Here is a 55981-nt window from a genome sequence, read left to right as displayed (position 1 = left end):
CAGGTGTGGACTGTTTTGGGGCGCGGTTGACGGAGGATTTGAAGTGGATGTTGCCCAAGCCGCCTTTGCCGCCCTTGGCTAGGCAGACGCGCTGGCCGTGGTGGGTGAGGTCGGCGACGATTTCGTCGGTGTCGAGGTCGCGGATAAGGGTGCCGACGGGCATTTTGAGGACGATGTCGTCCGCCCCTGCGCCGTAGCGGTCGGAACCGTGGCCTTTTTCGCCGTTTTTGGCTTGGTAGCGTTTGACGAAGCGGTATTCGACGAGGGTGTTGGTGTTTTCATCGGCTTCTGCCCAAACGCTGCCGCCTTTGCCGCCGTCGCCGCCGTCGGGGCCGCCGCGCGGTACGAATTTTTCGCGGCGGAAACTGGTTGCGCCATTACCGCCTTTGCCTGCGGCGACTTCGATTTTTGCTTCGTCGATGAATTTCATGATGTTCTCTTATGGGTATTCGGTTGTTTCAGACGGCCTTTGTTAATAGAGGAGCTTGGTGTCTGAACGGATAAAATGTTGCTTATTATAAAGGATATTTCGGTTTTAGGCCGTCTGAAATGTGGTTTCAGACGGCCTTGGATTTATTGGGCGAGAGCCTGGTCGATTTCTTGATAGAGTTGGGAGAAATTGGGTTCGCCAACGTAGGTTTTGAGGATGTTGCCGTTTTTGTCGATCAGAACGGAAGTCGGGTAAACCTGTGTGCCAAAGGCTTTTGCGGCAGTTTTGTCGGCATCGTACATGACGGTGAAAGGAAGGCCGTATTCTTTGACGTATTGATGGACGCTTTCAATGGGGTCGATGGGTTGGGCAATGCCGAGGACTTGGAAGTTTTTGCCTTGATAATCTTGGGCGGTTTTGATGATTTTAGGCATCTCACTCACGCAGCCGGGGCAGGAGGGAAACCAGAAGTTGATGAGGGTAACTTTGTCTTTTAAATCGGCGTTGGTAATGGTTTTGCCTTGCAGGTCGGGCAGGGCGAAATCAGGGGCGGCTTTGTTGCTGGGGATAAGGACGAAGGTAAGAAGCGCGCCAATTGTGGCAACGATGAGGAGTGTGAGTATTTTTTTCATGATTCGAGGTTTTGAATGACGTGTGCTAAGGTTTTGGGAACGCTGATGCTACGGCCGCTTTCGCTGCTGACGGGCATAAGGGTCACTTCGGCTTCGATGGCAGCTTTGCCGTTGGGCAGGGTCGCGGTTTGGCTGAGGATGATGTGGCGTGTGCCGATGTCTTTCAGACGGCCTGTGAAGGTTAAAACATCGCCTTCAAGCGACGGGCGGCGATAGCGGATGTCAACGCGTGCAACAACGAGCATGATGCCTTTGAGTTCGGACAGAAGGTCATGCTCTTGAAAAAACGTCCAGCGCGCTTCTTCGAGAAATTCGAGATAGCGTGCATTGTTGACGTGGCCGTAGCCGTCAAGGTGGTAGTTGCGGACGGTCAGTTTCATCAGTTGAGATTGATGGGTTGGAACTCTTCGCGTGCGATTGGTTCGTGTTCGAGGTCGGTAATCACGGTGGAGAGTTGGATATCGAACCATTCGTTGAAAATGTCGGCATCCAAATCCGGCCATTCGCTTTCGTCTTCGCACCAGTCGGCCAATTCGGCAGCAAAAATATCTTCAAAACGCGCTTCGATTTCGTCCCATACTTCGTCGGCAGTTTCGCATGGGCGAACGAGGTAGGAATTGGCATCGGCTTGAATGTCTTCCAGTGTCAGGCCGTCTAGGTGATTGCCGGGCAGGGATTTCAGCCAGTTCCAAAATGGATCGAGGGGGATAAGCAGGAAGACGCTGCGGTTGACTTCGTACATGGTGTTTTCCTTGGTTTCTGTATAGTTGAATGATATAGCAAAGGTGGTGGACTGGCTATCTTTTGGGGGATAAAGGCCGTCTGAATTTCAGACGGCCTTTATTTTTGGGAACAATCAGAGGTTTTCTGATGGTGTTTGATACAGGGTTTGGGGATTGGCTGTATCGGGAATTTCTGCCGGAGCGGTTTGAGGGGCTGTTACCGGTTCGGAAGTGGCATTGCTGTCCACTAAGTCATCAATGTCGATGTTGTCGTCTTCGCTTTGAGGGAGCGTGCCGCCGGTTTGTTGGGTGCGGACTTTCATGTAAAGGTCGCGTGTGTAGCTGTATTTGTCGATGGCTGCACCTTCGAGGCTGTCGGTCAGGTCGAGCAGTTCTTCACGGGTGTTGATGGCTTGCAGGCCGATTGTGCCCCAGCGTCCTGCTCTGGTGTGGAAGACGGCATTTTTAACCGGATAGACGGTGGTGACGGCGTTGCCGACGGTATCGCGTACGGTAGACGGGCCGAGTAGGGGGACAACGAAGTAGTTGCTGTTTTTCCAGCCCCATGAGGCGAAGGTATCGCCGAGGGTGTTTTTATTGCTGGGCACACCGCCTGCACCGGCTACGTCGATTAAACCGCCAAGGCCGAAGGTGGTGTTGATGCCGACGCGGACGAGGTCTTCGCTGGCGCGTTTGACGTCAAGGCGCAGTACATTGCTGCCGAAGCTGACGACATCGCGCAGGTTGTTGAAGAAGTTGATCACGCCGGTACGCACCGGTTTGGGCGTTATTTTGCGATAACCGCGTGCGACAGGGGAAAGGACGTATTTGTCTGCTTTGTCGTTGAACTTGGAAACGGTACGGTTGTAGCCTTCGTAAGGGTCGGCTGGATTGCGTTCGGCAAGTGCGGGAGCGGAGGCTATGCTGATGAGGAGGCAGAGTGAAGCGGTGGTTTTTTTCATGATTGCAACCAGTCTTTGATTTCGTAAAGTTCGGCCAGTGCGCGGACGGAATCGGGAATGTTTTGAATGGTCGGTTTTTTGTCTGTCCGGCGCAGAGCGTTGAGCAGCAGGGAAACGCAGGCTGAATCTGCTTTGCCTACTTGGCTGAAGTCTATACTGTCTGTTTCTTTCAGACGGCATTGTTGTTCGTAGCGCGCAAAGGCGGAGGCAGTCAGGGTTTTGACGGTAACGTCGCCGCTGATGTAGAGCGTGCCGTTGCGGATTTCTGTTTGCATGGTGTCTTTATGATGTAAGGCACCATGCCGTCTGAACATCAGGCGGCATGGTGCGGGGGTGGATTATTTACCGCCGTTTTTGGCTTTCAAGTCGGCAATCAGGCCGTCGATGCCTTTGGCTTTGATGGTTTCGCCGAATTGGTTGCGGTATACGGTAACCAAGCTTGCGCCTTCTACTGCGACATTATATGCGCGGTATTTGCTGCCGCTTTGGTAGGTGGTGAAGTCCATGTTGACCGGTTTTTGGCCGGAAACGTTGATTTCGGCGCGGACGACGATTTCTTTACCGCCTTTGTTTACGACCGGGTTGTCTTTGATGTTGACCTTGGCGTTTTTGAATTTCAGCATGGTGCCGGAGTAGGTGCGGATCAGCAGGGTTTGGAACTCTTTAGTCAACGCTTGTTTTTGTGCGTCAGTTGCAGTACGCCATGGGTTGCCGACGGCCAAAGCTGTCATGCGTTGGAAGTCGAAGTAAGGGATGGCGTAGGCTTCAGCTTTTTGGCGTGCAGTGTTGGCATCGCCGCTGTTGAGGATTTTCAGCACTTGAACGGAGTTTTCACGGACTTGGTTGACTGCGTCGGCAGGAGAGGCAAATGCCATGCTGATGCTCAATACGCCGATGCTCAATGCGCTGATGAAGGAAGTTTTTTTCATGGGAGTGTCCTGAATATTGGGTTGATATGTGTTTATTGTTTGTTTTGACCGGCAGATTCACTGTCTGCGTTTTTTTCGGCAAAGCTGGTCATGAATTTGCCGATAAGGTTTTCCAAAACCATGGCGGAGCTGGTGACGGTAATGGTGTCGCCTGCCGCCAAAGAATCAGTATCGCCGCCTTGTTGCAGGCCGATGTATTGTTCGCCCAACAAGCCTGAAGTCAGGATTTGTGCGGAAACGTCGCTGCTGAACTGATATTGACTGTCCAGATTGAGGGCAACTTTTGCCTGATAGGATTTAGGGTCGAGCTGAATGGATGCAACGCGGCCCACCAGTACGCCTGCGGATTTGACCGGGGCGTTGGTTTTCAAGCCGCCGATGTCGCTGAAATCGGCATAGACGGTGTAGGTTTGTGATGATTTGCCGAACGATTGTCCGCCGGCGGCACGGAAGGCGAGAAAGCCGATAGCGGCTGCGCCCAGTAAGACAAACAGTCCTACCCAAAATTCCAAAGCATTTTTTTTCATGTGCTATTGTCCTTGTTTCATTCTTTTTAAGTGTCGTTTCAGACGGCCTTTAGTCGGTAAACATCCATGCGGTCAACATGAAGTCGACGGCGAGGATAGTCAGGGCGGAAGACACTACGGTGCGTGTACTGGCGCGCAAAATACCTTCGGAAGTCGGTACGCAGTGGAAGCCCTGATGTACGGCGATCAGCGTAACGGCTACGCCGAAAGCGGCGGATTTGATTAAGCCGTTGAGTACGTCGTAATGGAAGGTAATGTTGTTTTGCATTTGCGACCAGAAAATACCGCCGTCCAAACCCAGCCATTCGACGCCGACTAAATACGCGCCGTAAATGCCGGCAACGTTGAAAATCGACGCCAACAAAGGCATGGAAAACACGCCCGCCCAAAAGCGCGGCGCAACCACACGTGCCACAGGGTCGACCGCCATCACGTTCATTGCTTCAAGCTGCTCGGTGGTTTTCATCAAGCCGATTTCGCTGGTCATGGCACCGCCCGCGCTGCTGGCAAACAGAATTGCAGACAATACGGGACCCAATTCACGCAACAGGGAAGCGGCAACCATATAACCCAAAATATCGGCGGATTTGAATTTTGCCAGCTGCGTATAGCCTTGCAAGCCCAATACCATGCCGACAAACAGGCCGGACACGGCAACAATCAGGACAGACAATACGCCTGCAAAGTAAACCTGGCGGATGCTCAGGCGCGGGCGGGTAAACGCCGTACCTGATTTGGCCAGGATCTGCAGGAAAAACAGCGTAATGCTGCCCAGTGATTGGATGAAGCCGAGGGTTTTTGCCCCGACGGAACGGATAAAATTCATAGGTTTCAGTTGATTGGTTAAATGGTTTTCAGACGGCCTTGTTTAAGTTTCAGGCCGTCTGAACATCAGCCCAGCAAGTCTTGTTTTAAAGTCGTTTGCGCCGGATAGCGGTAGGCGACAGGGCCGTCTGCCAAACCGCCGACAAACTGGCGTACCCAAGGCGAGTCGAGTTCGCGCATTTCTTTGGGCGAGCCGGAGAACATGATTTCGCCGTGTGCCAAGAAAATCACTTGATCGACGATTTCCAGCGATTTTTCGATGTCGTGCGTTACCATCACGCTGGTGGAGCGCAGGGCTTTGTTGGCGCGGCTGATGAGGTGGGCGATAACGCCCAGCGAAATCGGGTCGAGGCCGGTGAAAGGCTCGTCGTACAACATGATTTCAGGGTCGAGCGCAATCGTACGCGCGAGGGCGACGCGGCGCGACATACCGCCGGAAAGCTCGGAAGGCATTAGGTTTTCAATGCCGCGCAAACCGACTGCATTCAGTTTCAGCAATACTAAATCGCGGATGACCGCTTCGGGCAAATCCGTCAGCTCGCGCATGGGGAAGGCGATGTTGTCGAAGACGGATAAGTCGGTGAACAATGCGCCGTGTTGGAACAAAACGCCCATGCGGCGGCGGTGTTCGTACAGCTCCTGCGCCGAAAATGCGGCCAAATCACGCCCTTCAATCAGCACTTTGCCCGATTGCGGGCGGATTTGACCCGTAATCAGGCGCATCAGCGTGGTTTTACCGCTGCCCGAACCACCCATTACGGCGGCGAAATTGCCTTGTGGAATGCTGAAGTTGATGTTGTTCAGAATCGGACGGTCGCCATATGCGAAGGCAACGTCTTTCATTTCGATGAAGGGTGTGGAACTCATGCAGGATGGGAGTGTCGAAAAATGTATTTTAATTACGGGTATTGTAAAGGGTATTGGATATTCGGGCAATTTTCAGACGGCCTGCGCTTAGGAATAACGGGTAAAAACGTGTGAAAGAACGCAGAAGCGTTGGTGCTACGGTCGTTTGTTGTATGTTGTGTCAAACATACAGACAGTTGTGTAGGTAAATAAAGAGGCGGGTAAATATGCCCGCCTTGTTTTTAATATTTCTGCAAACCTTCTACCTTGATTTCTTTGGCATTGGCATGGATGAAGGCTTGGGTAGCTTTCATCGTGGCTTGGATGCGCGGATCGTTCCAGCGCACGATTTGGTTGTTTTCATCGCGCTTGTCCGACCAAATAATCACGCCGTCGGTGTATTTTTTGCTGATTTCAAGCATTTTGCGCCAGCGGACGGGGTCGATGAACTGCTTGAAATAAGGGCTGTTGGTGGCCGAATAATATTGCGGCCAGATGTAGCCGATGATTTTTTTGTTGGGAAAGCGTTGATGGATGTCGTCAACGGCGGTTTTTACGTCTTTTTCCCATTGCACCAAATCGGGGGAAGTGATGTAGAACACAGGATTGGCATAGTCGCTGATGGCGGCGGTGGGTGCACGGCGTTTGCTGACTTGCCGCCATTTGGCCAAGATGGCTTCGTTGTCAACGTTGGGGCGGTAGTGGCGGATGCCGTGCAGGTGTTCGGAAGGCATGCCGTAGTTGCTGATGAAGGCGCGCGGGTTTTCTTCTCTGAAGATTTGGTACATCCGCGCGAAGTCGGTTCTCAATTCGTCGGGGGTCAGCAGCTGGCCGTCTTTTTCGGCAAACCAGCTTTCGATGTCGGTGGAAATGGTGCGGTAGCCTTCGCGGCGCGATTGTTTGGCCAATTCGCGGATACGCGCTTCGTTGAGTACGCCGTGTTTGCGTTTGCCTGTCGGATCGGGTTTGACCAGCTCGCTTTCGTAAACCAAAAACACTTTGGAGAGTTTGTCGGCGGTAAGGTCGGGTTTGCCGACGTAGTCCATGCGGTCGTAGATGATGAAATCTTTGGCATGGGCGGAGAGGGCTGTCAATAAGAGGACGAGGGGCAAAAGGCGGTTGGGTTTCATGTTTTTAGGCAGATAAGGGAAAAGGGCCATTGTACGGGAAGCGGTGTTAAAGTAAGTCAAAGGCCGTCTGAAAGGATAAAAGTTCTTTCAGACGGCCTTTGTTGAACGGAGAATTTCCGGTTTTGAGGCTGGTGTGATTTACTGCGCCGCAGTTTTTTCCAGTAATAAGAAAGTCTCGGCTTTGTTGCGCGGTCTTGCGCCTTGCCACAAGGTTTGCCAGCCCGAAGGTGCGCCGATGTTGGCGGCTTGGCGGATGAGGCGGTAGCGGCAGGACGGGTTGTCGGTCGTGGTTTTGATATGACTGTATTGAGTCCACGCGATGCGTGTGCGTTGGTCTTGGCCGTCGATGTTGATACATTCGAGGCCGTCTGAAAGCTGCTGTTTCAATTCGGAAGAAAGCGCGGCTTCCATTTGGTGTACCACCGGCGCATGGCTTTTGGCGGCGTTGAGCCACGGTAAAAACAGGGTCATCAGCAAGGCCCAGGCCAAGGTAACGCCGGCCGCCCAGTTGGTGACGGCTTGGCGGCCACGGATGTTTTTACGCGTAATCGCCCAGAGCCACAAAGGGGTAAACAGCAGGGCGACGGCCATTGGAATCGGGTCGATGTCGGGGATGTAATAAGGGCTGAAATAGGCGGCGCGTTCGGCCAGTTTGGCAGGCCAGCCGTAGTTCATGGCGAAGAAGCCCAGCCACAGGAATACGGCAATCAAACCGAATGCCATGATGCCGAACCAGTTGATAAATGCCGCCGCGCCGCGGCGCAGGCCGTCCAGTTGTGCCGCGCCGAGCAGGGCGAGTGGCGGCAGCAGCCAAACGAGGTTGTCTTGCAGGCGTTGCGGGTTGATGGCGAGCAGGGCTGTCATGATAACCAGCCACGACAGGCTCAGAATGCCCCAGTTTTTATCGTGGATACGCGTGCGGCTGAGCGTCCATGCCGCCAGCGGCCAAGCAGGCAGGGCAAACCACAGCAGGTTTTTCAGATAATAAGGCAGATTGAAGGCCGTCTGAATATGATGGAAACCGCCGAATACGCCTAAGGAATAATGGTTGAACCAAATATCAAACCATTCGGGATGGGTTCTGGATAAAACCAGCGGATACAGAATCAGCAGGGGCAGGGAAACGACGATGGCGCCAATCAGAGTCAGCAAATAGCGTTTGCTTTGCCAAGTGGAATGGAACGACAGGGAAAGTGCCAAAAACATCATGGCCGCGGTCAGCAGATAGCCTGAGGAAAGGGAGAGTAAAACCCAGCCGCCGCACAACAGCAAAATGGCAATAATGACGCGGCGGCGTGCCAGTGAGAAGCCGCACAAAATCAATCCAAATGCGGCAAAAGCGGCCGACATGGGATTGAGGAAGTGGGCGATGGGCAGCAAACCGATGCTGCCGATAAGGATTAAGACAACGCTGCGGCCGTGGTGTCTGCCGAGAAAGTTGAAACCGGCAAAACCGCAGGCGGTCAGTCCGACGGCGGTGAATACCACGCCGGCAAAACGTGCGGCATCATAGGCATCGGCCGCCCAAGGCGAAAACAGGGTTTGGAATGCGGTTGCCACCCACAAAAAAGCAGGGGAGATGGTGAAGTCGGGTTGGCCGAAGATTTGTGCAACCAACAGGCTGCCGCCGTTTTTCATGGACTCGGAGGCGGTAAAGAGGGAGGGTTCGGCAGGGTTCCACAAGTCATGCGAGAACACGCCCGGCCACAGCCAGGCAAAGGCCATCAGCAGCAGAAGCCACGGTTTTTCATGGGTTTTTTGGGGGCGGCGCGGATCGGGCGGTGTGTAAGTCAGCATGGAAGGTCAAAAAACGGTTGGTTTGAATGGCAATGGTACAGGGTTTGACGGGTTTGCGCGATATGCCGGAACGGAGAGCTTTGTAAAAATCATGTTTACCGCTGGTTTTTCGGGTATTTGAAAGGATGTTTATCCGATATGGCGAAGCCGTCTGAAAGAAAGGTTTCAGACGGCCTGAATGCAAAAAAGACTGCACGAAGCAGTCTTTTTGACAAAGCGGCAATTAGCGTTTGAACAGGTTGCCGAATTTGTTGTTGAATTTGTCCACGCGACCGGTAGTGTCGACGATTTTTTGAGTACCGGTGTAGAAAGGGTGGCACAGAGAGCAAACCTCAACGTTGAAGCTGTCTTTTTCCATTGCGGATTTGGTTACGAATTTGTTGCCGCAAGAGCAGGTAACGTTGATTTCGTGGTAGTTCGGGTGAATACCTTGTTTCATTTGATTTCCTTTCGATTAAGCGGGCACAGGGGTTTTGCCTGTACTTCAGTTAAGCGTGGGATTTTCGCTATTTTTGGCTGTTTCGTCAAGCGGATATTTTGCGTAGCGGGCAGTTTCGCAACAGGCGAGAACAGTTTAGAATAGAGTTTCAAACCAAATATTGTGTAATCGGGCTGTAATTCAACTGAAAAGAGGATGTAAAACCTCTTCTAGATGTGAAACTTTAAGAAAAATAATAGTCTGATTAATATTTACGCTTTTACGAACAGGAGACGGAATCCATGCAAAAAAGGATATTGACGCGTATTTTGCGTGTCTGGGGAGGAATGTTGCCTCCGTCTTATTGCAAACCCTTCGGCCGGATTGCGCAAAAATTCCGCGCCGCTTTGGCTGCGTGCATTTCCCCAAACATCGGCAAAAACGTCAATATCGAAAAAGGCGGATATGTTTTTCCGGATACGGTAATCGGCGACAATTCGGGTATCGGCGTCAATTGCGAAATCTGCCACGGCCTGACCCTCGGCAAGAATGTGATGATGGGACCGGAATGCCTGTTTTATTCGACCAACCACAAATTCAACCCTGAAACCCGCCGCTTTGAAGGCTATACGGACATCCGTCCGATTGTGATTGAAGACGATGTTTGGATCGGCCGGCGTGCGATTATCATGGGCGGCGTTACCATCGGCAAGGGCGCGGTAATCGGCGCAGGTTCGGTGGTTACCAAAGATGTGCCGCCTTATTGCGTGGCCGCGGGCAATCCTGCGGTTGTGAAGAAAAAACTGTTGGATGAGCAAGAGCTTGCAGTTGAATAATGTGAACGAAACCATAAACAAAAGGCCGTCTGAATTTCAGACGGCCTTTTTTCAATAGTGATTAAGCGGCAATTTTTTCGCATTCTTTAATGCAGGCCAAGCAAGATTCGTAGCAGGCTTTGCACTCGGCGTGGTGGCCGGCGTGTTCTTTGCAGGCGGCGGAACATTGTTTGCAGGCTTCGATGCACACTTTCGCCAAAGACGGGGTCAGGCGTGAATTTTGGGCGGCGAGGTTTTGCAAGGTGCCGCACAGAGCCAGCATTTGATTGACGCCGGTTGCGCAGTCTTTCATGGAGGTATCGCCTTCGCTCAACAGGGAGATGCAGTGCGCCAGGCAGATTTGGCCGGCTTCAACGCAATGTGCGGCCGCTTTGCGCGCAGCTTCGTAGGCGCGCGGTGCAGAATGTGCGTGACCGGCATGGTGTGCATGGCCTGCGTGGTCGTGTGCACGGGCGAATGAGGCGGCTGCGGTGAGGGAGACGGCGGCTGCGCTGCCGATAAATTGACGACGGTTCATCATAGTTTCCTTTTTGCTTTGTAGAAATATCGGACGAATTATTTCATCCGTTATTAAAAGGTTATCATGTTATTCGTTTTTAAACAACAGGCCGTCTGAAGGTATCGAGAACACGTTCAGACGGCCTGTCGTTGGATATGATATTTGTTTAAATTAATCACAAATCGGATGGCTGAAATACGGCAAAGTGACTTTTTGCCGAGAAAATAGTCGGTTTATTCCGCCAACAATTCTTCCGGTTTGACTTTCTCGCCATACACGGGCAAGAGGGTTTTTTCATAGGCGGCTTTCAGACGGCCGTCTTTTTTCATGGCAGCGATTTCGCCGTTGACCCAGTTCAGGAGGTCGGTGTTGCCTTTTTGAACAGCCGGGGCGATGAATTCGGCAGGGCCGAGGTTGCCGATGGCGACTTCAAAATTCGGGTTTTCTTTTGCCCATGCCCACAGCAGGGCGTTGTCGTGGGCGAGTGCTACGCCGCGGCCGTCTTTCAGTGCGTCGAAAGTTTCGGTATTTTGGTCGAATTTCAGCAGTTTGACTTCAGGATGGCTTTTGGTGAAGAAGGCGTCGGCGGTGGTGCCTTTGTTGACCAGCAGGGTTTGGTCTTTCAATTGCGCAACGTCGGTAATCGGTTTGTCTTTGGGGGAAACCACGCCCAAGGCCACTTTCATGTAAGGATCGGCAAAATCGACGGCTTCGGCGCGTTCGGGTGTTTTGGTGAAGTTGGCGAGGATGAGGTCGACTTTGCCGGAACGGACGTACTCGACGCGGTTTGCGGCCTCGGTCAGGACGAATTCGACTTTGTCGGGGCTGCCGAGCAGGTCTTTGGCCAGGTCTTTGGCGATTTCAACGTCAAAGCCTTGGTTTTTGCCGTTGGCGTCAACATAGCCGAACGGAGGTTTGTCGCCGAATACGCCGATACGGATGACGCCTTTTTCTTTGATGGCGGCAACGGTTGCCGCGCCGCTGCTTTGTGAAGATTGGGCATCGCCGGAGCCGCCTCCGCAAGCAGTCAGGCCGACGGCGATGGCGGCGGAGGCGAGGAGGGCTTTAAATTTGGCATTCAATTGCATGAGTGTTTCCTTTTCAAATGTTTGGTTGAAAGTGGAGGCCGTCTGAAAAAGGGTTCGGACGGCCTGAAAATAAAATCAGTAGTCCATGCCTGCCAAGAATTGGCGGGCGCGTTCGCTTTTGGGGGCGGAGAAGAAGGTCTCGGGGTCGGTCGATTCGACGATGCCGCCTTTGTCCATGAAGACGATGCGGTCGGCAACTTTGCGGGCAAACCCCATTTCATGGGTTACGATGAGCATGCTCATGCCTTCATGGGCGAGTTCTAAAACCACTTCCAAGACTTCGCGCACCATTTCGGGGTTGAGTGCGGCGGTGATTTCGTCCAGCAGGATGACTTCCGGATTCAGGCACAGGGCGCGGACAATGGCGATGCGTTGTTTCTGTCCGCCGGAGAGTTCGCGCGGATAGGCGTTTTTGCGGTCGAGCAGGCCGACGCGTTCCAACAGTTTGTCGGCTTGTGCCTCTGCTTCGGAACGGTTGCGGTTTTGTACTTTCACCGGGCCTAAGAGGATGTTTTCGATGACGGTCATGTGGGCAAACAGTTCATAGCTTTGAAAAACCATGCCGACTTTTTGCCGGGCGGTTTGCCAGGAAACGTCTTTGCCGAATTCGCCGACCCCATCCATCACGATGCTGCCGCCTTGGTGCGGCTCCAAACCGTTGACGCAGCGCAGGAGGGTGGATTTGCCGCAGCCGGATGGGCCCAGCAGTACGATGACTTCGCCTTTTTCCAAGTCCAAGTCTAAGGATTGAATGGCGGTTACGTTGCCGTATTGTTTGTGCAGGTTGCGGATGCTCAGTAAAGCCATGTCAGTGTTCCCATTTTTGTTCAAGTTTTGCCGCCAGCAGCGACAGCGGCCAGCAACAGAAGAAATACAGCATAAAAATCAGGCCGTAAACCCAAAATGAAGCATTGGGTTGCGTCAGCAGCGAGTTTTCGATGATTTGCTGGCCGACTTTGACGACTTCGATGACGCCGATAAGGGAGGCGAGCGAGCTGGTTTTGATCATGCGCGTAAACAGATTGACGGCGCCGGGCAATACGCGGCGGATGCTTTGCGGCAGCTCGATGTAGCGGAATACCTGCCCGCGGCTCAAACCGAGTGCCAGGCCTGATTCGACCTGGTGTTTTTCAATCGATTCCAATGCGCCGCGGACCAAATCGCCCATTTCAGCGATGCCCCACATGGTAAATACCCAGACGCAGACCCAAAATCCGTCGATGTGGATGCCTGTCCAGACGGATAGGCCGAAATACAGGCCGAACAGCCACACCAAAATCGGCACGATTCGGATGGTTTCGAGATAAAACCGTCCGATAAAGCGGATGAGCCGGTTGCGCGAACGCAAAACCAAGCCGAACAGCGTACCCAATACGCAGGAAGCGGCAACGGAGGCCAGGGAAATCTGCGCCGTCAGCAACAAGCCTTCGCCCAAGCGTGCCGCGTTTTGTCCTTCAAACAGCCAGTCAAACACCATATTTTGCACTCCGTACGCGGTTTTCGGCCCAGCGCGCCAGAAGCGAAACAGGCAGAAGGATGATCAGGTAGCTGGCAAACAGCAGGAACAAGGCTTCGTTGGTTTTGTAGTCCATGCCGATGATGTCTTTGGTAACGAACAGCAATTCCGCAATGCCGACCGCGCTGACGATAGATGTTTCTTTCATCAAAAACAATACGTTTGCGCCGATGGCGGGAACGGCGACCGCCCATGCCTGAGGCAATTCGACATAGCGGAACACTTGAAAGCGGCTCAAACCGATGGCCTTGCCCGCTTCGATCTGCCCTTTGGGGACGGCCAGAATACCGGCGCGGATGGCTTCCGCCATGTAGCTTGCGCCCAAGAAAACCAGTGCGATTACGCCGCAGGTGAAACCGTCCCATTTAATGCCCATTTTCGGCAGGCCGTAATACAGGAAAAACAATTGGATCAGCAGGGGCGTATTGCGCGACAGCTCGATATAGGCGCGTGCCAATGCGTAGAAGGGGCGGATTTAACCACGGCAACGGGCAGGCCGAACAGCAACGACAAAACGACGCCATATACCGACAATTCCAGCGTCAGCTTTGCCGCATCGACGAATTTGGGGATGGCATCGATCAGATAAGACCAGTTCATCAGAGTCAGACAATCAGCATAATAAAGGCAGTATTTTAACGGGTTTGTAAGGGAGTGTTAAATAATGGATAGGAATATCGATTGTGGATAAAACACAAAAAATGGAATAAGGCAAAGGCCGTCTGAAACGTTTCAGACGGCCTTGAAATGCCAAGGTTCCGCGTCAGGCGGCAGCCGCTTTCCGTTCATGAATCAGTAAATTCAACAGAGCGGCCGTGCCTGCCAAGACTGCGTCGGCGTACCACATCCAGCCGTAATCGTTGAAGCGCGTGATGACGATGCCGCCGATGTACGAACCCAAAAAGCCGCCGATTTGGTGGCTTAACATGGTCAACCCGAAGAGGGTGGCCAAGTAGCGCGTGCCGAAAAGTTTGCCGGTAATGGCGGCGGTGGGGGCGACGGTTGCCAACCAAGTGAAACCGAGTCCGGCGGCGAAAAGATAGAAGTTCAAATCGGTTTTAGGTGCGGCCAGATAAATCAATATCATGGCGACACGCGAAGCATATAAACCGAAGAGGACGTATTTGCCCAAAAATCTGCCGGTACACCAGCCTGAAAAAATACAGCCGGCAATGTTTGCCAAACCAATAATGGCAATGGAGGTTGAAGCGACCTAGCGGGGAGGCCGCAAAGTGAAATTTCGGTCGGCAGGTGGGTAACCAAAAAGGCGATGTGGAAACCGCAGGTAAAGAAACCTAAATGCAGCAAGATATAGCTGCGGTTGGCGAAAGCCTTGCAGACGGCCTGCTTCAGGGTTTGGCCGTCATCGTCGGTATGGACGGTATGAGCAGCATGTTTGCCGCCGGCCAACCACCAAGAAATCGGCAAAATCAAGATGGCAATGACTGCCCAAACATAAAATGTCCCCATCCAGCCGACATGGGGCAGGGCAATTAAACCTTGAACCAGCGGCGCGAACAAAAATTGCCCTGCGGACCCGCCTGCATTGACCAGGCCGGAAGCCAAGCCGCGCCGATGAGGCGGCGTTTTGGCGGCGACCTGTCCCATAATGATGGAAAATCCGCCCGAACCCGTACCGAATGCCAACAATAAACCGATACCCAGCATCAGCCCCCAATAAGTCGGCATTTGCGGCACCATCAGACAGGCGGCAATCAACAGAACCGTACCGCCGGCTAAAACCTTAAACGCGCCGAAACGGTCGGCCAACGCGCCGGACAAGGGTTGCGATATGCCCCACATCAATTGGAAAACGGCAATAATCAGGCTGAACTGGGTCATGCTCAATTCGGTCGAGTTGACAACGGGCAGGACAAAAAGCCCTAAAGTCATCCTCATGCCGATGGTAATCAGCAGGATGGAGGCAGCAGCGGCAATCAGCAGCCACAAATTGGGTAATTTGGCAGAAGAATCGGTCATGATGTTTGTGTGTGTAAGGGGCAGGGAATAAAAGCTATTTCTGCCGCTATATTATTTATTTGATTTCTCGGCGGGCCGATATATAAACGCGCGATTCTAGCATTGGGCGGAAAACGGTATAAATAACCGTTGGTTCTTTGGATATGGTAAAAAGTGATATGGCTTGAGGATGAATTGAGGATGAAGCGGTCAAATATTCTTCGTTTGGTACTGACGGAGCAAGCAAATGCCGTTGAATTTTCGTTTGAGAAGAAAGGCCGTCTGAAAAGTTTCAGACGGCCTTTGTTTGACTGACTTACATCAGATGATTTCCAAAATGAAATACTGACGCAGTTTTTCGTACACATTATTTTGTACGTTGATACAACCATTGGTTATGATGCGGTCGGCCACATTAGGAGAAGCGATGCGTTCCATGCGCCTTTCCTGCGGCTTGAGCGTCCATACCCGGTGTAACGCAAACAGAAAGTCATTTTCTTCTTTGAAGCCGATAACCTCGCCACCGTAACCCGGTTTGCTGGTCATCATCGGCGTCATATTGAATTTGCCTTTCGGCGTGGTCTTGCCAATCAGTACCGGATGGCACTGACCGTCATCGGCAAAGCAAAGCTCTGCCTTAGCTGTATTGACCACGACTTTTTTGCGTTGGATATAGTCGCTGACAGCATCGGCAGCGGCCAAAGAATTCAGACCTACTGCCAAGGCTATACCCAATAGGATCCGTTTCAAATTTGTCCTTATTGACGGATGCGTTTAGGAGCTTCTTTAATGATCTCGCGGATGATCACTTGAGGCTCTTGTTTAGGTGCTGGAGGAGGACATACGGCATCTTTAGGGAATACTGGATTCCAGAAGAAGCTGCGTGCAAATTTGTCTTTGTCGAAGATCACTTTGTATTGGCAAGTAGTGATGCCTTCAACGCCGGAAGTGTTTTCAGGGTCAACGCCTACGCCCGGGGTGTAGAAGTGGAACAGGTAGTCCCATTCACGCACGCCAACCATGCCTTCGTCGTAGTGAGGACGGCCGAGGATTTTGTAGATGTCGTCTTTGGTCAGACCAGGACGCATTTGATCCAACTCGTCAAAAGTCGGGAATGTACCGCGGTCATTGTTGAAGGTCAGGGAGTAAGGTTTAGGGAAGCGAGGCTCGTCGGTAGTGCCTTCAGGAGTGATTTTACTCTTAGTAGCACAGGCGGCCAGCAGGCCGGTAGCCAGCAGGGCAAAGCCCACTTTTGCGATTTTTTTCATTTGATAATCCTTTTATTGATTTTACCAGCCGAACTTTTCAGACGGCCTGTTAGTGCCGGCAGCGAGTTTGCCGGTTTACCCAAATAATGTTGTGCTTCTTAAAGATGTACCCGACGGTTTGACAAACAGAACATCGGCACATTCCGGTAGGGCATTGCGCCTCATCTCCGTTGTATCCGCCTGAATCGGCAAAACCGTTCAGACGGCCTGACTGACATTTATTGTCACTTTGTAACAATTTCACTTCGAGTCAGGCTTGGGGTTTAGAGATGTCCGGTTTTCGATAAATCAGGTTGTATTGCGTAATACCTTGTTATCTTTGTGCTTTAGTTCTTTTTGGCATTTGCCGGAGATTAGGTACTTAATCTTTCGGGTGTTATCCCTGCAAATTGTATGCCAGTTTTCCTTTATACGCATAATTTGTGTATGCCAGAATGTTGGCTTTATACAACATTCATATTAACGAACCAGAAACGGATTGTACCTTTTCTCATGCCCGATACTGGTCATACGGCCGTGTCCGGCTATAACTTGCGTGGTTTCGGGCAGGGTTAATAGTTTAGCGCGGATATTGTTTATGAGGTCATCATGATTGCCGCGCGGAAAATCTGTGCGACCAACGGTCTCATAAAACAAAACATCGCCTGCGACTAAAAGTCCGTTTTCGGCGTTGTAAAAAACGACTTGGCCGGGGGTGTGGCCGGGAATGTGGAGGACTTGGAAACTGTGGTTGCCGACCTTGAGCGTTTCCCCTTCTTCCAGCCAGCGTGTCGGCGTGAATGACGGAGAGACGGGGAAACCGTATTGCGCCGTTGTTTGCGGAAGGGCTTGGAGCAGGAATTCGTCGTCTTTGTGCGGGCCGAGAACGGGTACGTCGCAGGTTTTCAAAAGTTCAACCACGCCGCCTGCGTGGTCAAGATGGCCGTGGGTCAGCCAAATGGCGGTCAGCTTGAGGCCTTTGTTTTGGACTTGTTGCAATAAATAGGGTACGTCGCCGCCGACATCGGTCAAAACGGCTTCTTTGGTTTCGTCATCCCAAATCAGCGTGCAGTTTTGACGGAAGGGGGTAACGGCGTTGATTTCAAATTGGAGTGCCATGGGTGTTCCTGGGAAATGCTTATTTAATGTTGTTTACGTTTCAGACGGCCTTTGTTATTATGCATATATAATAACAAAAGCAAATATGGAAAAGTGTCTTATGAATAATGTAATGCGAACCATGATACCGATTTTTGCGGCTTCTTTCATCTCAGCGGCGTTTGGTGCAGATTTGTTGTTGGCGCAGGAATATAAAAATCAAGATATTGCCGGTTGGGCCATGAGTGAAAAGTTGGATGGCGTACGCGCGTATTGGGACGGCAGGCAGCTGGTCAGTCGTCAGGGCTATGCGTTTACACCACCCAAAGGTTTTACAGCAGGTTTTCCGCCGTTTCCGATGGATGGCGAGTTATACAGCGGACGAGGGCGGTTTGAGCAAATTTCCGCGACGGTGCGTTCTGCCTCGGGAAATTGGGACGGTATCCGTTTGCATGTTTTTGATGTGCCACAGGCGCAGGGTAATCTGTATCAGCGGCTGGAAACGGCTTCGAAATGGCTGAAATCACACCCGTCGGCACGGTTTACGGTTATTCCGCAAATCAAGGTGCGCGACAAACAGCATGCTTTGGATTTTTTGAAACAAGTTGAAGCGCTGGGTGGGGAAGGGGTGATGCTGCGTCAACCTGAAGCCCGTTATGCAAGCGGTAGAAATGGGCAGCTGTTGAAGCTGAAAAGTGAATATGATGATGAATGTACGGTAACGCGTCATTATGAGGGCAAAGGGCGCAATGTCGGGCGTTTGGGTGCGGTCGGGTGTAAAAACCGATATGGCGAGTTTCGTATCGGTAGCGGTTTTAAGGATAAGGACCGCGATCATCCGCCGAAAATCGGTGCGCTGATTACTTACCGTTATCGTGGTTTTACGCAAAAAGGAACGCCGAAATTTGCAACATTTGTCAGGGTGCGTTCGGATCGATAAAACAAATTCAAGGCCGTCTGAAAATAGGTTTCAGACGGCCTTTAATATAGATGTTGCATAGCTTTTTATAAGGTTTCCAATACATCAGGCAATTCGGCCAAGCTGTTGAGCATGGCGACATGGGGCAGGGCGGAAAGTTGTTGGGCGGTGTGCGCGCCTGTGGTAACGGCGATGGCGCGGATTTTGGCATTGGCGGCCATTTCTAGGTCGTGGGTGGTGTCGCCGACGACGACGGCCTCTTCCGGTTCAACACCCAGTCGGTCGCAGAGGGCGAGTACCATATCGGGCGCAGGTTTGGACGGATATTCGCTAGCGCAGGCGGTTTCCAGCCAGAAGGCTTGGGTGCCGGTTTGCTCGATGGACCTATCCAGTCCGCTGCGGCCTTTGCCGGTCGCTACGGCAAGCCAATAGCCTTGTTGCTTCAAGCGTTGCAGGCAGGGCAGGGCTTCGGGGAACAGGGTCATGTTGCGGTTGTTGGGATTGAGGTAGTGCGCGGCATAGGTCTCAATCAGGGTTTCCTGAACGTGTTCGCTGACGTTGTGGGCAAGGCGGCGGATGATGCCGGAGAGGCTGTATCCGATGAGCGGGCGGATTTGGTCGGCTTCGGGAACGGGCAGGCCGCAATCGGCAAAGCTTTGCTGGAAGGTGTGGATGATGGGGTTGGTGGTGTCGGCAAGCGTGCCGTCCCAGTCGAAAATAATGAGTTTGGGTTTCATGGGTTTCCTTTCAGACGGCCTTTTCCTGATTTTCCAACATTAAAACGAATTGCGCCAATTCTTGTGGCAGGGGGGCTTTCAGAATCAGTTTTTCGCCGGTCAGCGGATGGGCGAGGTGCAGCTCGGAAGCGTGCAGGAACATTCTTTTCAAACCGAGTTTCTGCAGGCGTTTGTTGGCTTGATAGTCGCCGTAGCGTTCGTCGCCGGCAATGGGGCAGTCTTGCGATTGCAGGTGGACGCGGATTTGGTGGGTGCGGCCGGTTTTCAGGGTGGCTTCGACAAAGGTTAGGTCGGACAGGCCGACTTGGTGCAAAAGGCAGTCTGAAAAACGGTTTAACACGCGGAAGATGGTGTGGGCGGATTGGCCGTCTTCGCTGACGCGCACCATTTTTTCGCCTTGTGCGCCGGTGTATTTGAACAGGGGGAGCTTGACGTGGAAGCGGTCGTTCGGCAGCCTGCCGACACACAGCGCGAGATAGATTTTTTTCGGATGGTCGTTGCGGATGGCTTCGTGCAGTTTCACCAAGGCGCTGCGTTTTTTGGCTATCATCAAAAGGCCGCTGGTGTCTTTGTCGAGGCGGTGGACGAGTTCGAGATAACGCGCTTCGGGACGGGCGCGGCGGATTTGTTCGATGACGCCGAAGCTCACGCCGCTGCCGCCGTGGACGGCAACGCCGGACGGTTTGTTGATGACCAAAAGCGCATCGTCTTCGTAAACGATGTCAAATTCGCGTGCCGGCGCGGCCTGGCTTTCAGACGGCCTTTGTTTTTCGGCGGTGCGTATCGGCGGAATGCGGACGGTATCGCCTGCCTGAATGCGGTTGTCGGGTTTGCAGCGTTTTTTGTTCAGCCGCACTTCGCCGGCGCGGATGATGCGGTGGATATGGCTTTTCGGGACGCCTTTGAGGATTTTTATCAGATAGTTATCAAGGCGTTGGCCTTCCTCGTGTTCGGCAACGGCAATCAGGCTGACTGAATCTTTGCGTATTGCGTGCATTTTCTCTATAATCCCAAACGTCCGTTTCGGGACTCGAACCTGCCGTCGCAGGCCGTCTGAAACGGATTTATTGTTAAAACGAGATTTTATATTAAAAACGCACTCCGCAAAGCATTTCCTTGTGTTTGTTCAAAGCCGGCAAACGCAATCCCGTAATTAAGTTTGAATTGAACCTGCCGTCCGGCCGGGCGTAAGACGCAGTCCGCGCAGCACCGTCCGAAATTACCGGCGCTACGATAATAAGAAGATGTAGGCTGCCTTATTTTGTCCGAAACATCAGCATTCGGACGGCAGCGGAACCATCAACCTTTCCGCCGCATTGTTCTTTATTTCCTTCTTTATCCGAATCCGTCCGCACATGGCTTGAGTTCAAGCATGCAACCTTGCGGATTTCAAATCAAAAACTGGTTACACGGGGGTTCCCCCATCTTGCCTTTGCAGAGTGCCAACCGGACAGACAGGCCGTCTGAAAAAGATATTCACAAATCAAACGGCCGCTGTTCACGAGGTGACTATGAAAAGAATGTTATTCAACGCAACGCAGGCCGAAGAGCTGCGCGTTGCCATTGTCGATGGCCAAAACCTTTTGGACTTGGACATCGAAACGCTGGGCAAAGAACAGCGTAAAGGCAATATCTACAAAGGTATCATTACCCGCATCGAGCCGTCGCTGGAAGCGTGTTTCGTCGATTACGGAACCGACCGCCACGGCTTTTTGCCGTTTAAGGAAGTGTCGCGCTCATATTTTCGCGACTACGAAGGCGGCAGGGCGCGTATTCAGGACGTGCTCAAAGAGGGCATGGAAGTTATCGTCCAAGTCGAAAAAGACGAGCGCGGCAACAAAGGCGCGGCACTGACCACCTTCATCAGCCTGGCCGGCCGCTATTTGGTATTGATGCCCAACAATCCGCGCGGCGGCGGCGTATCCCGCCGTATCGAAGGCGAAGAGCGTCAAGAGTTGAAAGCCGCCATGGCCGAACTCGACATTCCAAACGGCATGAGCATCATCGCCCGCACCGCCGGCATCGGCCGCAGCGCGGAAGAGTTGGAATGGGACTTGAACTACCTCAAACAGCTCTGGCAAGCCATTGAAGAAGCAGGCAAAGCGCATCATGACCCTTACCTGCTCTTTATGGAAAGCTCGCTGCTGATTCGTGCGATTCGCGACTATTTCCGTCCCGACATCGGCGAGATTTTGGTGGACAATCAAGAAGTTTACGACCAAGTTGCCGAGTTCATGAGCTACGTCATGCCGAGCAATGTAGGCCGTCTGAAACTCTATCAAGACCACACGCCGCTGTTCTCCCGTTTCCAAATCGAACACCAAATCGAAAGCGCGTTCTCACGCAGCGTCAGCCTGCCGTCAGGCGGCGCGATTGTGATCGACCACACCGAAGCCCTGGTTTCCATCGACGTCAACTCTGCGCGCGCCACACGCGGCTCGGATATTGAAGACACCGCGTTCAAAACCAATATGGAAGCTGCCGAAGAGGTCGCCCGCCAAATGCGCCTGCGCGACTTGGGCGGTTTGGTCGTGATCGACTTCATCGATATGGAAAATCCGAAACACCAACGCGATGTTGAAAACGTCCTGCGCGACGCGCTCAAAAAAGACCGCGCCCGTGTGCAAATGGGCAAACTTTCGCGTTTCGGCCTTTTGGAATTGAGCCGTCAACGTTTGAAACCGGCTTTGGGCGAAAGCAGCCATGTTGCTTGTCCGCGCTGTGCCGGTACCGGCGTCATCCGCGGTATCGAATCCACCGCCCTGCACGTTTTGCGCATCATTCAAGAAGAAGCAATGAAAGACAACACCGGCGAAGTACGCGCACAAGTGCCTGTCGATGTTGCCACCTTCCTGTTGAACGAAAAACGCGCCGAGCTGTTTGCGATGGAAGAGCGTTTGGATGTAAATGTCGTCCTGATTCCGAATATCCACTTGGAAAATCCGCACTACGAAATCAACCGCATCCGCATCGATGACGTAGAAGAAGACGGCGAACCGAGCTACAAACGCGTTGCCGAGCCGGAAGAAGACGAATCCGCCAAACCTTTCGGCAGCGAAAAAGCCAAAGCGGCCCGTCCTGAGCCTGCCGTCAAAGGTGTACGCCATACCCAGCCTGCACCGACTGTCGCCCCTGAGAAAAAAGCCTCTTGGTGGGACAGCTTCAAAGCTTGGTTGAAACGCATTTTCGGCGGCGAGCCTGCACCTGCTGCAGTTGCTCAAGAGCCTGCCGAAAAACGCACTACAACCAACCGCAGTCAAAACAGCAACCGCCGTTCAAACAGCCGCCGTCAAAATCCACGCCGCAACAACAAAAACGACGGCAGCAAAGTCGAAGTGCGCGAAGTAGGTGCCGAAGCCGCCGACAGTAAGTTTGAAGAAAGCAAATCAAACGAAAGCCGCAACGACGAGCGTAAAGAAAGCCGCCGCAGCCGCAACCGCAACAACCGCCGCGATGAGCGCAACAACGAGCGTAACCGTGTTGAGGAAACGGTTGAAGACGTAAACGTTCAAGAAGTGGCCGCACTGGCTGAGATGCCGTCTGAAAACCAAGCGGAACAAAACGGCAATAAACGCCGCCGCAACAACGGCCGTAACGAGCGCAACCGTAACCAATATGCGGAAAGCCATGTTGAAGACGCAAACGTTCAAGCCGATAGCGAACAGGCGCAAGCGGAAGCGGACGACAACGCCCGCAGCGAAGAGGGTGTGAAAAACAACGGCCGTCAAGGACGCGACCGCAACAATCGTCAGCGCAACAACCGCAACGACCGCCGTTCAAACAGCAAAAAACGCAATATTCCGTCTTCGGCAAAAATCGAGCAATACCTGAACATTACCGACACCGCGGACAAAGTCCTCTTTGCCGTGGCGCATGTTTTGGGTTTGAACGAAACGGTTGAAGCTGAAAATGTGCCTTTGCCGCAGGAAGATGATCATGCCGAGCCGCTGGTGATTGTGGTATCCGAGCCTGAAGTTGCCAGCGCAGAGCCATTCGTATTTGCCATTGAAAGCGAAGACGAACCTGCCGTCGCGAAAGCCGAAAGCGCCGATGCCGAGCAAGCCCTGTTGGCTTCTGCGGTCAGCAACGTCAAAGAAGCTATTTCCGCAGTATTGTCTCCGAATGAAACTGCCGTTGCAGAAGTCGCAGAACCGGTTGAAACAGCAACTGAAACTGTGGCAACGCAAACTGAGGCCGTAGCTGAAAAAGCGCCTGTTGCCGCTGTTTTGCCGGAAGGTTTGGGCGATTTGATTTTCGTTGAAACCGATCCGCAAGCCGTTGCCGCTTTTGCCGCGCAGCCGCAACCCGAACCGGTTGCCAAAACACGCCGTTCGGATGTGCCTAAAGTAGAAGTGGAAGACGTAGCAGTCGAAATGATTTTGGTGGAAACACGCAAAGACTAAGATTAGTTTTCCAGTTAAAAGCCCGATGTTGAACGCATCGGGCTTTTTTACAGGAGAAGTGCTACGACTATAGGAAATAGTTAAGAAAAGGAAATTTCTTTTGAGGAGGGTGAGAAGTATGAAGCATCAAGAAGTTGGAGTTCTCGATATTTAGAGCTCAGAATCATTGCTACCTTGAAAGGCTTAGCCTTTACATAGGGTTGGTCCTGTATAAAAAATAAGATCATGGAAGTATGAATATGAAGTTAAGATATTTTGAATTAGATAGACCTTATGTGGAAAATCACCAAAGGATCGAGGAGTTGATGGACTCAGCTTCATTAAGATACGAGGAGGCCAGGATAGAGGACTACCATCAAAATTGGAAATGCCATAGAAAAGCGTTTGTATATGAATCGAAGTGTATGACATCTATGTTGGAGCGACTCTTCAAGCCTGTTTCAACTAAGGATTGTTGGAAAATCATCATAGAATGCATGGATAAGGTTTGCAATCCTTGTATCATAAACTTACTTGGTGTCTATACTGTTCAGGTTCCATTTGATTTTTGTACCTATGAAGCTTTAGATCCTGTTGATAAGAAAAAGATGCTCTTGGCTGCTTTAGTTGAAGGGGCAAACCGTGTGTTTCATAAGCTTTCTATTCCATTCTGCTTACTTGGGGATGTAGTGAATGAAATAGAAAGAAACCATTATGAAAATAGTTGGGTATGGAAAAAGAAAAAGATTCAATCCACCACTTTTTCCATTCAAGTGGAACATCAGATCGATAAAGTTGACTTGTTTTGGAATATTGAAAATAAAGACAAGAGTATTTGTCATTTGATTAAAACCTGTCCTGCTCATGAAATGGATTATGGCGTTTATCTTGGTAAATTAGAGGTAAATGATAATTTCCTTTATCTATTGGGTAAAAATAATGAGGTCGTAAGCAAGGTTTCTATAAATAAATGAAGGATAGCTGCTTGTAGTTTTTCTTAAACAGCTAACTATGTCAGAGCGATGGAGTTAGAAAAGGCCGTCTGAAATGGTTTCAGACGGCCTCGGCTTGTGTGTATGTTTGGGTATTGTGATTATTTTTTGTTCAGAGAGTCACGGATTTCGCGCAACAACAGAACTTCTTCGCTAGGCTCTGCCGGTGCTTCTTCAGCAGGAGCTTCGGCTTTTTTCACGGAGTTGATGGCTTTAACCACGCAGAAGATGGCAGCGGCGATGATCAGGAAGCTGATCACGGTGTTGATGAACAGACCGATATTCAGGGTAACGGCACCGGCTGCTTGGGCGGCTGCCAAGTTGGCGTAACCTTCTGCAGGAGCGGCTTGTGCGCCGTCTTTCAACGTAATGAACAGGTTGGAGAAATCAACGCCGCCGATCAACAGGCCGATAGGGGGCATGATTACGTCGTCAACCAATGATTTGACGATGCCGCTGAATGCTGTACCGACAACCATACCGACTGCGAGGTCGATCACGTTGCCACGCATAATAAATTCTTTAAATTCTGAAGCGATTGACATAATTAATCTCCTGTATGTGTTTGAGTCAAAATCAGATGTAGTTCAATAAAACGGCAGGCATATTAACGCTTTATCGGTTAAGAAAATTTCAATAATGTTAAATTTTGTATTTTATGCTAAAAATGTCCGGCTTCTATGCCTTCTGTATGAAAAATAGGCCGTCTGAATTTTTTTTGTTACTTTTTTGCACCACTTTTATCCGTGGCTAAGTATCAGATAATATGAATGTTATCTTTAGAATCAATGCTCTATCGAATCTTTAGGTTAAGGTGGAATGATAATATAATAATGTTGAAAACATAATCATTGAAAGCCTGTAAAGTTAATGTTTCGTATCCGTATTTGACTTTCAGACGGCCTTTTGGGTTATGCAGTTATTCAAGCCATAATGTAACGGTCATAAAAAACGCACTTTCATGATGAAAGTGCGTTTGGTGTGTAAACCGTTTAGTTCTCTTCGTCGTTCAGCGCGTTGATGCTGTAACCGCCGTCAACGTAGGTAATCTCGCCGGTAATGCCGGAAGCAAGGTCGGACAGCAGGAAGGCGGCTGTGTTGCCGACTTCTTCGGTGGTAACGTTGCGACCCAATGGGTTGTGGGAAGCGACGTGGCCCAAGAGTTTGCTGAGATCGGCGATGCCGGAAGCGGCCAGGGTTTTGATCGGGCCTGCGGAGATGCCGTTGCAGCGGATGCCTTCTTTACCCAGACAGGCGGCAGTGAAGCGGATGCCGGCTTCGAGGCTGGCTTTGGCCATGCCCATAACGTTGTAGTTAGGAATAGCACGAACGGCGCCCAAGTAGCTCAGGGCAACGATGGCAGCGTTGCGGCCCTGCATCATCGGACGGGCGGCTTTGGCCAGCGCAGGCAGGCTGTATGCGGAGATTTCGTGAGCGGTGTTGAACGCTTCGCGGCTGATGCTGTCGAGGAAGTCGCCGCTCAAAGCTTCTTTAGGGGCGAAACCGATGGAGTGAACGAGGCCGTCCAAGCCGTCCCAGTGTTTGCCCAAGTCAATGAAAACTTGGTTGATTTCGTCGTCGCTGGCAACGTCGCAGCGGAACACGAGTTCGGAGCCGAGTTCGGCCGCCATTTTACGGACGCGCTCTTCCAGTTTGTCGACAACATAAGTAAATGCCAATTCCGCGCCTTGTTCGCGGCAGGCTTTGGCGATGCCGTAAGCGATGGAACGCTCGGAGATCATGCCGGTAATCAGAATTTTTTTGCCTTGCAAAAAGCCCATTTTCTTATCCTTTAGCAGTGGTATTGCGGTTGCATTAAACTGCGCATTATAGCAAAAACCGCTGTTTCGGCATAGAAAAAAACGGATAACCCTTTGTCTTGCCTCAAATAGGGATAAGGTTTTCTGCCAAGGCCGTCTGAAACCTGACGGAACGGCGGCAAAACGTTATACTTGATCATCTTAATGACCGATGTTTCAGGAGGAAACCATGCCCGAACAAAACCGAATTCTTTGCCGGGAACTCAGCCTGTTGGCGTTTAACCGCCGCGTATTGGCTCAGGCGCAGGATGCGAATGTTCCTTTGTTGGAGCGTTTGCGTTTTTTGTGCATTGTTTCTTCCAATTTGGACGAATTTTTTGAAGTGCGCATGGCGTGGTTGAAACGCGAAAACAAACTGCGTCCGCATCAGCTGCTCGACAACGGCAAAACCGCAGCCGAAACCATTGAGGCGGTGGCAAAAGAGGCGCAGGCGCTGATCCGCGAGCAATATGATTTGTTTAATAATGTGCTTCAGCCCGAACTTGACCGTGCAGGCATCCATTTTTACCGCCGCCGCAATTGGACGGCCGCGCAAAAGAAATGGATTGAAAACTATTTCGACAACGAGCTTTTGCCCATTCTCACCCCCATCGGCCTCGATCCTTCGCACCCGTTCCCGCGCCCGTTAAACAAATCGCTCAACTTTGCCGTCGAACTCGAAGGCACGGATGCGTTCGGCCGTCCGTCCGGCATGGCGATTGTGCAGGCGCCGCGCATTTTGCCGCGTGTCGTCCCCATGCCGTCTGAAATTTGCGACGGCGATGCAGGCTTTGTGTTCTTATCGTCTATTTTGCACGCCCATGTCGGCAAACTTTTCCCCGGCATGAAGGTTAAAGACTGCCATCAGTTCCGCCTCACGCGCGACAGCGATTTGACGGTTGATGAAGAAGATTTGAAAAACCTGCGTGCCGCGATTCAAAACGAGTTGCACGACCGCGAATACGGCGACGGCGTGCGCTTGGAAGTAGCAGACACCTGTCCGGCGCATATTCACGACTTCCTGCTTGCCCAGTTCAAGCTGACTTCTGCCGAGCTGTATCAGGTCAAAGGGCCGGTCAATTTGGTGCGCCTCAATGCCGTTCCCGATTTGGTGGACAGGCCGGATTTGAAGTTTCCGCCGCGCAATGCAGGCCGTCTGAAAGCCTTGCGCAAAAACGGCTCCGTGTTCAAACTGGTCAAACAGTCGCCGATTTTGCTGCACCACCCGTATCAGTCGTTCGATCCGGTTGTCCAAATGATACGCGAGGCTGCGGCCGATCCGGATGTATTGGCCGTCAAAATGACCATCTACCGTACCGGCAGCAATTCCGAGCTTGTGCGCGCATTGATGAAGGCCGCACTGGCGGGCAAGCAAGTTACCGTCGTGGTCGAACTGATGGCGCGTTTTGACGAAGCCAACAACGTCAACTGGGCGAAGCAGCTGGAAGAGGCAGGCGCACACGTTGTGTACGGCGTATTCGGCTACAAAGTCCATGCCAAAATGGCTTTGGTTATCCGCCGTGAAGACGGCGTGCTCAAGCGTTATGCCCACCTCGGTACCGGCAACTACCACCAAGGCACATCGCGCATCTACACTGACTTTGGCATCATCACCGCCGACGAACAAATCACTGCCGATGTGAACACCCTGTTTATGGAAATCACAGGTTTGGGTAAGCCGGGCCGTCTGAACAAGCTCTATCAAAGCCCGTTTACCCTGCACAAAATGGTCATCGACCGCATCAAGCAGGAAACCGACCACGCCAAAGCCGGCAAACCGGCGCGGATTACCGCCAAGATGAATTCCCTCATCGAGCCGAGCGTAATTGATGCGCTGTATCAAGCCAGCGCGGCAGGCGTACAAATCGACCTGATTGTGCGCGGTATGTGTACCTTGCGCCCGGGTGTAAAAGGCTTGTCCGAAAACATCCGCGTCCGCTCCATCATCGGCCGCCAACTCGAACACTCGCGCGTGTATTGCTTCCATAACAACGGCGCAGACGATACCTTTATCTCCAGCGCCGACTGGATGGGTCGCAACTTCTTCCGCCGCATTGAAGTCGCCACGCCGATTACCACGCCCGAACTCAAAGAACGCGTGATCCGCGAAGGTTTGGAAATGGCCTTGGAAGACAATACCCAGGCTTGGCTGATGCAGCCTGACGGCGGCTACGTCCGCACCCAGCCGCAAGACGGCGAGCCTGCGTTTGGTTTGCAGGAAGGTTTGTGGAAAATATACGGACGTTGAGTTGAATAATGTCTCAGGCCGTCTGAAATGCAGGTTTCAGACGGCCTTTTTTGATTTTGCCGTTATAATTCCGTTTCCCAATCTTTCAGACGGCCTTTTCTTATGAAATCTTACCCCGATTCCTATCTCCATTTTGAAAACCTCGAATCTCCCGAAACGCAAGAGTTTGCCGCCGCGGCCCATGTCGAAACGCGCGCCCGTTTTTTAGAAAACGACAAGGCGCGCGAATTGTCTGACGGCATTTTGGCGCAGTTGCAGGACACGCGGCAGATTCCGTTTTGTCAGGAACACCGCGCGCGGATGTACCATTTCCATCAGGACGCGGAATATCCGAAGGGTGTGTACCGCGTGTGTACAGCGGCGACGTACCGTTCCGGCTATCCTGAGTGGAAAATCCTGTTTTCAGTGGCGGATTTCGATGAATTGCTCGGCGACGATGTGTATTTGGGCGGCGTGTCGCACTTGGTGGAAAAGCCCAACCGCGCGTTGTTAACACTGAGCAAATCGGGCGGCGATACGGCGTACACGCTGGAAGTGGATTTGGAAGCAGGGGAGTTGGTAGAAGGCGGTTTTCACTTTCCGGCAGGCAAAAACCATGTGTCGTGGCGCGATGAAAATAGCGTGTGGGTGTGTCCGGCTTGGGACGAACGCCAGTTGACCGAATCGGGCTATCCGCGCGAAGTGTGGCTGGTGGAGCGCGGTAAAAGTTTCGAGGAAAGCCTGCCGGTGTATCAAATTGCTGAAGACGGCATGATGGTGAACGCTTGGCGCTATCTCGATCCGCAGGGTTCGCCGATTGATTTGATTGAAGCGTCGGACGGTTTTTACACCAAAACCTATTTGCAGGTGTCGGCCGAAGGTGAGGCGAAACCGTTAAACCTGCCTAATGATTGCGACGTGGTCGGCTATCTGGCCGGACATCTTTTGTTGACGCTGCGCAAAGACTGGAATCGCGCGAACCAAAGCTATCCGAGCGGCGCATTGGTGGCAGTAAAATTAAACCGTGGCGAATTAGGTGCGGCGCAGCTTTTGTTTGCACCTGATGAAACGCAGGCATTGGAAAGCGTGGAAACGACCAAGCGTTTTGTGGTGGCGAGCTTGCTGGAAAACGTACAAGGCCGTCTGAAAGCATGGCGCTTTACCGACGGCAAATGGCAGGAAGTCGAATTGCCGCGCCTGCCCTCGGGCGCGTTGGAAATGACCGACCAACCGTGGGGCGGCGATGTGGTTTACCTTGCCGCCAGCGATTTCACTACGCCGCTGACGCTGTTTGCGCTGGATTTAAACGTGATGGAACTGACCGTCATGCGCCGTCAGCCACAGCAGTTCGATTCAGACGGCATCAACGTGCAGCAGTTTTGGACGACTTCGGCCGACGGCGAGCGCATTCCTTATTTCCACGTCGGCAAAAACGCCACGCCCGACACGCCGACTTTGGTTTATGCCTACGGCGGTTTCGGCATTCCCGAATTGCCGCATTATCTGGGCAGCGTCGGCAAATATTGGCTGGAAGAGGGCAACGCCTTCGTGTTGGCGAACATACGCGGCGGCGGCGAATTCGGCCCGCGCTGGCATCAGGCGGCGCAGGGAATCAGCAAACACAAAAGCGTTGATGATTTGTTGGCAGTCGTGCGCGATTTGTCCGAACGCGGTATCAGTTCGCCCAAACACATCGGCTTGCAGGGCGGCAGCAACGGCGGCCTGATTACCGCCGCCGCCTTCGTGCGCGAACCGCAAAGCATCGGCGCGCTGGTGTGCGAAGTGCCGCTGACCGACATGATCCGTTATCCGCTGCTGTCCGCCGGTTCAAGCTGGACGGACGAATACGGCAATCCGCAGAAATACGAAGTCTGCAAACGCTGGCTGGGCGAATTGTCGCCGTATCACAATCTTTCAGACGGCATCGATTATCCGCCAGCGCTCATTACCACCAGCCTCAGCGACGATCGCGTCCATCCCGCCCACGCGCTCAAGTTCTACGCCAAACTGCGCGAAACCTCGCCGCAATCTTGGCTCTACTCGCCCGACGGCGGCGGCCATACCGGCAACGGCACGCAACGCGAATCCACCGACGAACTTGCCTGCGTGTTGCTGTTTTTAAAAGAATTTTTGGGGTAGAAGCAAGCAGCAAGACTGACCGTTTTGTAAAGTTGAGAAACAAAATACTCTTGTTTCGGCAAGTGAAAAGAAGGCCGTCTGAAAAACGAATATTAAAGTTTTTCAGACGGCCTTCTTTTCTTTTAACTTTCAACAAGTCCCGATAAAATGGACACTTTGTAAGTGATCATTGATGGAAGATGCAATTATGGCAACCGAACCGAAATTATACACGATTTAGAAAATAATTTCAAACAAAACAACATGTTAAAGTTCAAACAACTCTTTCCCGAAGTCTTTTGCGAAGATCAAATTGACTTTGAAAAGCTCAAACTCGTCCTTGGCGCAGAAAACCTTGCCGGTGTGGGCGAACGTTATCAACTCGATGCTGTAGAAACTAGTAGCGTTGTTTACAGTATTTCCAGGAGAATACTGAAACATGAACATGCACAAAAACACCCGTCTCACCCCGTCTCTGGATTTGGATATCCTCAACGGCATCATGCGCCAAGCCGTGTTGCAGCAGCCGCAAACCTACTTGGGCGCGGACACCATCATCGAAACGCACATTACCTGCGACATGCTCGAACGCGCAGAAAAAATCCGCCTCTCCAACGCCTTGAGAGGCGTGTTTGAGGCGGATTTGGTGTACTAGGAACAATCAATGATTTCTCGGAAATGGATAAAGCCTGAAGGCGATTATTCGTTAGACGGTTTATCTGTCTGAGACGGTTTATCTGTCTGAGACTTGTGCGTTTGCAATATGCTCACTACCTTACCCTCATAACGCTGGCGTAACCACGCCTGTATCCGCTCGTAATCTTTGGCAGGTAGTGGCTGCTCCAATTCGAGAGAGACAACGACGATATCGTCATATGTATCTGTCTTCGGTTCTGCGTTTTTTTGGCTTTCAGACTGTTCGGAAACAGGCGTTGTTTGCGCTTTATCCCAAGCCAAGCCGCGTCCGACAACGATTTTTTCCGCTTCCGGATATTGGGCTTTTAATTCCTTAAGTACCGCTGCATCGTCGATATCGGAGGCTTTGCCTGCCAGTACGGTATCGATATAGGCCTGTTGCTCTTTCAGCTCATTTTGCTGCTGAACCGGGTTGTTTTGGCTTGCCAGCAATTCTTCGATTTTGGCATTGTCCCCTCCCGCATAGACCACGTTGACCTTCGGCTCTTTCACACCTGACGCTTCAAGGCTTTTCACGAGCAAGGCGGAAATTTTCTCGGCATTGCCCGTTCCATTGACAACCAGACTGACTTTATTTTCTCTATGGTTCAACATCTTACGCAGCACGAAAAAACCTTCCTGTTGCTTCGCAGTGGCAATGGCAGCATTGGCTCTGGTGTTGAAGATTTCCTGACGCACCAGTCCTGATGCCATATAGCCGCTCGGAATCATGACAGCAAGTACGACGGCAGTAATAATGATGCTGTGCAACCGGCGTTTGGATTCCTTTACCAACCCCCTGCGCGGCAGCTTGAGCAGCTTGGAAAACAACAAGGTCGCAAAAGCGATGAACACGCAGTTGATGGCAAAAAGATATGAAGCACCGAGAAAGTAGTGCCAGTTGCCATGTGCCAGTCCGTAGCCCGCAGTACACAGGGGTGGCATCAATGCGGTAGCAATCGCCACACCCGGTATGGCATTGCCTCCCTCTTTTCGGGTCAGCGCCACAATACCCGCACTACCGCCGAAGAAGGCAATCAACACATCCCAAAGGGTCGGCTGAGTACGCGCCAAAATCTCGCTTTGCGCCTCTTTAAGCGGGGTTAACAGGAAATACAACGTAGCGGTAATCAAGCTGATGACGACGAATATAATAATATTGCGCACGGCTTGACGGATCAGCGCAGTATCCCCTACCGCCAAACCGTAACCCATACCGACTATCGGCCCCATCAACGGCGAAATCAACATCGCTCCGATCACTACTGCCGTGCTGTTTACATTCAGACCGATACTCGACACGGCAATGGCAAACATCAATACCCACATACTGGTTCCGGTCACCCGAGTATTGGCGCGGATGGTGGCATCGATCTTATCGGGATGAGCTTGGTCATGCGCAAGATTGAACACATCTTGCAACTTGGTCATGGCACCATTGTCTTCTTGTTTCTGCTTTTCTTGTATTTCCTGATTTTTACTTTCTTCCTGATCTTGCATATGCGTACCCTAAAGTTTTAATAGTTTATTTTAAACATCTAATTCATAAAGAATTTTTGAGTAATGAAATAATGCCTTGCCATTACGGCTAAATCTGACAGGCACACTTCCCGCAATATACTATATTAGCATACGTCCGCAAACTTTTCCTCCGTTAGATGAAGGAAGGGCAAAGTTGCCGTTACAGCAAGCCGTAACGTGGGCTTTACCCACGAGATGAATGCCAAAATGAAAGTCTATGTGACTGTTGTCGGATTTAGTTGTTGGATGGTGGATTTCGTGGGCAAAGCCCACGCTACTTGGGTTATCCCAAATCTGCCTTGATTGAATAAAAGGTCGTCTGAAAACGGGGAAATCAGTTTTCAGACGACCTTTCCGCTTATTAACTTATTGATACCAAGGAAAAACAAATTCCCGCTTGTAGGTTAAAATCAGCCTATGCTAATATGCGCAACAACAGGTTTTTCCAGAATAATCTGTGCTAAAATGCAGGATTAGATGGAAAACTCTATCCGAATTCGGTACAATACCGACGAATTATTTCCCTTAAACAACCTGCCGCAAGGCGAAAAGGAACGACTGACATGTCAAACATCGAACAACAAGTTAAAAAAATTGTTGCTGAACAACTGGGCGTAAACGAAGCCGAAGTGAAAAACGAATCTTCTTTCCAAGACGATTTGGGTGCTGACTCTCTGGACACCGTAGAACTGGTGATGGCTTTGGAAGAAGCTTTCGGCTGCGAAATCCCTGACGAAGACGCTGAAAAAATCACTACCGTACAATTGGCTATCGACTACATCAACGCCCACCAAGGCTAATCGGTCGCACCAAACATCCAGCCTCTGCTGCGCCATCGCAATAGAGGCTTTTACCTTATTATTAAACCCCTGAAATTTCAGACGGCATGAGTTTTGCCCGTTTTCACGAAGAAAAAGAGCAAGGCTGCCGCGAAAATCCCGACAACCAACAGCGAGATTATCATGAGTCAGAGAAGAGTAGTCATCACAGGTCTTGGCCAAGTATCACCGGTCGGCAACGACGTCGCCACCGCATGGAGCAATCTGCTCGCAGGCAAAAGCGGCATCGGACGGATTACCCGCTTTGACGCATCCGACATCAACAGCCAAATCGCCGGCGAAGTGCGCGATTTCGACATCGGCCAATACATCAGCGCGAAAGAAGCGCGCCGTATGGACGTGTTCATCCACTACGGTATCGCCGCCGCCCTGCAAGCCATCAATGATTCAGGCTTGGACGATTTGGAAACCCTTGACAAAGACCGCGTCGGTGTCAACATCGGCTCCGGTATCGGCGGCCTGCCGAGCATTGAAGCGACCGGCAAAGCCGTTATCGAAGGCGGCGCGCGCAAAATCAATCCTTTCTTTATTCCAGGCTCGCTGATTAACCTGATTTCCGGCCATGTCACCATCCTGAAAGGCTACCGCGGCCCGAGCTACGGCATGGTGTCTGCCTGTACAACCGGCGCACACTCCATTGGCGACTCTGCGCGACTGATTAAATACGGCGATGCGGATGTGATGATTGCCGGCGGTGCGGAAGGCGCGATCAGCACTTTGGGCGTGGGCGGCTTTGCTGCGATGAAAGCCCTTTCTACCCGCAACGACGACCCTGCCACCGCATCCCGTCCGTGGGACAAAGGCCGTGACGGTTTCGTTATCGGCGAAGGCGCTGGCGTGCTGGTGTTGGAAGAATTGGAACATGCGAAAAAACGCGGCGCGAAAATCTACGCCGAAATCGTCGGCTTCGGTATGAGCTCCGATGCCTACCACATTACTGCGCCGAACGAAGAAGGCCCGGCATTGGCGGTTACCCGTGCGCTGAAAGATGCCGGCCTGAACCCTGAAGACGTTGATTACGTCAACGCACACGGTACATCGACTCCGCTGGGCGATGCCAACGAAACCAAAGCCCTCAAACGCGCTTTGGGCGACCATGCGCGCAAAGTTATCGTCAACTCCACCAAATCCATGACCGGACACTTGCTCGGAGCGGCTGGCGGTGTGGAAGCGTTGTACAGCGTGTTGGCGGTACACGAGCAAAAATCTCCGCCGACCATCAACATTTTTGAACAAGACGTTGAAGCAGGTTGCGATTTGGATTACTGCGCCAACGAAGCACGCGACGCGAAAATCGACGTTGCCATCTCCAATTCCTTCGGTTTTGGCGGTACCAACGGCACATTGGTATTCAAACGCTTTACAGGCTGATATAGCTTTTAAACCAGATTGGAAAGGCCGTCTGAAACTTGGTTTTCAGACGGCCTTTATATTGTCCGTATTATAAATATTGTTGATAATCTATATCATTTATAGAATAATATGGTCTTGTTTAAAATTTGTCCGAGTTTTTCGGATAAATAGTCTAACCATATTCTACATCAGGAGTAAGCGATGAAACGCATCGGTATTTTGACATTGGCCGCTTTGGCTGCCATACCTGCATTTGCGGCTGATTTCGGCCATGAACAAGCATTGGCCATAGACGGTAAACCTGCTTATCTGGCAGAAACATCGGCCCGTATTTTGGCAAATGAAGATTTGACTGCGCCGCAGTTGGTTGAAGATATTGCCGATGGGTTGGGGTCGAAAAAAATTCCGGGCTATAAATTGATGATTATGGGCCGTACTTATTCGGTGGCGGCGGAAACCAAACCGCCGAGAGAGGGCCAAACTCAGTGGCGGGACAATACGTTCATTCATCGCGGCGTAAAACTGTTTGTCGGTATTCCGGTTAAAAACGGCAAGATGGATTTGGCAGCTGCCCGATTGATTAATATCGGCGTGGTTGACGATAACGGTGGTGCCGCGCCTCATGATGAGGGTGAAAAAATCCGTCCGGTCGGCAAGCAGCTGATGTCTCCCGATACCAAAGTGGAAAATGTGAAACTCAATATTGCCAAACTGACGTTCCCAAATATGAAATTGGGCGAAACCAGTGGCGGTGGCGTGAAATTGGAAGCATCGGCAACATTGGACGGTAAACCGATACAAACCAAAATCGACAGCACTTTCTCCCGCTTCTATTCGGCCAAACCAGCTGCTACACGGCCGTTTATGGCAGATGCACGGTTTGTGAAATAATCGCAAAGGCCGTCTGAAACCCAATTTCAGACGGCCTTTTATTCATAAAAGCAATTTAATACCGCATCATCTTGGCATCGATTTGCTCCGCCCAAGCATCAATACCGCCTTGCAGGTTGTAGAGATTTTCAAATCCGGCGTCTTCCAAATACATTGCCGTGTGCAGGCTGCGGATGCCGTGGTGGCAATAGACAACAATGGGTAAATCATCGTCGGGCAGCTCGTTTTGGCGCAGGGGGATGAGGTTCATCGGAATATGAATGGCAGCGGGCAGGGTGCAGATGGCGCGTTCTTCATCGGTGCGGACGTCGAGCAGATGAAATGCGCGGCCTTCGTCCTGCCATTGTTTCAATTCGGTGGGCAAGAGTTGGATGATGTCGGTCATAAAGGTGGGGATAAAAGCATGAGGCCGTCTGAATTTTCAGACGGCCTGTTGTTTAAAAATCGAAATCGCCGAACGGATTGGCCGATTTGTCTTCCAAGTGGGCCACGACGGTGTCGAACAATACCTTTTCGGAAAACTCATTGCCGTTGCGTGTCAGCAAAAGCGCGTGTTGTACCGGTTTGCGGCCGACAATGATGACCATGCGGCCGCCGTCTTTCAATTGCTCTTTTAAGATTTCAGGCACTCGGTCTACTGCGCCGCCTACATAAATCGCATCAAAAGGCGCGCCTTGCGATGCTTCGGTCAGGCCGTTGTTTTGCACATAATCGACGTTGGCAAAGCCCAATTCGTCCAAAACTTTTTTGGCACGTTGCTGTTGCTCGGCATCGATGTCGTCGGTAATGACTTTGCCGGCCAGTTTGGACAGCAGGGCGGTTGCATAGCCTGAGCCTGTACCGATTTCTAAGACGGTTTCGTCTTTTTTCAGTTTCAAACCTTGAGCCAGGCGGGCAACGACTTTGGGTTCCAACATCTTATGGCCGTTGGCCAGCGGCAGCTCCATATCCGCATAGGCCAAGCCTTGAAAAGCCTCGCCGACGAAATGTTCGCGCCCGATCTCCTCCAAAGCATCCAAAATGTCGAAATCCAAGACATCCCACGGACGAATCTGCTGTTCAACCATATTGAAACGCGCTTTTTCAAAGTCCATATTTGTGCTCCGTTCAATTCTTAATTTTATCGAAACATACATTATAAATCCTTGTCGGAGAGTGTGCCATCTTTCAGACGGCCTCAAGGCTTGTTAATAATTGCCAAGCGCACATATATCCACTAAACTTTCACATTACACCACGCTACAACAAGCAACAACCAACACACGGAGCAATAAAGATGTATCACCAAATCGGAATGTGGGACCAAAAATGGGTTATCGGCAACTGGAAAATGAATGGCCGACTCCAAAACAACAATGCGCTTATGCACCGCTTCCGTGTCATGCCAACCGCAGAACGCGTCCTCATCGGCCTGGCCGCTCCGACCGTTTATCTGTTGCAACTGCACAACGCCATGCAGATTGTTTTGAACAACCGCATCTTGACCTGTGCGCAAGACGTGAGCCGTTTCCCGAATAACGGCGCGTACACCGGCGAAGTGTCCGCCGAAATGCTTGCCGACATCGGTACAGACATTGTCCTCATCGGCCACTCCGAGCGCAGCCTTTATTTCGGCGAGAAAAACGAAATCCAACGCCGCAAAATGGAAAACGTCCTCAACGTCGGCCTGATTCCATTGTTGTGCGTCGGCGAAAGCCTGGAAGAGCGCGAAGCAGGTAAAGAACACGAAGTCATTGCCCACCAGCTTTCCATCCTGCAAGGTCTGAACACCCAAAACATCGCCGTTGCCTACGAGCCGGTTTGGGCGATCGGTACAGGCAAAGTCGCCACCGTCGAACAAATCGCCGACATGCACGCATTTATCTACAAAGAAATCTTGTCTTTGTGCGGAAGCGATGTTAAAATCCGCGTTCTTTACGGCGGAAGTGTGAAAGCAGATAACGCAGCCGACATCTTCGCAGTACCTCATGTAGACGGCGCATTGGTTGGTGGCGCGTCATTATCCTATGACTCCTTTACCGCCATCATCAACGCAGCACAAGCCTCGTAGAAAACATATGGAAGCCTTTAAAACCCTTATCTGGATTATTAATATTATTTCCGCTCTATTCGTAATCGTGTTAGTATTGCTGCAACACGGTAAAGGTGCGGATGCCGGCGCAACATTCGGTTCCGGCAGCGGTAGCGCGCAAGGCGTATTCGGTTCTGCCGGTAATGCCAACTTCCTCAGCCGCTCGACTGCCGTTGCTGCAACATTTTTCTTTGCGACCTGCATGGCAATGGTGTATATTCACACCCACTCCAATAAGCACGGTTTAGACTTCAGCGATGTGAAGCAGACCCAACAGGCTCCTAAACCTGCAACGCCTGCACAAAACAATACAACTCCTGTTGCTCCGAATCCTCAGCAGCAGTAAGACAATTTGATTTATGCCGACATGGTGGAATTGGTAGACACGCTATCTTGAGGGGGTAGTGGCCGTAGGCTGTGCGAGTTCAAATCTCGCTGTCGGCACCACATTAGAAAATCTAACCGCTTTTTAGCGGTTATTTTTTCGTCTTGAGAATCTGCCTTTCCTTTATTTTTAGGCCGAGACAGGGAAATACAATGAAGCGTTTGGTTGTCGGCATCAGCGGTGCCAGCGGTTTTCAGTATGGCGTGAAGGCTTTGCAGCTTTTGCGTGAGCATCAGGTAGAAACGCATTTGGTGGTTTCGCAAGGGGCGGAGATGACCCGCGCTTTGGAAACGGATTACACCAAAGAAGACGTTTATGCTTTGGCGGATGTCGTGCATTCTGTCCGTAATGTCGGCGCAAGTATTGCCAGCGGTTCGTTTTTGACGGACGGAATGTTGATTGCGCCGTGTTCAATGAAAACTTTGGCTTCGGTTGCTCACGGGTTCGCCGATAATTTGCTCAGCCGTGCGGCGGATGTAACGTTGAAAGAGCGGCGTAAGCTGGTGTTGATGGTGCGTGAAGCGCCGTTAAACTTGGCACACATCGACAATATGCGCCGTGTAACAGAGATGGGCGGCATTGTGTTTCCTCCCGTTCCGGCTCTGTATCAGAAGCCAGAATCCATTGATGATATGATTACGCACAGCGTGTCTCATGCTTTGGACTTGTTCGGTATTGTTCAAACCGATGTGCCGCGTTGGCAGGACTGATGTTTCAGACGGCCTGAAAATAAATTTAATACACTGAGAAAGAGGATAAAAATTATGCAAGCGATTCCTGCCAATATCGTTAAATTTTTGAGCAATCATCATGTCGTCAGTATTGCTGCGGCGGCAGACGGCGAAGTTTGGGCGGCTTGTTGTTTTTATGTGTTTGATGAAGCCAATGCCCGCCTGATTGTGCTGACATCTTTGAAAACAAAGCATGGCGGACTGATGAGCCGTTCTGCCAAAGTAGCCGGCACCATCGCCGGTCAGCCCGACAGTATCACGAAAATCAGCGGTGTTCAGTTTGCGGCGACTGCCGCTTTGATTGAAGATGAAGCGGATTTGAAAGCGGCGCAGTCTTTATTTTACAAAGCGCATCCTGCCGCCAGGGTGATGAAAAGTGATGTTTGGGCGTTGAATTTGGACAATGTGAAATTCACTGACAATAAATTGGTATTTGCACAAAAAACGTATTGGAATCGTGAGGATTAAGAAAAGGCCGTCTGAAAGATGAAATTTCAGACGGCCTTTGATGCTTTAAGAATTAATCGTGTCCGATGTCTACGGTTTTTTCTTTGTAACGTGTGTCGGGAATCAAAACAATTTTATCGTCCACTTTGCCGATGGCTTTCACGTCTTTGCCCGGATAGTCCAGCTGGTGCAGGAAGTAGCGGATACAATTCAAACGTGCGCGTTTTTTGTCGTCGGAGCGGATGATGACCCAAGGCGCGTCGCCGGTGTGGGTGTGGAAGAACATGGCGTTTTTGGCTTCGGTGTAGTCGTCCCAGCGGTCGAGCGACTGGATGTCCACAGGGGACAGTTTCCAGTGTTTCAGGGGGTCATCACGACGGGAGATGAAGCGGCGGAGTTGTTCTTCACGGGATACGGAGAACCAGAATTTGAACAGATGGATGCCGCTGGCAACAAGCATGCGTTCCAATTCAGGGGTTTGGCGCATGAAGAGCAGGTATTCGTTAGGTTCGCAGAAGCCCATGACGCGTTCTACGCCGGCACGGTTGTACCATGAACGGTCGAAGAATACCATTTCGCCTGCGGTCGGCAGGTTTTGGATGTAGCGTTGGAAATACCATTGGCCGCGTTCGGTAGTGGTCGGTTTCTCCAGTGCGACAACGCGTGCGCCGCGCGGGTTTAAATGTTCCATAAAACGTTTGATGGTACCGCCTTTACCGGCTGCATCGCGGCCTTCAAACAGGCTGACGATACGCTGACCGGAATCTTTAACCCAGCTTTGTACTTTCAATAATTCGATTTGCAGCTTCTGTTTTTCTTTTTCGTAAACAGAACGGCGCATACGTTGTTTGTACGGGTAATTGGCAGGAAGCGGTGCGCTGCTGGAATCTTCGTCTGAACCGCGTCCTTCGTGTTCCAAAACAGCCTTTTCGAATACTTGCAGCTGGTCTTGTTTCTCGCCCAGTTCAACATTCTCGAACGGTTCTAATTGGTGGTCTGCCATAAAGTCTCCTTATCGATTAAGTTTTAAATGATATAGTGTGGTATGGTTTGATTCTACCCTTTTATGCCTCGTTCGACTACATAAAATTACATTTGAGTGCTTTTTTTGAATTTGTCTGCTAACTTATGTAAAAGCAGCGTATAATCAGCCTATTTGTACAGCAATCATGCCTTATTTCGCCCTGTTTGACGATGCCGTGAGCGGCCGAGCAAAACTCTATCAAAATCATGTAGAAAGCCATCGGTTTTATCATAACGAACTGGATTCGTTAACAAGTATTTTGCAAGCCGGCTGGGAAAAGGGTTTGCATGCAGTGTTGTTTGCAGACTACGAATTCGGGTTGCCGCTGATGGATATTCTGTCTGGTCGCAGTGGCAGTCTGCGTTTGCACTGGTTTGCCGATTATTCTGAAATCGATGCCGAAAACTGGCTGGCCAATCATTCAGACGGCCTTGAGGCAGGTATTTCCACTCCCCGATTCTCCGTATCCGAAGCCGATTATCTCGAGCATATCCGTCAAATTCACGAAGCCATCCGCCGCGGCGATACCTATCAAATCAATTACACCGCACGCCTGCACCTGCAAGCATACGGCAATCCGATTCAACTTTACCGCCGCTTGCGCCAGCCTGTGCCGTATGCCGTTTTGTCTTGTCTGCCTGACGGGGCAGGGCAGGAGGCGTGGACTTTGTGTTTTTCCCCCGAACTTTTCCTCAAAATCGATTCAGACGGCCTGATTATAACTGAGCCGATGAAGGGCACTGCGCCGATTCTTCACGATGGACAAGATGAACGCCGCGCCGTTGAATTGCAAAACGATCCGAAAAACCGCGCCGAAAATGTGATGATTGTCGACTTGTTGCGCAACGACCTCGGCAAAATCGCGCAAACAGGCAAAGTACGCGTGCCTGAACCGTTTAAAGTTTCCAGTTTCGGCAGTGTTTGGCAGATGACCAGTGCCATCGAGGCGCAGGCGCTGGCTGATGTTTCGGTTGCCGATATTCTCCGCGCAGCCTTCCCGTGCGGCAGTATTACCGGCGCACCCAAACGCATGAGTATGCAGATTATTGAGTCCCTTGAATCCGAGCCGCGCGGTTTATACACAGGCAGCATCGGCTTTTTGCATCCGTGCGATACGGGTTTGGGGTTTGAAGGCGTGTTTAATGTCGTGATCCGCACTTTATCTCTGAAGCCGGTTTCAGACGGCCTTTATCAAGGTGTTTATGGTGTGGGTTCGGGGATTGTGATTGATAGCGATCCGGAGGCCGAATATCGCGAGTGCGGTTGGAAGGCGCGTTTTCTCAATGACTTGCGGCCTGATTTCGGTATTTTTGAAACCATGCGCGTGGAAGACAAACAATGCCGTTTGCTTGATTTGCATTTGGGCCGTCTGAACAGCTCGGCGCAAGCACTCAACCTGACTTGGCCTGAAAACGCAATAGAGCAAATCCAACATTATATAGATGCGTTGCCAAGAGGGTTATTTAGAGTCAAAGCCGCCTTGTTTTCAGACGGCCTCGCATTGAGCCATGCGGCTGTTTCTGAATTGAGTGAACAACAATACGTCATCTTGAGTGAGCACATATTAAGCCAACGCGATTATCTGCGCCGTTTCAAAACCACGCGCCGTGAAATGTTTGACCAGGCGTGGAAAACGGCAGAAGGGCAGGGCGCATTTGACAGCTTGTTTTTCAATTCAGACGGCCTGTTGTTGGAGGGCGGAAGAAGTAATGTGTTTATCAAATATCAGGGACAATGGCTTACGCCGTCTTTGGATTTGGATATTTTGAACGGGGTAATGCGCCAAGCGGTATTGAAGCAGCCGCGGCTTTTAGGTGCGGATACAATCAAAGAAACCCACATCTCGCGTTCTATGTTGGAAAATGCGGAAGAAATCCGCTTGAGCAATGCTTTAAGGGGTATGTTTGCGGTTTCGCTCCGTAAATAAATAGCGAGGGTCAAATCATCGTGATTCAAATTGTCGTAAAGCGGCAATATCCGATAGAATACGTCATTTCAACATTGAGGCCGTCTGAAAGGGAAAACAATATGGCAAAAGCAAAAGGATTGGGACGCGGTTTGGATTCGCTAATATCCAATGCGGTGGACAGCAGCAGTAGCGACCGCCTGACAACGGTTGCCATCGCCGATATTCAGCCCGGCCGCTATCAGGCGCGTGTGCAAATGGATGACGAAGCCTTGCAGGAATTGGCCGACTCCATTAAAGCGCAAGGCATTATCCAGCCGGTTATCGTACGCGAACGTGGTCTGTCTCAATATGAATTGATTGCCGGCGAACGTCGTTGGCGCGCTTCCCAGTTGGCCGGTTTGACCGAAATTCCCGTCGTCATCAAAACCATCAGCGACGAAACCGCGTTGGCCATGGGTTTGATTGAAAACCTGCAACGTGAAAACCTCAATCCGATTGAAGAGGCGCAAGGTTTGAAACGCCTCGCCGACGAATTCGGCCTGACCCACGAAACCATCGCAAAAGCCGTCGGTAAAAGCCGCAGCGCCATTTCCAACAGCCTGCGCCTGTTGAGCCTGCCTGAGCCGGTTCAAGAAATGCTTTACCAACGCCGTCTGGAAATGGGTCATGCCCGTGCGTTGCTGACCTTGCATGTAGTTGACCAATTGGAATTGGCGCAAAAAGCCGTCAAAAACGGCTGGTCGGTCCGCGAAGTAGAACGCCGCAGCCAATTGGCGCATCAAAAAGCTAAGCCCGAAGCAGCCAAAACCATCAGCCCGGATATCCGCCGCATCAATGATGCATTGACCGAGCATTTGGGCGTTAATGCCGAAGTCAAAACCAGCAATCAGAAAAAAGGCAAAATCGTGCTGCATTTTGATACGCCGGAAACATTCGAATATTTGCTGAAGCAGTTGGGCATCAATCAAGCGTTCTAACGGCTTTATAAACAGAACAGGCCGTCTGAAAAAAGCTTTTCAGACGGCCTCAATTTTTGAAAAAGCGTAGAGCGTATAAATGTTTACAATACAAATCAAAATCTTCTGTAAAATCTATGTAACAACATGTAATTTGTGTTAAACTCCGTTCCAGCAAAGATTTGTTTTATATGTGTTAATCATTTATTTGTGAAAGGTTCACAAAGATTAACATATTGCTTGACGTTAACAAACTTCTTGATTATATTAGCCTGCCTTGCTTTTTGGGGTACAAAGTACAATGAATCAGATAGTCCCATTGCAAGTGATTGTATTATTAATAATTTCAGTTGTTTGTGCATTATTCTCCGGATTGCCCGGCTTCCTCTCTGCTTTGGCGGGAGGATTTTCGTACATTGTGCCTACCCTTGTTGCAGTTTTACTTTTAAAGTTTTCCCGACGAAATCCCGATCTGCAAAGTTCGATGTTTATCGGCGGAGAGGTTTTAAAAGTAGTGCTGTCGCTGGTATCCATGTCGGTCGTTTTCGCGATATGGCATCGATCACTGGTATTTTACCCATTTTTATTGGCGTTTCTTGGCGTCAGTCATTTGGTTTTTTTAGTATTGTTGAGAGTAAAACACTATGGCAGGTGAAACTATGACCGCTGCCGACTACATCAAGCACCACTTGCAAAGCTTGACCAGTATGTCGGATGTTACTCAGGGTCAAGGACTGAAAAACATTGCTGATTTTTCGTTCATTAACCTTGATGCAATCTTTTTTGCCGTTCTGTTAGGCGTAATCGGCAGCTTCCTTTTGTGGCGCGGTGCCAAAAAAGCGACGGCCGGTGTTCCCGGTCGTTTCCAAGCGGCTGTTGAAATTCTGTTCGAATTCGTGGATGACATGTGTAAAAGCATTATCCATAACGAACAATCGCGTAAAGCCGTTGCTCCGTTGGGTCTGACCTTGTTTGTCTGGATTCTCTTGATGAATGCCATGGATATGCTGCCGGTTGATTTACTGCCGATGGCATGGCAAGGCATTACCGGTAATCATCATGCCCTGTTGCGCGTCGTACCGACTGCTGACTTGAATACGACTTTGGCTCTGGCGATTGGCGTATTGCTGATCTGTATTTACTACAATGTCAAAATCAAAGGCCTTGGCGGTTGGATTCACGAGTTGTTCTGCGCACCTTTCGGTCCGTGGCTTGCTCCGGCTAACTTCCTGCTGAACTTGGTAGAGTTTTTGTCCAAAACCGTATCCCACGGCATGCGGTTGTTTGGTAATATGTATGCCGGTGAGCTGGTGTTCCTGTTGATCGCTCTGTTGGGCGGTGCATGGGCGTCAACCGGCAGTGTCGAAACTTTGGATCCGATTTTATTTGTGTTCCACCTGATTGCCGGTTTGGCTTGGGCGATTTTCCACATTTTGGTCATCACCTTGCAGGCATTTATTTTCATGGCGTTGGCGTTCGTATATATCGGACAGGCGCATGATGCACACTAATCAAGTAGTTTTTTTGTAGTTTGTTTTTTGTAGTTTAACCTTTACTATTTTAAGGAGTTTAAAAATGGGTTTGATTGCTATCGCATGTGGTTTGATCGTTGCCTTGGGCGCATTGGGTGCCTCTATCGGTATCGCAATGGTTGGTTCTAAATACTTGGAATCTTCTGCTCGCCAACCTGAGCTGATCGGTCCGCTGCAAACCAAACTGTTCTTGATCGCTGGTCTGATCGATGCGGCTTTCTTGATCGGTGTGGCTATTGCCCTGTTGTTCGCCTTCGTTAACCCGTTTGGTGGTGCGTAATCAAGACGGAGCGATCCGTTCAGATACAGGCTTGCCGTCTGTTTGATTAACCCAGATACGAAGGTTAAGTAACGTGAATATTAATGCAACCTTATTTGCGCAAATCCTAGTTTTCTTTGGCTTGGTTTGGTTTACGATGAAATTCGTATGGCCTCCGATTGCCAAAGCATTGGATGAGCGTGCCGCAAAAATCGCCGAGGGCTTGGCTGCCGCCGAGCGCGGTAAGAGCGATTTTGAGCAGGCAGAGAAAAAAGTTGCAGAACTTATGGCCGAAGGGCGTAATCAGGTAACCGAAATGGTTGCCAACGCCGAAAAACGTGCTGCGAAAATTGTAGAAGAAGCCAAAGAGCAAGCTTCTCATGAAGCAGCACGCATTGCAGCCCAAGCAAAAGCTGATGTAGAGCAAGAAGTTAACCGTGCACGCGAAGTGTTGCGCGAACAGGTCGCTTCATTGGCTGTTAAAGGTGCGGAATCTATCCTGCGTAAAGAAGTCGATGCTTCCAAACATGCAGATCTGCTCAGTGCCTTAAAACAGGAGCTGTAATCTTATGGCAGAGTTCGCAACGATTGCCAGACCTTATGCGAAAGCATTGTTTAGTCTGGCTCAGGAAAAAAACCAAATCGAGTCTTGGTTGGGCGAACTGAAAGAACTCGCAGCGGTTGTTCAGGATGAGAAAGTCATTGCTTTCATCGAGCAGCCGGAAACGGGAGCTTCCGAAAAGGCAGAAACGCTCAAAGGTCTTGTCGGTATCAAAAATGTCGAATTGGCAAATTTTATTACCGTTTTGGCCGAGCAAAAGCGTTTGCTGGTATTGCCGGAAATTTATGCCCAATATCAAGATTTGACCTTGATACACAACAATACGAAATCGGCCGTAATTTACAGCGCGTATGAGCTCAGTTCTCAGCAGCTGGCCGATGTTACCGATATCCTGACAAAACGCTTCAACAGCAAATTGGATGTGGTAACTAAAGTTGCCCCTGAATTAATCGGCGGCATCAAAGTAGAAGTGGGTGATCAGGTCTTGGATTTGTCCGTACAAGGCAAACTGAATGCTTTGTATGCGACTATGACAAATTAGGAGAGTTTTCATGCAGCTTAATCCTGCTGAAATTAGCGATTTGATTAAAGCCAAAATCGAAAATCTGTCCGTCAATGCAGAAGTGCGTACCCGTGGTACCGTTGTTTCTGTTACAGACGGCATTGTGCGCATTCATGGCTTGTCAGACGCGATGCAAGGTGAGATGCTCGAATTCCCCGGTAACACTTTCGGTCTGGCCATGAACTTGGAGCGCGACTCCGTCGGTGCCGTAGTGTTGGGTGAGTACGAACACATTAAAGAAGGCGATACAGTTACCTGTACCGGCCGTATTTTGGAAGTGCCGATCGGTCGCGAATTGGTTGGCCGCGTAGTTGATGCATTGGGTCGTCCTATCGACGGTAAAGGTCCAATCAACACAACATTGACTGCTCCAATCGAAAAAATCGCACCGGGTGTGATTGCACGTAAATCGGTTGACCAACCCATGCAAACCGGCCTGAAAGCCATTGACTCTATGGTTCCGGTTGGTCGTGGCCAACGTGAGCTGATCATTGGTGACCGTCAAACCGGTAAAACAGCCGTAGCACTGGATGCCATCGTTAACCAAAAAGGTACAGGAGTTATCTGTATCTATGTGGCTATCGGTCAAAAAGCATCTTCTATTGCCAACGTAGTGCGCAAATTGGAAGAGCATGGTGCGATGGAACATACTATCGTGGTTGCTGCGACTGCTTCTGAAGCCGCTGCGCTGCAATACATTGCTCCTTACTCCGGTTGTACCATGGGTGAATTCTTCCGTGACCGCGGTGAAGATGCGCTGATCGTATACGATGACTTGTCTAAACAAGCCGTTGCATACCGTCAAATTTCCCTGCTGCTGCGCCGTCCACCTGGCCGTGAAGCCTATCCTGGCGACGTATTCTACCTGCACTCCCGTCTGTTGGAACGTGCCGCCCGCGTCAGCGAAAACGAAGTTGAAAAACTGACCAATGGCGAAGTAAAAGGCAAAACCGGTTCTCTGACTGCGTTGCCGATTATTGAAACCCAAGCCGGTGACGTATCAGCATTCGTACCAACCAACGTAATTTCGATTACAGACGGCCAAATCTTCTTGGAAACCGACTTGTTCAACGCCGGTATCCGTCCTGCAATCAATGCCGGTATTTCCGTATCGCGCGTAGGTGGTGCAGCACAAACCAAAGTCATCAAAAAACTGGGTGGCGGTATCCGTTTGGCGTTGGCACAGTACCGTGAATTGGCGGCGTTCTCGCAATTTGCTTCCGATTTGGACGAAGCAACACGCAAACAGCTGCAACACGGTGAAGTGGTTACTGAATTGATGAAACAAAAACAATTCAGCACATTGAACACTGCCGAAATGGCATTGACTTTGTGGGCGATCAACAACGGTTCTTACGCAGATGTTCCGGTATCCAAAGCCTTGGCTTTCGAAGCAGAATTCCTGAGTTTCGTACGTACGCAACATCCTGAGGTTCTGGATGCGATTAATGCATCAGGCGCAATGTCTGACGAAAGCGAAAAAGCATTGACCGAAGCCATGAAATCTTTCAAATCTTCTTACGCTTACCAAGCATAAGTATTGAGATGAAAGGAGTCTGAAATGGCAGTCGGAAAAGAGATTCTCACCAAAATCCGTAGTGTTCAAAATACCCAAAAGATCACTAAAGCGATGCAAATGGTGTCGACCTCTAAAATGCGGAAGACTCAAGACCGGATGCGCTTAGCGCGTCCGTACGCCGAAAAAGTGCGTACAGTGATGAGCCATCTTGCACAGACCAATGCCGATCATGGTATCAAATTGTTGGAGCCACACCGCGAAGTGCGCCGTGCCGGTTTCATTTTGATTACCTCGGATAAAGGTTTGTGCGGCGGCTTGAACGCAAACGTACTGAAAAAGTTTTTGGCGCAAGTTCAAGAGTATCAGGAACAAGGCATCGAAGTCGAAGTCGTGTGCCTGGGTAGTAAAGGTTTGGCTGCATGCCAAAGCATCGGTTTAAACGTTATTGCCAGTGCAACCAATTTGGGCGATACCCCGAAAATGGAAGCGTTGCTTGGCCCTTTGACCGAAATCTTCCAACGTTATGAGAAACATGAATTAGACCGTATCCATATGGTTTACTCACGTTTTATCAATACAATGCGCCAAGAGCCGCGTATGGAAGTTTTGCTGCCTATCGGTGAAAACGTTATTGACGACGGAACAGGTCATTCTTCATTTACTTGGGAATACCTCTACGAGCCGAGTCCTATCGCCGTATTGGAATATTTGGTTCGCCGCTATTTAGAGTCTGTGGTTTATCAAGCATTGAGTGACAACATGGCATCTGAACAAGCCGCGCGTATGGTAGCGATGAAAGCCGCAACCGACAACGCAGGCAATGCCATCAAAGAATTGCGCTTGGTGTACAACAAATCGCGTCAAGCCGCGATTACCACAGAATTGTCAGAAATTGTAGCAGGTGCAGCGGCAGTTTAATGCCGTCTGAAGCCTGAACAGGAAATTAGGATACGATAATGAGCCAAGGCAAAATCGTACAAGTTATTGGTGCGGTGGTTGACGTGGAATTTCCACGTGACGCTATCCCGCATGTTTACGATGCCCTAAAATTGGACGAGAACGGTCTGACTCTGGAAGTTCAACAGCTTCTGGGTGACGGCGTTGTCCGTACTATTGCAATGGGTAGTTCAGACGGCCTGAAACGCGGCATGTCTGTAAGCAATACTGGTGCGCCAATCACTGTGCCGGTAGGTAAAGGTACATTGGGTCGTATTGTCGACGTATTGGGTACGCCTGTTGATGAAGCAGGTCCGATCGATACCGACAAGAGCCGTGCCATTCACCAAACTGCTCCGAAATTCGACGAGTTGTCTTCAACTACCGAATTGCTGGAAACCGGTATTAAAGTGATCGACTTGCTGTGTCCGTTTGCTAAGGGCGGTAAAGTAGGTCTGTTCGGTGGTGCCGGTGTAGGCAAAACCGTGAACATGATGGAATTGATCAACAACATCGCCAAAGCGCACAGCGGTCTGTCCGTGTTCGCAGGTGTGGGTGAGCGTACCCGTGAAGGTAACGACTTCTACCACGAGATGAAAGATTCCAACGTATTGGATAAAGTAGCCATGGTGTATGGCCAGATGAACGAACCTCCGGGCAACCGTCTTCGCGTTGCTTTGACCGGTTTGACTATGGCCGAATACTTCCGTGACGAAAAAGACGAAAACGGTAAAGGCCGCGACGTATTGTTCTTCGTTGACAACATCTACCGTTACACTTTGGCCGGTACCGAAGTATCTGCACTGTTGGGCCGTATGCCTTCTGCAGTGGGTTACCAACCGACATTGGCTGAAGAAATGGGTCGTTTGCAAGAGCGTATTACCTCAACCCAAACCGGTTCCATTACTTCCATCCAAGCCGTATATGTACCTGCGGATGACTTGACTGACCCGTCTCCAGCGACAACTTTCGCCCACTTGGACGCAACCGTCGTATTGAGCCGTGATATTGCCTCTTTGGGTATTTACCCGGCAGTTGACCCGCTTGATTCTACTTCACGTCAATTGGATCCGATGGTATTGGGTCAAGAGCACTACGACGTAGCGCGCGGTGTACAGTCTACTCTGCAAAAATACAAAGAATTGCGCGACATTATTGCCATTCTGGGTATGGACGAATTGTCTGACGAAGACAAACTGACTGTAATGCGTGCCCGTAAAATCCAACGCTTCCTGTCTCAACCGTTCCACGTTGCAGAAGTGTTTACAGGTTCTCCAGGCAAATATGTCGCCCTGCGCGATACCATTGCCGGCTTTAAAGCCATCTTGAACGGCGAATACGACCATCTGCCTGAACAAGCGTTCTACATGGTAGGCGGCATCGAAGAAGCAGTTGAGAAAGCGAAAACCTTAAACTAAGGAGGTCGGCATGAGCGTCATGCAAGTTGAAGTGGTCAGTAGCGAGCAAAACATCTATTCGGGCGAAGCCAGCTTTGTGGTGGTTCCGACCGTTCAAGGTGAGCTTGGTATTTATCCACGACACGAGCCGATTATGAGTTTGGTACGCCCCGGCGCATTGCGTTTGACTGTTCCGGGTGAAGCTGAAGAAGTGCTGGTTGCTGTTTCCGGCGGTGTTTTAGAAGTACAGCCTGATAAGATTACCGTATTGGCAGACGTTGCCGTCCGCAGTACCGAAATGGATCAGGCGCGTGCTGAAGAAGCTAAGAAAGCAGCCGAGGCAGGTGTTTCTGCAGCCAAAGATGATAAATCTCTGGCCGAAGCGAACAAAGCATTGGCAGCAGCCATTGCCCAGCTGAAAACTTTGGACTACCTTCGTTCGCAAAAAAACAAGTAATGTGGGTTCATTAAGAAAAAGCACAACGAAATGTTGTGCTTTTTTATTTGCCTGAAGATAAGCGGCTTGGTATTGAAATGTCGATAGATGAGTAGATGGCAAACTTGAAATCGAAACGGTAGAATCAGTTTTTATGACTCAATTGTTGATGGATCATTGTCAAAGTAGTTAGCCTTGTTATTTGGCTAAGAATAGCCCACCCAATCTTTTTTAACCACAAAAAGCAGGTTGGATAATTCCTAATTTATTGCAACCGCAACAGATCTGAATTGATCAGTATTGAAAATATTAGAATTTGCGGAAGCTCTTGTATAAACAAAAGGCCGTCTGAAAACCTGTTTCAGACGGCCTTTAAACCATTATGACGGTATCTGTTTATGATTGGTCGATGCTTTTATCCAACCCTTGGGTCAGACCGTTGATGTCGCCACCATTTAGTCCCAACTCTTTCAAGAGACCGTCAACCAACGGGGCTTGGCTGCGGTAGCGCAGGGCGCTGTTGACCATTTGGTCTGCAAGGCTGGCTTGTGTGGTTTGGCCGTCTGAAGCACCTTCCGCGCCGTTTGCACCACCGGCAAAGCCACCCAGACCATTGACTTGCAAAATCTTGATGTCTTCGATTTTTTCCATTGGGCGGACGGATTCGCGGATGATGTCAGGCAGGTGTTTCAAGAGGGCAAGGCGGACTTGCATTTCAACCTGCTCGACGCTCAGGACATTGGCAGCTTCGTTGACGGCACGGGTACCTTCGGCATCAACCTTGTATTGTTGCTCTTGCGCTTGCGCCAACAAGATTTTGGCATCGGCTTCACCTTTGGCTTGCAGGCGTTGTTTCTCAGCTTCAGCTTCGGCAGCGATGCGCACGGCTTCGGCGCGGTCTTGCGCAGCCTGTTTCTCGGCTTCGGCGGCGACGGTGAGCGAAATCGCATCTTTTTGCGCGGCTTCTTCGGCGGCAATCAATTCCACCGCTTTGGCACGCTCGGCGCGTTCGGTTTCGCGTACGGTAATCACGCTCTCTTCTTCGCGAACGGCGGCAGCGCGGGCTTTGTCGGCCTCTGCTTTGGCTTCGGATTCGGCACGCGATTTCTCGGCAACGGCGATGGCGCGGTCTTGCTCGGCCAACTCGATGGCTTTGCGGCGTTCAACCTCTGCCTGTTCGACGGCTTGGGCTTTGCGGATGTCTTCGTTTTTAATGTCGCGTTCGGCGGCAATGCGTTTCAAATCCACTTCGCGTTCAGCGGCAATTTTGGCTTCTTCCGCCTCGCGTTTTTTCTGAGATTCTTGTTCGGCAATGCTGGCCTCTTGTTCGGCGCGGCGGACGGCGATTTCGCGTTCTTGTTCGAGTTTGGCGTATTCTTCTTCGCGCGAGATTTTCAGGCGTTGCTGCTCGGCTTCGAGGTTTTTGGTTTTGATTGCCAAGTCAGTGTCTTGTTCGATTTCGTTGCGTTTTTTGCGACGGCCTTCGATGGTTTCGGTCAGTTTGGTCAAACCTTCCGCGTCAAACGCATTTTGTGGGTTGAAGAACTCAAAGCTGGTTTGGTCGAGGCCGGTCAGGGAAACGGTTTCGAGTTCGAGACCGTTTTTGAACAAGTCTTCGCTCACGACTTGTTGTACTTTCTGAACGAAATCAACACGTTTCTCATGCAGCTCTTCCATCGCCATTTCGGCGGCAACGGCACGCAGGGCATCAACGAATTTACCTTCGACGAGGTCTTTCAGCTCATCGGGGGACATGGTTTTCATACCCAGCGTTTGTGCGGCGGTCGCAATGCTCTCGGCACTGGGTTTGACGCGGACGTAAAATTCAGCCATCACGTCAACGCGCATACGGTCGCGGGTAATCAATGCTTGTTGGGCAGCGCGGCGCACTTCGAGGCGCAATGTGTTCATGTTGACGGGGATGATTTCGTGCAGCACGGGCAGTACCATCGCGCCGCCGTTCATGATGACTTTTTCGCCGCCGAAACCGGTGCGTACGAAGGAGACTTCTTTGCTGGCGCGGCGGTACAGACGGGTCAGGATGAGGCCGAGTACAATTAGCGCGACGAGTATGACGCCGGCGATGGTGCCGATGGAGACCAAGTTCATGGTTTTTCCTTTCTTCTTGTTAATATGCCTTTGAGGGCGGTGGATTCAGAAGGCTTTAAGGGAAAGAGGCCGTCTGAAAGGGTTAAAAATATGGGTTGAAATAATAGGGGGGTTGTTTTTCTAATTGTTATTTCAAATTTCTAGATGGTAAGGATAGGGCGGTAAAGTATCTATTTTTTCCCGTATCGATGAATCAGCGGTTTCAGACGGCCTCAATCCACCAAGCTTCCGCTCGGATTTAAAATCGCTTTAAATGTATTTCCGTCCAACGACACCAGTAATACCGCATCACCTTGTTTCAATACATCATCAGAGTCAGGCTCTACCATCACATAATGCTGTTGGCCGTAAGCATCTTTCACGCGCACCTGCGCCGCATTGCCTATCCGAGCTTCGCCCAACACCACCGTGCCGACGCGGCCGATTAAACTTTCCTGCGAAACGGCAGTGGTTTCATCTTTCGGCATAATTTTGTACAAACCGCTAGCCGTTACCCGCACTAAGGGTAGGGAAAGAAACCAAACGATGACTGCTGCTAGCGTGCCATTCAGATAACTGCCGAATACAGTGGCAAAGGCCGTCTGAAACAGATAACCCGTCAATCCGTATACGGCAAGGAACACCACCATCAACATCAACACCGGGATACGTCCGACATACAGCCAGCTCAGGAAACGCACGAATATGCCTGCGTCCACCACATCCAATCCGACCTCGGCGTGTGCAGTTTCGGTCAGGCTGTCGGGCAACAGGTTGTCCAACCAGTCGCTAATACCGCCTGCCAGCATGGAAATGATTTCAAACACACCGAGCAAAACCATCAGCGCAATGGCAATGCCGAAGATTTCAGTTTCGGGGGCGTTGATTAAATTCCACATATTGCATTTCCTTATTCTTTTTAATTTTCAGACGGCATATATTTTATTTTAAAGTTAAGCCGATTGGATATGGATATTTTTATTAATTTGTTATAACTGACAGGATTTTTCCCAATCCGGCATCTTTTTGTTATTGAAGCGTGTATGGTTTTCTTTTTTCAGACGGCCCTGTGAAGATAGGGGCCGTCTGAAACCGTGATTTCCTCAATATGGCTTATGATTTCGCCTTCAACGCCGCCAATCGTTCGGCAATGCGGTTGTTGCGGCTTAAGTCTTCCAGCTCTTTCAGCTTGGCCAACTGCGCCGCATCGGTGCTGCTGTGTACCGCGTTCTGACGGCCCATCACCCGGTCGAAAGCGTTGCCGCTTTTTTCAGCATCACGGGCGATGCGGTTGAGGTCGCTGCCGCCTGCCACTTTGCCTGCGCCAGCGTTCTGCTGCGCGGCGCGCCAGTCTTGCAACTGCTGCTGCATCTCGCGTTTTTTTGCCTGCAGGGCGGCGATAAAGCCTTCGAGCTCTTTTTCTTGTGCGGCACAATCGGCAATGGTGTTTTCCAAGATGGGCAGACGCGCTTCGATGTCCATTTGTTCGGCGATACCCGCCTCGGCAAGATCGTCGCGCCCCGCCGTTACGGCAGCTTGCAGGTTGGCATCGATGGCTTCGTGACGGTTGCTCTCGTCCGCCATTTTCTTGGTGGCAAGGTGTTTCTGCGCCAACACTTTGCCCAACTCGGCGCGTACTTCGTCCACCGCCCGCTCGATTTCGCGGATGCTCTCGTTCATGACCGCTTCAGGTGCAAGGTTTTCCGCCGCATCAATCAGGGCATGAAAACCGCCGCTTACCAGACGGCCTACTCGGCGGGATAGGGTTTCGCTCATTTGGATTTTCCTTTCTTTATGAAATCATGAGAAATATTGTGTTTAGCCGGCATCCGATTGTGCCAACCAGTCGTAACATTGCTCCCATGACAATGTTTCGTTTTCGTCTTCTTTGCCTTCCAGCAGGGCTTGTTCTAAAGCTCGTCTGAATGTGGTGCGAGTATCCGGGTGGGTAAACCAAGCCGATAGTCGGGCGGCGAATTGCGTTCTATTCGGACAATGCTCGGGCAGATAGCAGACTTTGTACCAATCCGGCTCGTCGCTTCCATACGGAATTTCTAAATACAAGTCGACAAATTCGCGTAAAGCTGCTGTTTTATCCGCCTGTTCCGTCCACACTGCCAGCAGTTCGTCGACAACATCCAATCCGGCAAATTGAAACATATTCAGCCAAACGACCAAGCAGCCTTCGTAGCGGGGCGCGGTCAGTTGCGAGTCAAACCAAGCGGCGGCGAAACGTTTCAACCAATCGATTTCTTCTTTTGTCCAGCATTCGGGAAAATAGCAACACAACTTATCGAGCAACGTTTCATCAAGCGATCGGACATCTTCGTCGTTGACCAAAGCCTGCAAAATACGCGGCAGAAAATGTTTCATGTCTAAAGCCGTCGCGGCTGCGTCGTCTAAAGGCACGCTGCCCAAATACGCCTGCAACATATCGGTAGGAATCTCGCGTAACGGATATTCCAACAACGTCTGTTGGAAATCTTCGGGAGAGCAGCTATTGCAAGTGCAGATATTCAGCGGGAAATGCACGCTGTAAGGTGCAAATAATTCGTATGCTTCTGCTATCCATTTTTCCATCTTTGTTGCCTCTGCCTTCGATGTTGAGCATTGGTATTTAGGAATGGGGGAAGGGGCGTTGTTCAGACGGCCTTAAACTTCATTTGCCTGCTGCACAATCTTTGCCAGTTTCAAAGTATTTTCAAGCTGTTGCAGCACGCTGTCGTCGTATGCCGCGCCTTTGCCGGTTACGGCGAGTTGCAAGATGCTGTCGGTGAGGCGGACGATGCGCCACATCAGTTCGCGTTCGTATTTTTTCAAATCGTCGAGGTCGGCTTCTTCGGGCAGGTCGGCGGCGAGTGTTGCACCTAAGTCGGGAAGCTGTTCAAACAACCTCGCCACGATATGCGAATGCACTCCGGCCTGTTTTTCAGCGTGCAAGATTTCGTGTTTCGCCGCTTGGAAAAATTGCTCCTGCGCCGTCAGTGCTGAGCTGTAATCGCGTGTCTGCGTATGCGTCAAGCGAGCCAGTTTGAGCAGTTCGCGGATTTTTTCAGACGGCGTATTCGCACCTTCGATTTTGAGTTCAGCAATAAAATCAGCATCTTCCTGTGTGATGCGCACGCTGATTGGGATACGGTTCGTTGCATTCATATTCGTTTGTTTTAGTTTGTATTCATTTGAATACAAATATACAAGATGGGATTCTGTGGCGCAATACCTGAAACCGTATATTTATGTAAACATCAGGCCG

58 protein-coding genes, 1 tRNA gene and 4 pseudogenes (1 of these 63 running past the window's edge) are annotated in these 55981 nt (G+C 50.8%); 28 read left to right on the top strand and 35 right to left on the bottom strand.

Annotated elements, in window-relative coordinates:
* From obgE to rpmE, 13 genes are all read right to left on the bottom strand, one after another.
* Positions 1-430: the 5' portion of a GTPase ObgE gene (obgE, locus tag BBP27_RS08190; RefSeq protein WP_188212234.1), read on the bottom strand. The gene continues 725 nt to the left of window position 1, outside the view; 430 of the gene's 1155 nt are visible here — the first part of the coding sequence; it begins with the start codon at positions 428-430; the stop codon falls past the left edge of the window.
* A 143-nt stretch (positions 431-573) separates the two neighbouring features.
* Complete coding sequence (locus tag BBP27_RS08185; RefSeq protein ID WP_070649860.1) at positions 574-1062, bottom strand: peroxiredoxin family protein; 489 nt, start codon at positions 1060-1062, stop codon at positions 574-576.
* Entirely contained in the window at positions 1059-1442 is a 384-nt protein-coding gene (locus BBP27_RS08180; RefSeq protein WP_049335809.1) for an acyl-CoA thioesterase, read from the bottom strand. The genes BBP27_RS08185 and BBP27_RS08180 overlap by 4 nt, the downstream gene beginning before the upstream one ends.
* Positions 1442-1804 (bottom strand): hypothetical protein, encoded by a 363-nt coding sequence (locus BBP27_RS08175; protein WP_003681812.1) that lies wholly within the window; start codon positions 1802-1804, stop codon positions 1442-1444. Before BBP27_RS08175 ends, BBP27_RS08180 begins: the two co-directional genes overlap by 1 nt.
* Before the next feature lie 114 nt (positions 1805-1918).
* A complete protein-coding gene (locus BBP27_RS08170) occupies positions 1919-2746 on the bottom strand; it encodes an MlaA family lipoprotein (RefSeq protein ID WP_049335811.1) in 828 nt (275 codons plus the stop codon).
* Positions 2743-3021: an STAS domain-containing protein gene (locus BBP27_RS08165; RefSeq protein ID WP_036493932.1), complete on the bottom strand. Its 279-nt coding sequence runs from the start codon at positions 3019-3021 to the stop codon at positions 2743-2745. Before BBP27_RS08165 ends, BBP27_RS08170 begins: the two co-directional genes overlap by 4 nt.
* 63 nt (positions 3022-3084) lie before the next feature.
* Positions 3085-3675, bottom strand: a complete 591-nt coding sequence (locus BBP27_RS08160) for an MlaC/ttg2D family ABC transporter substrate-binding protein (RefSeq protein ID WP_003681817.1) — start codon at positions 3673-3675, stop codon at positions 3085-3087.
* Positions 3676-3707: 32 nt separating this feature from the next.
* Positions 3708-4202, bottom strand: a complete 495-nt coding sequence (mlaD, locus tag BBP27_RS08155) for an outer membrane lipid asymmetry maintenance protein MlaD (RefSeq protein ID WP_049329454.1) — start codon at positions 4200-4202, stop codon at positions 3708-3710.
* Between the two features lie 49 nt (positions 4203-4251).
* Positions 4252-5028: a lipid asymmetry maintenance ABC transporter permease subunit MlaE gene (gene mlaE, locus BBP27_RS08150; protein ID WP_188212233.1), complete on the bottom strand. Its 777-nt coding sequence runs from the start codon at positions 5026-5028 to the stop codon at positions 4252-4254.
* Between the two features lie 65 nt (positions 5029-5093).
* Positions 5094-5894, bottom strand: a complete 801-nt coding sequence (locus BBP27_RS08145) for an ABC transporter ATP-binding protein (protein WP_003748015.1) — start codon at positions 5892-5894, stop codon at positions 5094-5096.
* A 221-nt stretch (positions 5895-6115) separates the two neighbouring features.
* On the bottom strand, positions 6116-7003 hold the full coding sequence (locus tag BBP27_RS08140; protein WP_223168973.1) for a hypothetical protein: 888 nt from the start codon (positions 7001-7003) through the stop codon (positions 6116-6118).
* Positions 7004-7141: 138 nt separating this feature from the next.
* Positions 7142-8800, bottom strand: a complete 1659-nt coding sequence (locus BBP27_RS08135) for an ArnT family glycosyltransferase (protein WP_188212232.1) — start codon at positions 8798-8800, stop codon at positions 7142-7144.
* 223 nt (positions 8801-9023) lie between these two features.
* The gene (rpmE, locus tag BBP27_RS08130; RefSeq protein ID WP_003681847.1) at positions 9024-9239 is read right to left on the bottom strand and encodes a 50S ribosomal protein L31; all 216 of its coding nucleotides are present in this window, start codon (positions 9237-9239) and stop codon (positions 9024-9026) included.
* A 281-nt stretch (positions 9240-9520) separates the two neighbouring features.
* Here rpmE and BBP27_RS08125 point away from each other — a divergent pair, with 281 nt between their 5' ends.
* The gene (locus BBP27_RS08125) at positions 9521-10054 is read left to right on the top strand and encodes an acyltransferase (RefSeq protein ID WP_188212231.1); all 534 of its coding nucleotides are present in this window, start codon (positions 9521-9523) and stop codon (positions 10052-10054) included.
* A 61-nt stretch (positions 10055-10115) separates the two neighbouring features.
* Here BBP27_RS08125 and BBP27_RS08120 read toward each other — a convergent pair whose 3' ends face one another.
* From BBP27_RS08120 to BBP27_RS08080, 9 genes and pseudogenes are all read right to left on the bottom strand, one after another.
* Positions 10116-10571 (bottom strand): four-helix bundle copper-binding protein, encoded by a 456-nt coding sequence (locus tag BBP27_RS08120; RefSeq protein ID WP_188212230.1) that lies wholly within the window; start codon positions 10569-10571, stop codon positions 10116-10118.
* A 215-nt stretch (positions 10572-10786) separates the two neighbouring features.
* Entirely contained in the window at positions 10787-11641 is an 855-nt protein-coding gene (locus BBP27_RS08115) for an amino acid ABC transporter substrate-binding protein (protein WP_036492138.1), read from the bottom strand.
* A 75-nt stretch (positions 11642-11716) separates the two neighbouring features.
* On the bottom strand, positions 11717-12448 hold the full coding sequence (locus BBP27_RS08110) for an amino acid ABC transporter ATP-binding protein (RefSeq protein WP_188212229.1): 732 nt from the start codon (positions 12446-12448) through the stop codon (positions 11717-11719).
* A 1-nt stretch (position 12449) separates the two neighbouring features.
* Positions 12450-13118 (bottom strand): amino acid ABC transporter permease, encoded by a 669-nt coding sequence (locus BBP27_RS08105; protein ID WP_049344971.1) that lies wholly within the window; start codon positions 13116-13118, stop codon positions 12450-12452.
* Positions 13108-13757 (bottom strand): annotated as a pseudogene (locus BBP27_RS08100) (amino acid ABC transporter permease). Before BBP27_RS08100 ends, BBP27_RS08105 begins: the two are co-directional and overlap by 11 nt.
* A 163-nt stretch (positions 13758-13920) precedes the next feature.
* Positions 13921-15137, bottom strand: a pseudogene (locus BBP27_RS08095) (MFS transporter).
* Positions 15138-15437: 300 nt separating this feature from the next.
* Positions 15438-15866, bottom strand: coding sequence for a hypothetical protein (locus BBP27_RS08090; protein ID WP_003748039.1), 429 nt, complete (start codon positions 15864-15866; stop codon positions 15438-15440).
* 8 nt (positions 15867-15874) lie between these two features.
* Positions 15875-16384, bottom strand: a complete 510-nt coding sequence (locus BBP27_RS08085) for an outer membrane protein assembly factor BamE (protein ID WP_036492125.1) — start codon at positions 16382-16384, stop codon at positions 15875-15877.
* A 459-nt stretch (positions 16385-16843) separates the two neighbouring features.
* Positions 16844-17482 carry an MBL fold metallo-hydrolase gene (locus BBP27_RS08080; RefSeq protein ID WP_188212228.1) on the bottom strand — a complete coding sequence of 213 codons (639 nt, stop codon included), beginning with the start codon at positions 17480-17482 and terminating at the stop codon, positions 16844-16846.
* 112 nt (positions 17483-17594) lie between these two features.
* Between BBP27_RS08080 and BBP27_RS08075 the strand changes: the two genes are divergently transcribed.
* Positions 17595-18401 carry a DNA ligase gene (locus BBP27_RS08075; RefSeq protein WP_502887194.1) on the top strand — a complete coding sequence of 269 codons (807 nt, stop codon included), beginning with the start codon at positions 17595-17597 and terminating at the stop codon, positions 18399-18401.
* Positions 18402-18466: 65 nt separating this feature from the next.
* On the opposite strand, the gene BBP27_RS08070 is transcribed toward BBP27_RS08075, so the two are convergent.
* Together BBP27_RS08070 and BBP27_RS08065 are read right to left on the bottom strand one after the other, a co-directional pair.
* A complete protein-coding gene (locus BBP27_RS08070) occupies positions 18467-19117 on the bottom strand; it encodes an HAD-IA family hydrolase (RefSeq protein WP_003683909.1) in 651 nt (216 codons plus the stop codon).
* A 10-nt stretch (positions 19118-19127) separates the two neighbouring features.
* The gene (locus BBP27_RS08065; protein WP_188212226.1) at positions 19128-20114 is read right to left on the bottom strand and encodes an RluA family pseudouridine synthase; all 987 of its coding nucleotides are present in this window, start codon (positions 20112-20114) and stop codon (positions 19128-19130) included.
* Between the two features lie 514 nt (positions 20115-20628).
* Here BBP27_RS08065 and BBP27_RS08060 point away from each other — a divergent pair.
* Both BBP27_RS08060 and BBP27_RS08055 read left to right on the top strand, forming a co-directional pair.
* The gene (locus BBP27_RS08060; RefSeq protein WP_188212225.1) at positions 20629-23520 is read left to right on the top strand and encodes an Rne/Rng family ribonuclease; all 2892 of its coding nucleotides are present in this window, start codon (positions 20629-20631) and stop codon (positions 23518-23520) included.
* 233 nt (positions 23521-23753) lie between these two features.
* Entirely contained in the window at positions 23754-24473 is a 720-nt protein-coding gene (locus BBP27_RS08055; protein ID WP_223168972.1) for a hypothetical protein, read from the top strand.
* Positions 24474-24592: 119 nt separating this feature from the next.
* Here BBP27_RS08055 and mscL read toward each other — a convergent pair whose 3' ends face one another.
* Positions 24593-25036 carry a large conductance mechanosensitive channel protein MscL gene (mscL, locus tag BBP27_RS08050; RefSeq protein WP_003748057.1) on the bottom strand — a complete coding sequence of 148 codons (444 nt, stop codon included), beginning with the start codon at positions 25034-25036 and terminating at the stop codon, positions 24593-24595.
* Positions 25037-25483: 447 nt separating this feature from the next.
* Positions 25484-26272, bottom strand: a complete 789-nt coding sequence (gene fabI / locus BBP27_RS08045; RefSeq protein WP_049332846.1) for an enoyl-ACP reductase FabI — start codon at positions 26270-26272, stop codon at positions 25484-25486.
* Between the two features lie 208 nt (positions 26273-26480).
* Here fabI and ppk1 point away from each other — a divergent pair, with 208 nt between their 5' ends.
* The 4 genes and pseudogenes from ppk1 to BBP27_RS08025 all read left to right on the top strand — a co-directional run.
* The gene (gene ppk1 / locus BBP27_RS08040) at positions 26481-28538 is read left to right on the top strand and encodes a polyphosphate kinase 1 (protein ID WP_188212224.1); all 2058 of its coding nucleotides are present in this window, start codon (positions 26481-26483) and stop codon (positions 28536-28538) included.
* A gap of 102 nt (positions 28539-28640) precedes the next feature.
* Positions 28641-30656: a prolyl oligopeptidase family serine peptidase gene (locus tag BBP27_RS08035; RefSeq protein WP_188212223.1), complete on the top strand. Its 2016-nt coding sequence runs from the start codon at positions 28641-28643 to the stop codon at positions 30654-30656.
* Positions 30657-30818: 162 nt separating this feature from the next.
* A pseudogene (locus tag BBP27_RS08030) lies at positions 30819-31022 on the top strand (hypothetical protein); the annotation flags it as partial.
* A gap of 76 nt (positions 31023-31098) precedes the next feature.
* A pseudogene (locus BBP27_RS08025) lies at positions 31099-31290 on the top strand (aminotransferase class IV); the annotation flags it as partial.
* 44 nt (positions 31291-31334) lie between these two features.
* Here BBP27_RS08025 and BBP27_RS08020 read toward each other — a convergent pair.
* A complete protein-coding gene (locus tag BBP27_RS08020; protein WP_049349406.1) occupies positions 31335-32810 on the bottom strand; it encodes a DUF389 domain-containing protein in 1476 nt (491 codons plus the stop codon).
* A gap of 198 nt (positions 32811-33008) precedes the next feature.
* On the opposite strand from BBP27_RS08020, the gene BBP27_RS08015 reads away from it, so the two are divergent.
* The 4 genes from BBP27_RS08015 (at position 33009) to BBP27_RS08000 (ending at position 35914) form a co-directional block, all read left to right on the top strand.
* Positions 33009-33134 (top strand): hypothetical protein, encoded by a 126-nt coding sequence (locus BBP27_RS08015; RefSeq protein WP_265511057.1) that lies wholly within the window; start codon positions 33009-33011, stop codon positions 33132-33134.
* 260 nt (positions 33135-33394) lie between these two features.
* Entirely contained in the window at positions 33395-33631 is a 237-nt protein-coding gene (gene acpP, locus BBP27_RS08010; RefSeq protein WP_003679644.1) for an acyl carrier protein, read from the top strand.
* A 162-nt stretch (positions 33632-33793) separates the two neighbouring features.
* Positions 33794-35041: a beta-ketoacyl-ACP synthase II gene (gene fabF / locus BBP27_RS08005; RefSeq protein ID WP_049331727.1), complete on the top strand. Its 1248-nt coding sequence runs from the start codon at positions 33794-33796 to the stop codon at positions 35039-35041.
* Positions 35042-35224: 183 nt separating this feature from the next.
* Positions 35225-35914, top strand: a complete 690-nt coding sequence (locus BBP27_RS08000) for a hypothetical protein (RefSeq protein WP_049349410.1) — start codon at positions 35225-35227, stop codon at positions 35912-35914.
* A 55-nt stretch (positions 35915-35969) separates the two neighbouring features.
* Here the strand turns inward: BBP27_RS08000 and BBP27_RS07995 are convergent, their stop codons facing one another.
* Positions 35970-36299 carry a rhodanese-like domain-containing protein gene (locus BBP27_RS07995; RefSeq protein WP_188212222.1) on the bottom strand — a complete coding sequence of 110 codons (330 nt, stop codon included), beginning with the start codon at positions 36297-36299 and terminating at the stop codon, positions 35970-35972.
* Between the two features lie 52 nt (positions 36300-36351).
* Positions 36352-37008, bottom strand: a complete 657-nt coding sequence (locus BBP27_RS07990; RefSeq protein ID WP_188212221.1) for a protein-L-isoaspartate O-methyltransferase family protein — start codon at positions 37006-37008, stop codon at positions 36352-36354.
* A 182-nt stretch (positions 37009-37190) separates the two neighbouring features.
* Here BBP27_RS07990 and tpiA point away from each other — a divergent pair, with 182 nt between their 5' ends.
* The 5 genes from tpiA to BBP27_RS07965 all read left to right on the top strand — a co-directional run bounded on the left by tpiA (position 37191) and on the right by BBP27_RS07965 (position 39569).
* Positions 37191-37964 carry a triose-phosphate isomerase gene (gene tpiA / locus BBP27_RS07985; RefSeq protein WP_003748082.1) on the top strand — a complete coding sequence of 258 codons (774 nt, stop codon included), beginning with the start codon at positions 37191-37193 and terminating at the stop codon, positions 37962-37964.
* Positions 37965-37971: 7 nt separating this feature from the next.
* A complete protein-coding gene (secG, locus tag BBP27_RS07980; RefSeq protein ID WP_036492092.1) occupies positions 37972-38331 on the top strand; it encodes a preprotein translocase subunit SecG in 360 nt (119 codons plus the stop codon).
* Positions 38332-38346: 15 nt separating this feature from the next.
* Positions 38347-38432, top strand: a tRNA-Leu gene (locus tag BBP27_RS07975).
* 90 nt (positions 38433-38522) lie between these two features.
* On the top strand, positions 38523-39080 hold the full coding sequence (locus BBP27_RS07970) for a UbiX family flavin prenyltransferase (RefSeq protein WP_188212220.1): 558 nt from the start codon (positions 38523-38525) through the stop codon (positions 39078-39080).
* Positions 39081-39134: 54 nt separating this feature from the next.
* On the top strand, positions 39135-39569 hold the full coding sequence (locus BBP27_RS07965) for a PNPOx family protein (RefSeq protein WP_036492087.1): 435 nt from the start codon (positions 39135-39137) through the stop codon (positions 39567-39569).
* 52 nt (positions 39570-39621) lie between these two features.
* On the opposite strand, the gene ppk2 is transcribed toward BBP27_RS07965, so the two are convergent.
* The gene (ppk2, locus tag BBP27_RS07960) at positions 39622-40551 is read right to left on the bottom strand and encodes a polyphosphate kinase 2 (protein ID WP_003748092.1); all 930 of its coding nucleotides are present in this window, start codon (positions 40549-40551) and stop codon (positions 39622-39624) included.
* A gap of 166 nt (positions 40552-40717) precedes the next feature.
* Between ppk2 and BBP27_RS07955 the strand changes: the two genes are divergently transcribed.
* From BBP27_RS07955 to BBP27_RS07905, 11 genes are all read left to right on the top strand, one after another.
* A complete protein-coding gene (locus tag BBP27_RS07955; protein ID WP_188212219.1) occupies positions 40718-42499 on the top strand; it encodes a bifunctional chorismate-binding protein/class IV aminotransferase in 1782 nt (593 codons plus the stop codon).
* Positions 42500-42600: 101 nt separating this feature from the next.
* The gene (locus BBP27_RS07950) at positions 42601-43458 is read left to right on the top strand and encodes a ParB/RepB/Spo0J family partition protein (protein WP_070849077.1); all 858 of its coding nucleotides are present in this window, start codon (positions 42601-42603) and stop codon (positions 43456-43458) included.
* A gap of 280 nt (positions 43459-43738) precedes the next feature.
* Positions 43739-44092, top strand: a complete 354-nt coding sequence (locus BBP27_RS07945; protein WP_188212218.1) for an ATP synthase subunit I — start codon at positions 43739-43741, stop codon at positions 44090-44092.
* A complete protein-coding gene (atpB, locus tag BBP27_RS07940; RefSeq protein WP_003748099.1) occupies positions 44082-44948 on the top strand; it encodes a F0F1 ATP synthase subunit A in 867 nt (288 codons plus the stop codon). Before BBP27_RS07945 ends, atpB begins: the two co-directional genes overlap by 11 nt.
* A gap of 64 nt (positions 44949-45012) precedes the next feature.
* Positions 45013-45249, top strand: a complete 237-nt coding sequence (gene atpE, locus BBP27_RS07935; RefSeq protein ID WP_003748101.1) for a F0F1 ATP synthase subunit C — start codon at positions 45013-45015, stop codon at positions 45247-45249.
* A 73-nt stretch (positions 45250-45322) separates the two neighbouring features.
* Positions 45323-45793: a F0F1 ATP synthase subunit B gene (locus BBP27_RS07930; protein ID WP_003708446.1), complete on the top strand. Its 471-nt coding sequence runs from the start codon at positions 45323-45325 to the stop codon at positions 45791-45793.
* 4 nt (positions 45794-45797) lie between these two features.
* A complete protein-coding gene (locus tag BBP27_RS07925; RefSeq protein WP_003683778.1) occupies positions 45798-46331 on the top strand; it encodes a F0F1 ATP synthase subunit delta in 534 nt (177 codons plus the stop codon).
* Positions 46332-46341: 10 nt separating this feature from the next.
* Entirely contained in the window at positions 46342-47889 is a 1548-nt protein-coding gene (gene atpA / locus BBP27_RS07920) for a F0F1 ATP synthase subunit alpha (RefSeq protein ID WP_036492075.1), read from the top strand.
* A gap of 24 nt (positions 47890-47913) precedes the next feature.
* Complete coding sequence (gene atpG, locus BBP27_RS07915) at positions 47914-48789, top strand: F0F1 ATP synthase subunit gamma (RefSeq protein WP_003748108.1); 876 nt, start codon at positions 47914-47916, stop codon at positions 48787-48789.
* Between the two features lie 38 nt (positions 48790-48827).
* On the top strand, positions 48828-50225 hold the full coding sequence (gene atpD / locus BBP27_RS07910; protein WP_003748111.1) for a F0F1 ATP synthase subunit beta: 1398 nt from the start codon (positions 48828-48830) through the stop codon (positions 50223-50225).
* A gap of 10 nt (positions 50226-50235) precedes the next feature.
* On the top strand, positions 50236-50661 hold the full coding sequence (locus BBP27_RS07905; RefSeq protein ID WP_188212217.1) for a F0F1 ATP synthase subunit epsilon: 426 nt from the start codon (positions 50236-50238) through the stop codon (positions 50659-50661).
* Positions 50662-51036: 375 nt separating this feature from the next.
* Here BBP27_RS07905 and BBP27_RS07900 read toward each other — a convergent pair whose 3' ends face one another.
* The 5 genes from BBP27_RS07900 to BBP27_RS07880 all read right to left on the bottom strand — a co-directional run bounded on the left by BBP27_RS07900 (position 51037) and on the right by BBP27_RS07880 (position 55881).
* Positions 51037-52749 (bottom strand): flotillin family protein, encoded by a 1713-nt coding sequence (locus tag BBP27_RS07900; protein ID WP_049323103.1) that lies wholly within the window; start codon positions 52747-52749, stop codon positions 51037-51039.
* A gap of 212 nt (positions 52750-52961) precedes the next feature.
* Positions 52962-53627 (bottom strand): YqiJ family protein, encoded by a 666-nt coding sequence (locus tag BBP27_RS07895; protein WP_188212216.1) that lies wholly within the window; start codon positions 53625-53627, stop codon positions 52962-52964.
* A 214-nt stretch (positions 53628-53841) separates the two neighbouring features.
* Positions 53842-54504: a PspA/IM30 family protein gene (locus tag BBP27_RS07890; RefSeq protein ID WP_188212215.1), complete on the bottom strand. Its 663-nt coding sequence runs from the start codon at positions 54502-54504 to the stop codon at positions 53842-53844.
* Between the two features lie 42 nt (positions 54505-54546).
* Positions 54547-55308, bottom strand: a complete 762-nt coding sequence (locus tag BBP27_RS07885; protein WP_188212214.1) for a hypothetical protein — start codon at positions 55306-55308, stop codon at positions 54547-54549.
* Positions 55309-55380: 72 nt separating this feature from the next.
* Positions 55381-55881 carry a hypothetical protein gene (locus BBP27_RS07880; RefSeq protein WP_188212213.1) on the bottom strand — a complete coding sequence of 167 codons (501 nt, stop codon included), beginning with the start codon at positions 55879-55881 and terminating at the stop codon, positions 55381-55383.
* Positions 55882-55981 lie beyond the last annotated feature (100 nt).

The organism is Neisseria sp. RH3002v2g, from assembly GCF_014596425.2.
GTDB lineage: Bacteria > Pseudomonadota > Gammaproteobacteria > Burkholderiales > Neisseriaceae > Neisseria.
The sequence above is the reverse complement of the archived record's forward strand: the minus strand, read 5'-3'. Positions and strand labels throughout refer to the sequence as shown.

Bases quoted from the DNA above. Each gene is read 5' to 3' on its own strand.
- BBP27_RS07895 (WP_188212216.1), bottom strand. From the start codon at position 53,627: ATGTGGAATTTAATCAACGCCCCCGAAACTGAAATCTTCGGCATTGCC.
- BBP27_RS08185 (WP_070649860.1), bottom strand. From the start codon at position 1,062: ATGAAAAAAATACTCACACTCCTCATCGTTGCCACAATTGGCGCGCTT.
- BBP27_RS07905 (WP_188212217.1), top strand. From the start codon at position 50,236: ATGAGCGTCATGCAAGTTGAAGTGGTCAGTAGCGAGCAAAACATCTAT.
- atpB (WP_003748099.1), top strand. From the start codon at position 44,082: ATGGCAGGTGAAACTATGACCGCTGCCGACTACATCAAGCACCACTTG.
- BBP27_RS07950 (WP_070849077.1), top strand. From the start codon at position 42,601: ATGGCAAAAGCAAAAGGATTGGGACGCGGTTTGGATTCGCTAATATCC.
- BBP27_RS08080 (WP_188212228.1), bottom strand. From the start codon at position 17,482: ATGGCACTCCAATTTGAAATCAACGCCGTTACCCCCTTCCGTCAAAAC.
- BBP27_RS08105 (WP_049344971.1), bottom strand. From the start codon at position 13,118: ATGGTGTTTGACTGGCTGTTTGAAGGACAAAACGCGGCACGCTTGGGC.
- BBP27_RS08065 (WP_188212226.1), bottom strand. From the start codon at position 20,114: ATGCACGCAATACGCAAAGATTCAGTCAGCCTGATTGCCGTTGCCGAA.
- BBP27_RS08125 (WP_188212231.1), top strand. From the start codon at position 9,521: ATGCAAAAAAGGATATTGACGCGTATTTTGCGTGTCTGGGGAGGAATG.
- rpmE (WP_003681847.1), bottom strand. From the start codon at position 9,239: ATGAAACAAGGTATTCACCCGAACTACCACGAAATCAACGTTACCTGC.
- mlaD (WP_049329454.1), bottom strand. From the start codon at position 4,202: ATGAAAAAAAATGCTTTGGAATTTTGGGTAGGACTGTTTGTCTTACTG.
- BBP27_RS08020 (WP_049349406.1), bottom strand. From the start codon at position 32,810: ATGCAAGATCAGGAAGAAAGTAAAAATCAGGAAATACAAGAAAAGCAG.
- BBP27_RS08140 (WP_223168973.1), bottom strand. From the start codon at position 7,003: ATGAAACCCAACCGCCTTTTGCCCCTCGTCCTCTTATTGACAGCCCTC.
- BBP27_RS07880 (WP_188212213.1), bottom strand. From the start codon at position 55,881: ATGAATGCAACGAACCGTATCCCAATCAGCGTGCGCATCACACAGGAA.
- BBP27_RS07925 (WP_003683778.1), top strand. From the start codon at position 45,798: ATGGCAGAGTTCGCAACGATTGCCAGACCTTATGCGAAAGCATTGTTT.
- BBP27_RS08115 (WP_036492138.1), bottom strand. From the start codon at position 11,641: ATGCAATTGAATGCCAAATTTAAAGCCCTCCTCGCCTCCGCCGCCATC.
- BBP27_RS07965 (WP_036492087.1), top strand. From the start codon at position 39,135: ATGCAAGCGATTCCTGCCAATATCGTTAAATTTTTGAGCAATCATCAT.
- BBP27_RS08170 (WP_049335811.1), bottom strand. From the start codon at position 2,746: ATGAAAAAAACCACCGCTTCACTCTGCCTCCTCATCAGCATAGCCTCC.
- BBP27_RS08035 (WP_188212223.1), top strand. From the start codon at position 28,641: ATGAAATCTTACCCCGATTCCTATCTCCATTTTGAAAACCTCGAATCT.
- BBP27_RS08175 (WP_003681812.1), bottom strand. From the start codon at position 1,804: ATGTACGAAGTCAACCGCAGCGTCTTCCTGCTTATCCCCCTCGATCCA.
- BBP27_RS07990 (WP_188212221.1), bottom strand. From the start codon at position 37,008: ATGGACTTTGAAAAAGCGCGTTTCAATATGGTTGAACAGCAGATTCGT.
- BBP27_RS08180 (WP_049335809.1), bottom strand. From the start codon at position 1,442: ATGAAACTGACCGTCCGCAACTACCACCTTGACGGCTACGGCCACGTC.
- BBP27_RS08055 (WP_223168972.1), top strand. From the start codon at position 23,754: ATGAATATGAAGTTAAGATATTTTGAATTAGATAGACCTTATGTGGAA.
- BBP27_RS08060 (WP_188212225.1), top strand. From the start codon at position 20,629: ATGAAAAGAATGTTATTCAACGCAACGCAGGCCGAAGAGCTGCGCGTT.
- ppk1 (WP_188212224.1), top strand. From the start codon at position 26,481: ATGCCCGAACAAAACCGAATTCTTTGCCGGGAACTCAGCCTGTTGGCG.
- ppk2 (WP_003748092.1), bottom strand. From the start codon at position 40,551: ATGGCAGACCACCAATTAGAACCGTTCGAGAATGTTGAACTGGGCGAG.
- mscL (WP_003748057.1), bottom strand. From the start codon at position 25,036: ATGTCAATCGCTTCAGAATTTAAAGAATTTATTATGCGTGGCAACGTG.
- BBP27_RS07900 (WP_049323103.1), bottom strand. From the start codon at position 52,749: ATGAACTTGGTCTCCATCGGCACCATCGCCGGCGTCATACTCGTCGCG.
- BBP27_RS08110 (WP_188212229.1), bottom strand. From the start codon at position 12,448: ATGGCTTTACTGAGCATCCGCAACCTGCACAAACAATACGGCAACGTA.
- BBP27_RS08160 (WP_003681817.1), bottom strand. From the start codon at position 3,675: ATGAAAAAAACTTCCTTCATCAGCGCATTGAGCATCGGCGTATTGAGC.
- fabF (WP_049331727.1), top strand. From the start codon at position 33,794: ATGAGTCAGAGAAGAGTAGTCATCACAGGTCTTGGCCAAGTATCACCG.
- BBP27_RS08000 (WP_049349410.1), top strand. From the start codon at position 35,225: ATGAAACGCATCGGTATTTTGACATTGGCCGCTTTGGCTGCCATACCT.
- acpP (WP_003679644.1), top strand. From the start codon at position 33,395: ATGTCAAACATCGAACAACAAGTTAAAAAAATTGTTGCTGAACAACTG.
- BBP27_RS07995 (WP_188212222.1), bottom strand. From the start codon at position 36,299: ATGACCGACATCATCCAACTCTTGCCCACCGAATTGAAACAATGGCAG.
- BBP27_RS07890 (WP_188212215.1), bottom strand. From the start codon at position 54,504: ATGAGCGAAACCCTATCCCGCCGAGTAGGCCGTCTGGTAAGCGGCGGT.
- BBP27_RS08165 (WP_036493932.1), bottom strand. From the start codon at position 3,021: ATGCAAACAGAAATCCGCAACGGCACGCTCTACATCAGCGGCGACGTT.
- atpE (WP_003748101.1), top strand. From the start codon at position 45,013: ATGGGTTTGATTGCTATCGCATGTGGTTTGATCGTTGCCTTGGGCGCA.
- BBP27_RS08135 (WP_188212232.1), bottom strand. From the start codon at position 8,800: ATGCTGACTTACACACCGCCCGATCCGCGCCGCCCCCAAAAAACCCAT.
- BBP27_RS07970 (WP_188212220.1), top strand. From the start codon at position 38,523: ATGAAGCGTTTGGTTGTCGGCATCAGCGGTGCCAGCGGTTTTCAGTAT.
- tpiA (WP_003748082.1), top strand. From the start codon at position 37,191: ATGTATCACCAAATCGGAATGTGGGACCAAAAATGGGTTATCGGCAAC.
- BBP27_RS08120 (WP_188212230.1), bottom strand. From the start codon at position 10,571: ATGAACCGTCGTCAATTTATCGGCAGCGCAGCCGCCGTCTCCCTCACC.
- BBP27_RS07945 (WP_188212218.1), top strand. From the start codon at position 43,739: ATGAATCAGATAGTCCCATTGCAAGTGATTGTATTATTAATAATTTCA.
- atpG (WP_003748108.1), top strand. From the start codon at position 47,914: ATGGCAGTCGGAAAAGAGATTCTCACCAAAATCCGTAGTGTTCAAAAT.
- BBP27_RS08075 (WP_502887194.1), top strand. From the start codon at position 17,595: ATGCGAACCATGATACCGATTTTTGCGGCTTCTTTCATCTCAGCGGCG.
- BBP27_RS07885 (WP_188212214.1), bottom strand. From the start codon at position 55,308: ATGGAAAAATGGATAGCAGAAGCATACGAATTATTTGCACCTTACAGC.
- atpA (WP_036492075.1), top strand. From the start codon at position 46,342: ATGCAGCTTAATCCTGCTGAAATTAGCGATTTGATTAAAGCCAAAATC.
- BBP27_RS07955 (WP_188212219.1), top strand. From the start codon at position 40,718: ATGCCTTATTTCGCCCTGTTTGACGATGCCGTGAGCGGCCGAGCAAAA.
- BBP27_RS08070 (WP_003683909.1), bottom strand. From the start codon at position 19,117: ATGAAACCCAAACTCATTATTTTCGACTGGGACGGCACGCTTGCCGAC.
- secG (WP_036492092.1), top strand. From the start codon at position 37,972: ATGGAAGCCTTTAAAACCCTTATCTGGATTATTAATATTATTTCCGCT.
- fabI (WP_049332846.1), bottom strand. From the start codon at position 26,272: ATGGGCTTTTTGCAAGGCAAAAAAATTCTGATTACCGGCATGATCTCC.
- mlaE (WP_188212233.1), bottom strand. From the start codon at position 5,028: ATGAATTTTATCCGTTCCGTCGGGGCAAAAACCCTCGGCTTCATCCAA.
- atpD (WP_003748111.1), top strand. From the start codon at position 48,828: ATGAGCCAAGGCAAAATCGTACAAGTTATTGGTGCGGTGGTTGACGTG.
- BBP27_RS08085 (WP_036492125.1), bottom strand. From the start codon at position 16,384: ATGAAAAAAATCGCAAAAGTGGGCTTTGCCCTGCTGGCTACCGGCCTG.
- BBP27_RS08145 (WP_003748015.1), bottom strand. From the start codon at position 5,894: ATGAGTTCCACACCCTTCATCGAAATGAAAGACGTTGCCTTCGCATAT.